General features: G+C 44.1%; 53 protein-coding genes, 3 tRNA genes and 1 pseudogene (2 of these 57 running past the window's edge). 14 read left to right on the plus strand and 43 right to left on the minus strand.

What is annotated here, in order from left to right:
* The 4 genes in view from fepB to E0D71_RS14275 are tightly spaced (each overlapping or abutting the next) and all read left to right on the plus strand, a layout consistent with a single transcriptional unit that may run on beyond the window.
* Positions 1-777, plus strand: the 3' portion of a protein-coding gene (fepB, locus tag E0D71_RS14260; RefSeq protein ID WP_133003992.1) for a Fe2+-enterobactin ABC transporter substrate-binding protein. It extends 261 nt beyond the left edge of the window; only the last 777 of its 1,038 coding nucleotides appear in the window; its start codon lies beyond the left edge, outside the window; it ends in the stop codon at positions 775-777.
* Entirely contained in the window at positions 767-1,780 is a 1,014-nt protein-coding gene (gene fepD / locus E0D71_RS14265) for a Fe(3+)-siderophore ABC transporter permease (RefSeq protein WP_133003993.1), read from the plus strand. Before fepB ends, fepD begins: the two co-directional genes overlap by 11 nt.
* Positions 1,777-2,790 (plus strand): iron chelate uptake ABC transporter family permease subunit, encoded by a 1,014-nt coding sequence (locus E0D71_RS14270; protein ID WP_133003994.1) that lies wholly within the window; start codon positions 1,777-1,779, stop codon positions 2,788-2,790. Before fepD ends, E0D71_RS14270 begins: the two co-directional genes overlap by 4 nt.
* Entirely contained in the window at positions 2,787-3,623 is an 837-nt protein-coding gene (locus E0D71_RS14275; RefSeq protein WP_133003995.1) for an ABC transporter ATP-binding protein, read from the plus strand. The genes E0D71_RS14270 and E0D71_RS14275 overlap by 4 nt, the downstream gene beginning before the upstream one ends.
* Before the next feature lie 127 nt (positions 3,624-3,750).
* On the opposite strand, the gene E0D71_RS14280 is transcribed toward E0D71_RS14275, so the two are convergent.
* From E0D71_RS14280 to E0D71_RS14290, 3 genes are all read right to left on the minus strand, one after another.
* On the minus strand, positions 3,751-4,632 hold the full coding sequence (locus tag E0D71_RS14280; RefSeq protein ID WP_133003996.1) for an MBL fold metallo-hydrolase: 882 nt from the start codon (positions 4,630-4,632) through the stop codon (positions 3,751-3,753).
* An 82-nt stretch (positions 4,633-4,714) separates the two neighbouring features.
* The gene (locus tag E0D71_RS14285) at positions 4,715-5,308 is read right to left on the minus strand and encodes a malonic semialdehyde reductase (RefSeq protein ID WP_133003997.1); all 594 of its coding nucleotides are present in this window, start codon (positions 5,306-5,308) and stop codon (positions 4,715-4,717) included.
* Positions 5,309-5,371: 63 nt separating this feature from the next.
* Positions 5,372-6,019 (minus strand): DsbA family protein, encoded by a 648-nt coding sequence (locus tag E0D71_RS14290; RefSeq protein WP_133003998.1) that lies wholly within the window; start codon positions 6,017-6,019, stop codon positions 5,372-5,374.
* A gap of 115 nt (positions 6,020-6,134) precedes the next feature.
* On the opposite strand from E0D71_RS14290, the gene E0D71_RS14295 reads away from it, so the two are divergent.
* Entirely contained in the window at positions 6,135-7,037 is a 903-nt protein-coding gene (locus E0D71_RS14295; RefSeq protein ID WP_133003999.1) for a LysR family transcriptional regulator, read from the plus strand.
* Between the two features lie 19 nt (positions 7,038-7,056).
* A complete protein-coding gene (locus E0D71_RS14300; RefSeq protein WP_207923415.1) occupies positions 7,057-7,632 on the plus strand; it encodes a site-specific integrase in 576 nt (191 codons plus the stop codon).
* Positions 7,633-7,909: 277 nt separating this feature from the next.
* Here E0D71_RS14300 and E0D71_RS14305 read toward each other — a convergent pair whose 3' ends face one another.
* From E0D71_RS14305 to E0D71_RS14440, 29 genes and pseudogenes are all read right to left on the minus strand, one after another.
* A complete protein-coding gene (locus tag E0D71_RS14305) occupies positions 7,910-8,788 on the minus strand; it encodes a hypothetical protein (RefSeq protein ID WP_133004000.1) in 879 nt (292 codons plus the stop codon).
* The gene (locus E0D71_RS14310) at positions 8,789-10,384 is read right to left on the minus strand and encodes an AAA family ATPase (protein WP_133004001.1); all 1,596 of its coding nucleotides are present in this window, start codon (positions 10,382-10,384) and stop codon (positions 8,789-8,791) included.
* Positions 10,381-12,012, minus strand: a complete 1,632-nt coding sequence (locus E0D71_RS14315; RefSeq protein ID WP_133004002.1) for a restriction endonuclease subunit S — start codon at positions 12,010-12,012, stop codon at positions 10,381-10,383. Before E0D71_RS14315 ends, E0D71_RS14310 begins: the two co-directional genes overlap by 4 nt.
* Positions 12,009-13,517, minus strand: coding sequence for an N-6 DNA methylase (locus tag E0D71_RS14320; RefSeq protein WP_133004003.1), 1,509 nt, complete (start codon positions 13,515-13,517; stop codon positions 12,009-12,011). The genes E0D71_RS14315 and E0D71_RS14320 overlap by 4 nt, the downstream gene beginning before the upstream one ends.
* Before the next feature lie 24 nt (positions 13,518-13,541).
* Entirely contained in the window at positions 13,542-14,627 is a 1,086-nt protein-coding gene (locus E0D71_RS14325; RefSeq protein ID WP_133004004.1) for a Fic family protein, read from the minus strand.
* Positions 14,628-14,785: 158 nt separating this feature from the next.
* Positions 14,786-18,199 (minus strand): type I restriction-modification system endonuclease, encoded by a 3,414-nt coding sequence (hsdR, locus tag E0D71_RS14330; protein ID WP_133004005.1) that lies wholly within the window; start codon positions 18,197-18,199, stop codon positions 14,786-14,788.
* 9 nt (positions 18,200-18,208) lie between these two features.
* On the minus strand, positions 18,209-18,868 hold the full coding sequence (locus E0D71_RS14335) for a restriction endonuclease (RefSeq protein WP_207923416.1): 660 nt from the start codon (positions 18,866-18,868) through the stop codon (positions 18,209-18,211).
* An 11-nt stretch (positions 18,869-18,879) separates the two neighbouring features.
* Positions 18,880-19,119, minus strand: a complete 240-nt coding sequence (locus E0D71_RS17465; RefSeq protein WP_207923417.1) for a winged helix-turn-helix domain-containing protein — start codon at positions 19,117-19,119, stop codon at positions 18,880-18,882.
* Positions 19,116-19,293, minus strand: a pseudogene (locus E0D71_RS14340) (helix-turn-helix domain-containing protein). Before E0D71_RS14340 ends, E0D71_RS17465 begins: the two are co-directional and overlap by 4 nt.
* A gap of 196 nt (positions 19,294-19,489) precedes the next feature.
* Positions 19,490-20,029 (minus strand): HEPN domain-containing protein, encoded by a 540-nt coding sequence (locus E0D71_RS14345; protein ID WP_133004006.1) that lies wholly within the window; start codon positions 20,027-20,029, stop codon positions 19,490-19,492.
* Between the two features lie 9 nt (positions 20,030-20,038).
* On the minus strand, positions 20,039-21,613 hold the full coding sequence (locus tag E0D71_RS14350) for a VWA domain-containing protein (RefSeq protein WP_133004007.1): 1,575 nt from the start codon (positions 21,611-21,613) through the stop codon (positions 20,039-20,041).
* Positions 21,610-23,142 carry an AAA family ATPase gene (locus tag E0D71_RS14355; RefSeq protein WP_207923418.1) on the minus strand — a complete coding sequence of 511 codons (1,533 nt, stop codon included), beginning with the start codon at positions 23,140-23,142 and terminating at the stop codon, positions 21,610-21,612. The genes E0D71_RS14350 and E0D71_RS14355 overlap by 4 nt, the downstream gene beginning before the upstream one ends.
* A 72-nt stretch (positions 23,143-23,214) precedes the next feature.
* Complete coding sequence (locus tag E0D71_RS14360; protein WP_133004008.1) at positions 23,215-24,708, minus strand: sigma-54 dependent transcriptional regulator; 1,494 nt, start codon at positions 24,706-24,708, stop codon at positions 23,215-23,217.
* Between the two features lie 447 nt (positions 24,709-25,155).
* Positions 25,156-25,243: transfer RNA gene (locus E0D71_RS14365), tRNA-Ser, on the minus strand.
* A 97-nt stretch (positions 25,244-25,340) separates the two neighbouring features.
* Positions 25,341-25,910, minus strand: coding sequence for a nitroreductase (locus tag E0D71_RS14370; RefSeq protein ID WP_133004009.1), 570 nt, complete (start codon positions 25,908-25,910; stop codon positions 25,341-25,343).
* Positions 25,911-26,102: 192 nt separating this feature from the next.
* Positions 26,103-27,149 (minus strand): quinolinate synthase NadA, encoded by a 1,047-nt coding sequence (gene nadA, locus E0D71_RS14375; protein ID WP_133004010.1) that lies wholly within the window; start codon positions 27,147-27,149, stop codon positions 26,103-26,105.
* A 38-nt stretch (positions 27,150-27,187) separates the two neighbouring features.
* Positions 27,188-27,263: transfer RNA gene (locus E0D71_RS14380), tRNA-Lys, on the minus strand.
* A 34-nt stretch (positions 27,264-27,297) separates the two neighbouring features.
* Positions 27,298-27,373: transfer RNA gene (locus E0D71_RS14385), tRNA-Lys, on the minus strand.
* 41 nt (positions 27,374-27,414) lie between these two features.
* The gene (gene ybgF, locus E0D71_RS14390; protein ID WP_133004011.1) at positions 27,415-28,203 is read right to left on the minus strand and encodes a tol-pal system protein YbgF; all 789 of its coding nucleotides are present in this window, start codon (positions 28,201-28,203) and stop codon (positions 27,415-27,417) included.
* Positions 28,200-28,796, minus strand: coding sequence for a peptidoglycan-associated lipoprotein Pal (gene pal, locus E0D71_RS14395; RefSeq protein WP_133004012.1), 597 nt, complete (start codon positions 28,794-28,796; stop codon positions 28,200-28,202). Before pal ends, ybgF begins: the two co-directional genes overlap by 4 nt.
* Positions 28,797-28,815: 19 nt before the next feature.
* Positions 28,816-30,114 (minus strand): Tol-Pal system beta propeller repeat protein TolB, encoded by a 1,299-nt coding sequence (gene tolB / locus E0D71_RS14400; protein WP_133004013.1) that lies wholly within the window; start codon positions 30,112-30,114, stop codon positions 28,816-28,818.
* Positions 30,114-31,067, minus strand: a complete 954-nt coding sequence (locus tag E0D71_RS14405; protein WP_133004014.1) for a cell envelope integrity protein TolA — start codon at positions 31,065-31,067, stop codon at positions 30,114-30,116. The genes tolB and E0D71_RS14405 overlap by 1 nt, the downstream gene beginning before the upstream one ends.
* Positions 31,067-31,495, minus strand: a complete 429-nt coding sequence (gene tolR / locus E0D71_RS14410; protein ID WP_133004015.1) for a protein TolR — start codon at positions 31,493-31,495, stop codon at positions 31,067-31,069. Before tolR ends, E0D71_RS14405 begins: the two co-directional genes overlap by 1 nt.
* A complete protein-coding gene (gene tolQ / locus E0D71_RS14415; protein WP_133004016.1) occupies positions 31,495-32,175 on the minus strand; it encodes a protein TolQ in 681 nt (226 codons plus the stop codon). Before tolQ ends, tolR begins: the two co-directional genes overlap by 1 nt.
* 9 nt (positions 32,176-32,184) lie before the next feature.
* Positions 32,185-33,198, minus strand: a complete 1,014-nt coding sequence (ruvB, locus tag E0D71_RS14420; protein WP_133004017.1) for a Holliday junction branch migration DNA helicase RuvB — start codon at positions 33,196-33,198, stop codon at positions 32,185-32,187.
* Positions 33,199-33,204: 6 nt separating this feature from the next.
* The gene (ruvA, locus tag E0D71_RS14425) at positions 33,205-33,804 is read right to left on the minus strand and encodes a Holliday junction branch migration protein RuvA (protein WP_133004018.1); all 600 of its coding nucleotides are present in this window, start codon (positions 33,802-33,804) and stop codon (positions 33,205-33,207) included.
* Positions 33,801-34,358 (minus strand): crossover junction endodeoxyribonuclease RuvC, encoded by a 558-nt coding sequence (gene ruvC / locus E0D71_RS14430; RefSeq protein ID WP_133004019.1) that lies wholly within the window; start codon positions 34,356-34,358, stop codon positions 33,801-33,803. Before ruvC ends, ruvA begins: the two co-directional genes overlap by 4 nt.
* Positions 34,359-34,523: 165 nt before the next feature.
* On the minus strand, positions 34,524-36,293 hold the full coding sequence (gene aspS / locus E0D71_RS14435) for an aspartate--tRNA ligase (RefSeq protein ID WP_133004020.1): 1,770 nt from the start codon (positions 36,291-36,293) through the stop codon (positions 34,524-34,526).
* Positions 36,294-36,489: 196 nt separating this feature from the next.
* Positions 36,490-36,984: a transcription elongation factor gene (locus E0D71_RS14440; protein ID WP_133004021.1), complete on the minus strand. Its 495-nt coding sequence runs from the start codon at positions 36,982-36,984 to the stop codon at positions 36,490-36,492.
* Between the two features lie 179 nt (positions 36,985-37,163).
* On the opposite strand from E0D71_RS14440, the gene E0D71_RS14445 reads away from it, so the two are divergent.
* Both E0D71_RS14445 and E0D71_RS14450 read left to right on the plus strand, forming a co-directional pair.
* Positions 37,164-37,586: a MarR family winged helix-turn-helix transcriptional regulator gene (locus E0D71_RS14445; protein WP_133004022.1), complete on the plus strand. Its 423-nt coding sequence runs from the start codon at positions 37,164-37,166 to the stop codon at positions 37,584-37,586.
* Between the two features lie 23 nt (positions 37,587-37,609).
* Complete coding sequence (locus E0D71_RS14450) at positions 37,610-38,344, plus strand: siderophore-interacting protein (RefSeq protein ID WP_133004023.1); 735 nt, start codon at positions 37,610-37,612, stop codon at positions 38,342-38,344.
* A gap of 74 nt (positions 38,345-38,418) precedes the next feature.
* Here the strand turns inward: E0D71_RS14450 and cysN are convergent, their stop codons facing one another.
* The 4 genes from cysN to E0D71_RS14470 form a co-directional block, all read right to left on the minus strand.
* Complete coding sequence (cysN, locus tag E0D71_RS14455; RefSeq protein WP_133004024.1) at positions 38,419-40,032, minus strand: sulfate adenylyltransferase subunit CysN; 1,614 nt, start codon at positions 40,030-40,032, stop codon at positions 38,419-38,421.
* Between the two features lie 30 nt (positions 40,033-40,062).
* Positions 40,063-40,968 carry a sulfate adenylyltransferase subunit CysD gene (cysD, locus tag E0D71_RS14460; protein ID WP_133004025.1) on the minus strand — a complete coding sequence of 302 codons (906 nt, stop codon included), beginning with the start codon at positions 40,966-40,968 and terminating at the stop codon, positions 40,063-40,065.
* Between the two features lie 169 nt (positions 40,969-41,137).
* The gene (yegQ, locus tag E0D71_RS14465) at positions 41,138-42,484 is read right to left on the minus strand and encodes a tRNA 5-hydroxyuridine modification protein YegQ (protein WP_133004026.1); all 1,347 of its coding nucleotides are present in this window, start codon (positions 42,482-42,484) and stop codon (positions 41,138-41,140) included.
* Between the two features lie 116 nt (positions 42,485-42,600).
* On the minus strand, positions 42,601-43,533 hold the full coding sequence (locus E0D71_RS14470; protein ID WP_133004027.1) for a hypothetical protein: 933 nt from the start codon (positions 43,531-43,533) through the stop codon (positions 42,601-42,603).
* 156 nt (positions 43,534-43,689) lie between these two features.
* Here E0D71_RS14470 and E0D71_RS14475 point away from each other — a divergent pair, with 156 nt between their 5' ends.
* The gene (locus E0D71_RS14475) at positions 43,690-44,274 is read left to right on the plus strand and encodes a Fe-Mn family superoxide dismutase (RefSeq protein WP_115896324.1); all 585 of its coding nucleotides are present in this window, start codon (positions 43,690-43,692) and stop codon (positions 44,272-44,274) included.
* 78 nt (positions 44,275-44,352) lie between these two features.
* On the opposite strand, the gene E0D71_RS14480 is transcribed toward E0D71_RS14475, so the two are convergent.
* Together E0D71_RS14480 and E0D71_RS14485 are read right to left on the minus strand one after the other, a co-directional pair.
* Positions 44,353-44,793: a TerB family tellurite resistance protein gene (locus E0D71_RS14480; RefSeq protein WP_133004028.1), complete on the minus strand. Its 441-nt coding sequence runs from the start codon at positions 44,791-44,793 to the stop codon at positions 44,353-44,355.
* Positions 44,778-45,290: a hypothetical protein gene (locus E0D71_RS14485; RefSeq protein WP_133004029.1), complete on the minus strand. Its 513-nt coding sequence runs from the start codon at positions 45,288-45,290 to the stop codon at positions 44,778-44,780. Before E0D71_RS14485 ends, E0D71_RS14480 begins: the two co-directional genes overlap by 16 nt.
* Positions 45,291-45,498: 208 nt before the next feature.
* Between E0D71_RS14485 and E0D71_RS14490 the strand changes: the two genes are divergently transcribed.
* The 4 genes from E0D71_RS14490 (at position 45,499) to E0D71_RS14505 (ending at position 48,769) form a co-directional block, all read left to right on the plus strand.
* Positions 45,499-45,897, plus strand: a complete 399-nt coding sequence (locus E0D71_RS14490) for a YeeE/YedE thiosulfate transporter family protein (protein ID WP_133004030.1) — start codon at positions 45,499-45,501, stop codon at positions 45,895-45,897.
* Positions 45,898-45,907: 10 nt separating this feature from the next.
* Positions 45,908-46,318: a DUF6691 family protein gene (locus tag E0D71_RS14495; RefSeq protein WP_133004031.1), complete on the plus strand. Its 411-nt coding sequence runs from the start codon at positions 45,908-45,910 to the stop codon at positions 46,316-46,318.
* A 267-nt stretch (positions 46,319-46,585) separates the two neighbouring features.
* The gene (locus E0D71_RS14500; RefSeq protein WP_133004032.1) at positions 46,586-47,752 is read left to right on the plus strand and encodes a type III PLP-dependent enzyme; all 1,167 of its coding nucleotides are present in this window, start codon (positions 46,586-46,588) and stop codon (positions 47,750-47,752) included.
* A gap of 162 nt (positions 47,753-47,914) precedes the next feature.
* The gene (locus E0D71_RS14505; protein ID WP_133004033.1) at positions 47,915-48,769 is read left to right on the plus strand and encodes an MOSC domain-containing protein; all 855 of its coding nucleotides are present in this window, start codon (positions 47,915-47,917) and stop codon (positions 48,767-48,769) included.
* 74 nt (positions 48,770-48,843) lie between these two features.
* On the opposite strand, the gene E0D71_RS14510 is transcribed toward E0D71_RS14505, so the two are convergent.
* Entirely contained in the window at positions 48,844-50,430 is a 1,587-nt protein-coding gene (locus E0D71_RS14510; RefSeq protein ID WP_133004034.1) for an ABC-F family ATPase, read from the minus strand.
* Positions 50,431-50,768: 338 nt separating this feature from the next.
* Here E0D71_RS14510 and E0D71_RS14515 point away from each other — a divergent pair, with 338 nt between their 5' ends.
* Positions 50,769-51,260 carry a cyclic nucleotide-binding domain-containing protein gene (locus E0D71_RS14515; RefSeq protein ID WP_133004035.1) on the plus strand — a complete coding sequence of 164 codons (492 nt, stop codon included), beginning with the start codon at positions 50,769-50,771 and terminating at the stop codon, positions 51,258-51,260.
* Positions 51,261-51,471: 211 nt separating this feature from the next.
* Here the strand turns inward: E0D71_RS14515 and E0D71_RS14520 are convergent, their stop codons facing one another.
* From E0D71_RS14520 to E0D71_RS14535, 4 genes are all read right to left on the minus strand, one after another.
* Positions 51,472-51,822 (minus strand): RidA family protein, encoded by a 351-nt coding sequence (locus E0D71_RS14520; protein ID WP_133004036.1) that lies wholly within the window; start codon positions 51,820-51,822, stop codon positions 51,472-51,474.
* A gap of 114 nt (positions 51,823-51,936) precedes the next feature.
* Positions 51,937-52,545 (minus strand): cob(I)yrinic acid a,c-diamide adenosyltransferase, encoded by a 609-nt coding sequence (gene cobO / locus E0D71_RS14525; protein ID WP_133004037.1) that lies wholly within the window; start codon positions 52,543-52,545, stop codon positions 51,937-51,939.
* Positions 52,546-52,688: 143 nt separating this feature from the next.
* A complete protein-coding gene (gene metH, locus E0D71_RS14530) occupies positions 52,689-56,423 on the minus strand; it encodes a methionine synthase (protein ID WP_133004038.1) in 3,735 nt (1,244 codons plus the stop codon).
* A 144-nt stretch (positions 56,424-56,567) separates the two neighbouring features.
* A protein-coding gene (locus E0D71_RS14535; RefSeq protein WP_133004039.1) for a hypothetical protein crosses the window boundary here: on the minus strand, positions 56,568-57,671 show its 3' portion. 555 nt of this gene lie beyond the right edge of the window; 1,104 of the gene's 1,659 nt are visible here — the last part of the coding sequence; its start codon lies beyond the right edge, outside the window; the stop codon is at positions 56,568-56,570.

Here is a 57,671-nt window from a genome sequence, read left to right on the forward strand (position 1 = left end):
GTCGCATCGGGTGGCACCATGGCCAATACCAGTGTTGCATCCGAACAAGGCTTTATGCGCCAATGGTCAGACATCGCAGAAGAGCGCGGCGTGGTGTCTTTGTATCAAACTGAACCGAATGCCGAAGCCATTATCAAGGCCAACCCAGATCTCATCATTATCTCCGCCACTGGCGGGGATTCTGCCATGAAACTGTACGACCAATTAAAAGACATCGCCCCGACGCTTGTCATTGGTTATGACGACAAAAGCTGGATGCAATTGGCGCACATTTTTGGTGATTTACTTGGCCTAGAAACCCAAGCCAATCAGGTCATTCAAGACTTCGAAAAACAGCTAAAGCTCACAAAAGAAGCCATCACGCTCCCTCCTCAACCCACCTCCGCCATGGTCTATTACCAAGACGATACAGGGGCGAACATTTGGACAACAGAATCCGCCCAAGGCCGTCTATTACAAGAGCTTGGATTCACCATCGCTAAGGTGCCAGAATCCGTTAAAGGCAACATCAGTATGGGGCTACGTAACGACATTGTCATCGCCACAGGCGAGCGCTTCCCCGATGCCGTCACCGGCGAATCTGTGTTGTTATTTTCCGCTTCCGAAGACAGAACCGCCGCGTTTAAAAACAACCATTATTTACAAACCACTCACGCAGTGATCAACCATCAAGTGTACGCCGTTGGTGAAGATACCTTTCGCTTGGACTACTACAGCGCCAGCCATTTATTAACACGATTGCAAACCCTGTTTGGACGCAAAAACCATGTCGAATAACCCCTCCGTTTCTAGTGGAACGCGTTATAGCTGGTTACTGGGGTCAATATTACTATTGTCCATTATCATGGTGGTGAGTTTGTGTATTGGCGCCAAGCCGCTGTCTATCGACGTGCTCTGGAATGTGCTAGTTGGCAAGGAACACGGTCTTGCTGAAACCATCATTCTTGAAGGTCGGCTACCCAGAACGCTAAATGGACTCTTTGTTGGTATGGCTCTTGGCACTTCTGGCGCATTGATTCAAGCAATTACTCGAAACCCGCTGGCGGACCCTGGCATACTTGGCGTGAACCTTGGCGCAAGTTTGGCCATTGCCATCGCGATTGTTTTTTTAGGCGCAACCCAACTAACTGAGTTCTTTTTTTATTCCGCCATTGGCGCCTTGCTGGCCAGCGTTTTAGTGTATTTTGTCGGCAGTACAGGCGCTGGCAAAGTCGACCCTTTAAAGTTGACCTTGGCTGGTGTTGCCATCGGTGCGGCGTTTGCTGGGTTTAGTTCCAGCCTGACGCTTTTCAATCCGAGTGCGTTTGATCAAATTCGATTTTGGTCTGTTGGCAGCTTGGATTCACGAACACTTATGGTGCCCTTGTTTATTGCGCCTGTGGTGATTTTTGGGTGTTTTCTAGCCGTGGCTATTTCCCCTGCGCTCAATGCGTTTAGTCTGGGCGATTCTCTCGCCGCTGCACTGGGAAGCAAGCCTGCTCGTGTTCAAATCATAAGTTTGATCTCCATTACTCTACTTTGTGGCGCTGCCACCGCTGCGGCTGGCCCCATTGGTTTTGTGAGCTTAATGATGCCGCACATTGCCCGCTGGATGGTTGGGCCAGATCAGCGCTGGATCATCCCTTTTAGCTTTATTTTGACGCCAACATTGTTACTGATCGCCGACATTATTGGTCGCGTATTAATTGCGGGAGAACTTAGAGTGTCGATTGTGACCGCCTTTATTGGCGCGCCTATTTTGATTTATTTGGTGCGCAGAAAAGGAGCCAATGGACTATGAAACCGCCTCAAAGCAATCTAGCCCGCTCATTTTTTGGCATCCAGCCCTCACGAATCCTTGTTCTTTTTCTGACGATACTGCTGATCTTTGCCACGCTTTTTCTTGGTGATCACATTGCCAACAATCTGAGCGATGTCTGGCAGTTAATCGCCGGAAAAGCCAACCATTATCAATCCATTGTGGTTTGGCAATGGCGTGCCTCGCGATTGTTTTCTGCATTGCTGATTGGTGCGGCGTTGGGCGTCAGCGGCGCTGTGTTTCAATCCCTCGTTCGTAACCCGCTTGGTAGCCCAGACATAACCGGTTTTAACGTTGGTGCTTTTACTGGCGTGTTGATCTCCATCGCTTTTTTTGGAAACCTATACTGGTTAAGTGTGTTAGGCGCCATTCTAGGGGGGCTTTTTTCGGCACTACTTGTGTATTTGTTTGCTTATCGTGAGGGGCATTCTGGCTTTCGCCTAATCATCGTGGGCATTGCCATTAGCGCAACGCTGACGGCGTTTAATCAATGGTTATCACTCACCGTATCACTGGAAACCGCGATGACCGCTGCTTTATGGAGCGCGGGGTCCTTAAACGGTATGACATGGGCTCGTATCTTGCCCGCCGCGGCACTGATTTCGGCTTTTATGGTGTGCGCATTTTTACTCAATACGCGGATGAAATTACTTGAAATGGGGGACGATACTGCTGCCGCTTTGGGGGTGCCGGTCAATAAAACACGGCTGATTCTCATGTTTGTCGGGGTATCGCTAACTGCCGTTGCTACCGCAATTACTGGGCCGATCGCGTTTATTTCATTGGCCGCCCCACAAATCGCCCGTCGGTTAGAAAACAGTGCCAGCGTATCGCTGAGTTCGTCTGCGTATGTTGGTGCTTTATTGTTATTGTGTGCCGACTTTATTGCGCAACACGGCTGGGCAGGCTCCACCTTGCCAGTCGGCCTGGTCACTATCAGTTTAGGCGGTATTTACTTGGTCTATTTGATTACTCGTGAAGGAAAATTATGACAGCGCCCTCCGTAAAACCTCACGTAACGGGGTTATCTCTTACAGAACTATCACTCGCAACAGAATCGATTACCTTATGTTATGACCAGAACATCATTGCGCAGGATCTTTCTGTTCGTATTCCTGAGGGAAAATTTAGCGTGATTGTCGGCCCAAACGGCTGCGGTAAGTCTACCTTACTGCGTGCCATGAGCCGATTACTTGAGCCAAAATCAGGCCAAGTGCTGCTGAATGGCCAAGACATTCATACCCTGGCAACACGAGACGTCGCCAAAATATTAGGATTGTTACCGCAGAGCGCCATTGCGCCAGATGGCATAAAAGTCGTCGATTTGATTGCCCGTGGTCGTTTCCCTCACCAAACATGGTTTCAACCTTGGCGCGAAGAAGATCAAAACGCCGTTGACGCCGCCATGAAAGCCACCAGCATCACAGAATTTGCGCAGCACAATGTTGACCAATTGTCCGGCGGACAACGCCAGCGGGTTTGGGTTGCCATGGCATTGGCACAAGAAACCCCATTACTCTTGCTCGATGAACCGACCACGTATTTGGACATTGCTCATCAGATTGAGCTAATGGATTTGTTTCAGGATTTGAATCGACTTCAAGGCCACACTTTAGTCGCTGTGTTACACGATCTTAACCATGCTTGTCGTTATGCAGACAACCTTATTGCAATGAAAGCCGGCAAAATCATTGCCACTGGCGCGCCAAAAGACATTGTCACGGAAACCCTCATAGAAGAAGTGTTTGGCTTACCCTGTATGATCTTGGACGACCCTATCTCTGGCACGCCATTGATCATCCCAAAAGCTCGACAAACTCGCTAACAACTCAAATTCAATGAAATAAAGTTAACCAATCTGACCCAACGAAAAATGGCGATCTTACACAAGATCGCCATTTTAAACCTCGTCAATGCTGCATAGGCTCATCCCCGCGTAAGCGCGCCCCTATCTAGCCCCAAGGCATCTCACCCATGATAACTTTGGCGCTTAAACCCAATATCGCATCGCCGCCAATATTCGGATAGATGGCTTTCATTTTATCAATCAATTCATTTGAGTTAGTTGAGGATTGAGCAGAAGCTTCAAAAGCTTGAATGTATTTACGGGTAAAGTTAACCGACTGAATAGTCATTGGCTTGTCACCTAACATGTGCCCAGGGATAACAGTTGTAGGATGTAGTTGTTCAATCACATCAAGGGTTTTATACCAATTTTGACGTGATTCAGGGGTTTGCGTATCCGCTAAGAAAACGTGCATATTGCTAAACACCACTACACCACCAAGCATGGTTTTAATAGAAGGGATCCACACAAAGGTATGCTTGGGATCATGGCCGTTAAGACCCACAATATTCACTTTTTCACCATCAACCATTAAGGTATCGCCTTTCAATACGTCTGGCACAACCAGCTTTTGTGGTGCATTTTCTTTAAGGATAGGCCCCCAGTACGCTTTTTTAGGCGCCATGGATGCTTTGATATACGCTTGAGTTTTAGCGGATGCCAATACCTTGGCATGAGGATACGCCTCTGTAATCACGTCTAGCCCAAAATAATAATCGGGGTCACCGTGGCTAATGTATATAGTGGTTAGTTTTTTACCGGATTTTTTAATGAGTTCAACCAATGATTGTGCGTCATTTCGTTGAAATTGTGCGTCAACTAAGATTGCTTCTGTTGGGCCACTAATAAGTACGGAGCTGACAGGAAACACGCTTTTTTCTTGTGGATTAAACACCGTTGTTTCTAGTGTTGCGCTAACAGCATTGGCAGATACAACCACCGTTACGGCAAGCATACTTAGCTGAATGAATTTGGATAAAAGTGTCATAATAATCTCTAGTCTTTTGTGAATGCAGCGAGTAAATATGCTGTTGATAAATGTATTAAATTAAGGGATATAAAAGCACTTGCTAAAGAATATCGACAACGTCTTCGAATGCCAGACGCGGTCCTCTTGGATAATTCTTTGTTGCATCCCCGTAGCCAATGTTAATAATAAAGTTAGACTTATAACGACCATCAGGGAAGAAGGTGTCATCAACGATTTTATTGTCAAAGCCACTCATCGGGCCGCAATCTAAACCCAGACTGCGAGCGGCCATAATGAAATAAGCGCCTTGCAAACTTGAATTTCTAAATGCGGTGGCGTCTCGAAAAGCATCATTGCTAGCAAATAGGTCTTTGGCCGTTGGGTACGCAGGAAACAACTCAGGTAATTTATTATAAAACTGCGTATCCGAAGCAATAATCACCGTAGCAGGTGCCGTTAGGCTCTTTTGTTGATTGCCAGGAGCTAAGGCTTTGTTTAGTTTTTCTTTCGCATCGGCACTTTTTACCACCACATAATAAGCAGGTTGGCAGTTCATAGAGGTTGGCCCCCACTTCATTAACTCATAAAGTTCTTTAATCAACGCATCAGGAACTTCCTTATCTAAGAACGCATTAAATGTGCGTGCTTCGCTAAACAATTGTGCTTGGGCTTTTCTATCTAATTTATTATTCATGTAACGCTCCAGGTTTATTAACTAATTTTCATTCATAAATACATGCTTTATAAAAGTCATTATTCAATCGATCGAGTTCAATGTTTGTTTTACATAGGCTAACCACTTTACAGATTGGCCGTAATAATGATGGTGGTCCAATTTGATAAAGGCGCCATCTGAATGCTCAAATGCAAGTGTAGGAAATCCACCACCTCCGACTGTTTCCAACATATGTCGTGCTTTATTTATGTGTTGCAGCGTTTTTTCACCACTAAAAAGGTCAAAAGCATTTAAGAAATCCAAAGTGCTAGCACCGAGCTCATTGGCAATGTTTGCTAGGTTAGGAACATCGGACTGAGAACGCCCTTGTACAAATTGCGCGATTTGCATCTTATGCAACATCGCCAATGGATTAAGCCCTAAGGATTCGGCTGCTAACAGCGCTGTAATGGGCGTATCAGAATCTAAAATTCGCAGTTTATCTTCCAATATTGTTGTGTAATAAGTATGACTAAATACTTGGCCTGTTAAGGCTGTAATCTTTTTGTCCATAGCAACAATTTGCTGATGAGAAGCAGCGGATAATTGGCGTTTTCTTACGCCTGAAAATAAGCCGCCAGCGTATATTTTAATATCTACATTAGTTAATTGAGTGAGTGCATCAATAAGCGGTGCGACGGCGTAACACCAGCCGCACTGCGGATCCATAATGTAGTGTAGGGTCTTCATTTTGTTTTCCTGAGTAGTATTAACGGTATGAAACCAGTATAAGTTGCAAATATGTTGCAACAAACCCCATAGTAGGCAATTATTAGTTGCATAAATCGAACATATAGGTTGATAAATGGACAGGATTACTGCGGCTCAAGTCTTTGTCAGAATTGTCGAACAAGGTAGTATGGTGGGTGCTGCTCAGTCATTAGATATGTCACGCTCAATGGTGACAAGATACTTAAGCGAAATGGAGGCTTGGGCGAATGCGCAATTATTGCACCGTTCTACACGTAAACTCTCGCTTACGGCGGCCGGTGAAAAAGTTTTTGAAAACTGTTTGTCGTTATTAGATTTAGCTCAAGAAGTATCTATTCCTTCTCAACAAGATCGTGTTGCTGAACCTGAAGGGTCAATACGTATTTCGTGTTCCCAATTTGCAGCAACCGTTTTATTACCCAAGGTTATCGATGCGTTTTTAGATCAATTTCCCAAAGTACATATTGATATCCATATCAGCAACCAAGTAACCGACTTAGTTGAGGATAGAATCGATCTAGCAATACGTATTACCAACGACTTAGACCCTAATATTATTGCACGCTCCCTAGGTCGGTGCCGATCTGTTTTGTGTGCCACCGACGAATATTTAAAGCGCTTTGGATATCCAGTATATCCGGATGATTTAGCAAAACATAACTGCCTAATTTACTCCAATTTTGGTAAAAGTTTGTGGCACTTTAGCAAACAGAATCAGGAGTTTGTTACTTCCGTCTCAGGTAATTTTAGTGCGAATGAATCCATGCTATTACTACAAGCTACGCTCAAAGGTCGTGGTATTTCCTTACAACCCGAAAGTGCCGTAGAACAGTTGATCAGTAATAAGAAATTAGTTCATGTACTTCCCAACTATGAACCCGCATCTTTAGGTATTTACGCCATATACCGTTCTCGCAAACATCAATCTGTCGCGATTAGAAAGCTACTAGATAGCCTAATATCGCATTTTGATAGAATAGACCAGAGTAATAAATAAGATAGGCGTCTAGTAAAGTGTGGGAAGTCCACTACCTTATGCTGAAATTGCTGATTTTATGAAAGAGCTATCCAAGCGCCCTAGCCTCTCAGCCAGAGCGCTTGAGTTCTCAATATTAACCGTTGCTCGTTCAGGTGAAGTTCGTGGCGCTACCTGGGATGAAATAGATTTTGATAACAAGATATGGATTATTCCAGCGGAGCGGATGAAAGCACGTAAAGAGCATCGTGTTCCGCTATCATCTGGCGCAATAAAGATACTTCAAGAGCTCCCTAGGGTCGCTGGTGGCAATTTAGTCTTTCCTGGTCAACAAGGTAAGCAGATGTCAGATATGACGCTTACAGCGGTTCTTAAACGAATGGATCGTAAGGACTTAACGCAACATGGATTTCGTTCAACTTTCAGAGATTGGGCGGGTGAAACCACCAGCTTTCCGAGAGAAGTTATTGAACATGCTCTTGCTCATAAACTAAAGGATCAAGCAGAAGCAGCTTATCAGCGGGGAGATTTGCTACAGAAGCGAAGACTATTGATGGAAGAGTGGTTCAAAGAATCAATTCCGACTTGTCAGAACTCATTATCATCAAAGGGATAGTTGAAGTTACATCTGAATACAAGTTCGAAATGCGACACATTTCATTTTAAGCAACCAAGCACATTTCTTTAAACACTACTGCTGGTTGCTTGAAACCTAAACTCTTCCTTGGACGATTATTAATTTGCCTAAAAGCAAAGTTGCCATATAATTTTTCAAAACATTTTATGCTCAGAAATTCCAAAATTTCTCTGAGGGTAAAATTGAGAGGTATTATTTAATACGATTATCACACTTTAATGTCATCGCCCCCCCCCCCCTGTATTAGGAAAAGATTTTAATCACTAAGATCTAACCTACCTAGAATTTTAGCCAACCAAGGTTCTGCTTTTTTAGGCTTAACAAAAGCAACTGCGGCGGCTGAGAATGGTGATTTTCGGTTACAAGCATCAACTAGTCGATTTTCAGCATTATTTACATTTACCTGCATAGATTGTTTACTCGCCAGTGGTAATCCATGAATACTTTCTAGTAGCACTAGGTCTTGCTGAACGGAGATGATTACTTTAAGCCTGTCACCTTTCACGGTCTTGTGGTTTAGGTTGTAGCACTTAGCACTCGTCTTTACTCTTTCATATTTAGCTTTATCTGTGGCTTGGTCGTACCGAGAATGTGCCATACCAGGGGACTTTTCAAATGATAACAATTGAACATCGGCAAGTACGCACGGGTCGATCAAAACAGGTGCTTCAACGTTATGGTTTGTTAGCGAACATCGACCCCAGACTCTAGCGGTTTCATTTTGAAGAGGAAAGTAGTCATGTTTTCCACCATTATCTCTCGGTTGGTTCGCATACTGGCATGAATACCGATAATTTTTTGCTTCAAACGCTAACCACCAATAACCAGAGTGTTTTTTTGATTGTCCACTCACGACTCTAGTGACATAAGCCCCTTTAGTTCTCTTAACTGCCCCTTTCGGGCGAAAGTGATCAACATTGAAATCCGTACCAATTCTCGGTACTTCTGAATACCAACATTTATCGCCAAATTGGTTGATAAAGTTATCCTTGAATGGTGACCATTTACTACCAAGTCGCTTAAATTCTGCTGATTTATCCTGGGCATTCTGAATATCAGTTAACCACTGTGTGGCATTAACATCCCAGCCGTCAGGTTTACATGCATCAATTAAGTTAATATCTATATATCGCAACTAGACCAACCCTTTTGTCTTCAAAATATTTTCAATTATCTTCAACCGATACTGAGTGTCATCTATACCTTTAGAATCCATAGCGTCCATTGCTCTTTTTCGAGCAATTAAGAACTGTCGATAGTCTTCATCTGGGTGGGTATAACCATAGCCAAGTCGTTCTAAAGAGCCGTTTAACTTCCTTAATTCCTTGGTTTCATTCTCACTTAAAGATTCTTTTTCAAGTAACGTTCTACGTTTCTCTATTACACCGCTTGTATGCCTGTCTAGTGTTGTCGCCATGCCAAACATATCACTGGTCAATATTCCATTAACTCCCATACCTATTGGGCTTTCAGCGGGTACTTCAGCAATCGACTGGCCTTCATGATTATTGCGTATAACTTGTATTTGCTGTTTATCCAATTCAGCTATAGCTAGTGGATGGTGAGTAACCATTAAGATATGGCAGAATTTTTGATTAGGTATGAACCGTTTAAGAAAGGTATGGTATTTAGCTGCCCATGCAGGATTTAAATGAGTATCGGGCTCATCCAATAGGAATAGTGAATCATCTTCTACTGTAAACTCTAAAAGGCCCAAAACAGTTAGTAACTGTTGCTCTCCTTCGCTTAGCTCACTAAAACTAACAATCTCATCGTTGTGCAATTTAACTTTAATATTTACGCTATCAATAAGCTCAGACAACAATGTACTTTCTAGCATTTTAAATAAGTCTTTAGGTTTTAACTCCTTGGCCACTTTTTTTAATCCGTGTATGTCTGGTAAAAACAAGTGTACGAACTCATTATCAACGCCTTTGCCCGTTAACGAGGTCGCTTCTTCTCTTGTTGATTTTACAGGCCCATAGCTATAGGGAAGCAACCTATCTAAAAACTCGCGAACTACACCTCGTGCGCCCCAGAACGTGTCACTCTTATTGTTTTTACCCCAGTCAGGCCGACGAAATACAAAATGCACGGAATGAAAGCCTTTTATACCCAGCTGCTCAGCCAGAAACTCACGGCCTACACCATGTTGCTGGTTTAAAAAGAAAGCGAGAAGTACAAATTGGCTATGGAATGGTTTTGCGTAAAATAAAGGGCGAACCTCATCTTCAATTTTGACTTTATTTTTCAACAGTTGATTATAAAACTTGGTTCTATGCGGCTTAAACAAGTCTTCTAGTCGATCACTTGGACCTGAGTAATAGGCGAATAGATGTTGAGGTAAATATTCTGAAACCCCTTTGGTATCACGCCTAACCTTTGATAAGGCTGCTGGTTCAAACTTCGAATAGGTATTATCTTCCTGTTTAATCGCAACCTTAATTTTATGCTGCTGATGAGGCGTGCTGCCATAGTCAGGTGACGCATCAACTTCAATCATCTTTTCATTATCTGCACCCAATAAATATATCAATTTATAGCTGAAGGGGGCTTGCTCATCACCAAGGTCTAAGGCTCTGAAAATACGCACTAATGCTTCAATAACATTCGATTTCCCAGAGCCATTTCTACCAATAAGAACTGTTAATAATTCTTTATCATCAAAATCGATTTCTAAATTGTGGATATTTTTAAAGCCGTCCCTGATTTTTAAAAAATCCACCTTCATTTTTTAGTCACCTTGAAAGTACTGTTTTCACCTTCACCAGATTGAATAACAACTTTGTGTTCAATAAGGCTTTTTAATTCACTGAAAAGATCATCGATAGCACTGAAGGTGTTGCCAGTTAAAGCATCAAATAATGCCTGAGCAGACATTCCCTTATTTTTACTCTTTAACAGCTTAAAAACTTCTCCAGTTTGTTCAAATTGATTTTCAACCACTGGTGAATACACTTCTTTTGACTCTGGTACAGAACCGCTCTTCTCAGAAACTTCCTTTTCTCCTACCAGCGTTACTTTTACATCATCTGGCTTTGGCTGTGAACTCTTCATTTTTACAGCAACCACTTCTCTTTCATCTTCAGATATAGGAGAGAATAGTTTTCCGCTAAATGCTCTTGCTAGTATTGATTGAGTCAGTTTATCAACACGAAGTTTTGCCGCTTTGTATTGCATTTCTATGACTTCAGCTTTAGCCAAAAACTCAGAAACAAGTCTAGCTATTTCTACTTGCTCTGCTTCTGGTGGAACAGGAACGGGAATTTTTTTTAACGCTTTTTGATTAATTTTTGGAAGAACAACTCGTCCTTGCTGTTGTGATGTAAAATGAACGAATTGATCAGATAACATTACATAAAGTAAATATTCTCTATTTAATTTTGATTCAATTGGATACATATCAGCGCTACATAAACCTTCAAAATCTACCGCACAAACTTTATTTAAATATGGTCGTATTTTTGAATACACAATTTGACCAGAGAAAAATCGGTGTTTATTGCTTTTAACACCGTCTTTTTCAACGGTCACCAACTCAAGTATTCTGCCTGAATTTGCTTCAATATGATTAGGGGCCAAGTGAATTGCATCTGGAGTTTCTTTAGGATCTACTAGATTCGATTTTATTTCTGCTGCATCTTTGAAACTGACATAACCCCATTCAATAGGTAACTCGCCGAGTTTATTTCCATCATAGTCGGTGATGAATACGCCCGCCATTTTATTTGTGAGTTCACAATGATTCTCTCGCCAGTCTTTGGTGAGTTCGCCGGAAGTGGCGGCGGCGAGTACGGATTGGCGAAAGCGTTTTAGGAGGGTTGGGATTTTATCGAGGCGTGCTTGTGCCGCTTCAACTTTGGCTAATACTGAATCCAGCTTATCGGCAATAAGTTTTTGCTCTTCTTTTGAGGGCGGCAGTCGAATAGGAGCCGCTGAGAACTTTGTCTTATTAATTATTGCAACTGTAGTGGCTGAGGCTTCATTTTCCATCCACTCTCTAATAGTTCGTAGATAGTGGAATAAATATTTTGATTCAACTGTTTCATTAGGAATAGCTGTATTGATTTGCTGGTTAGTCGCTGACTTTTCTTTTGCGATAGCAACTCTTCCAAGATTGCCAATACAAGTCACAGTAATAGAGCCCTTCGGAATGCTAGGAACTAACTCTGCGCCTTTTTCAGTTATGGTCTCAACAGTAGAATTTATATACCCTTGGTTATGAATATCCCCAGGTTTAATAAAAGGAATTTTGCCGCCAAAATTATCCTCTTCTTTTTTACTAGGAGTTTTACCTGTTACGATCTCTGATATTGAATCTAGTCTAACTTCACTCCAACCTTGAGGCAATTGGCTCATGCAATAACCTCGTCAATTTCTTCCGCTACATTTAGCTCAACTAAAATTGATTGTAGATCAGTAATCGCACCCGCCAGTTCTTCAATGGCTTCGTTAATGAGGATATCTGGTTCTGGGAGGTTGGCAGCATCTTCAATACTGTCATCACGTATCCATGCTAAGTCGAGAGAATCTTCTTTACTTGTAATCTCTCCACGAGTGAATGATCTTAATCGACAGGTATCAATGTTGCCGATTTCACTGCCATTTTTATGATTATCAATAAAGGCTTGTCGTTTGGCTTCGTCTACTTGAGTTAAGTCACTGCCAACTGCTTTATAAAATTCGTCAAAATGGGCCTTGGTTAACACGTTACGTTTACCAAATTGCGGCATGTTGGCGCGAAGATCGTATACCCAGACTTTTTGGGTGTTTCCCTTGTCCTTATTGACGTCTGTTGGTTTTTCAAAAAACAGCACGTTGGTTTTAACGCCTGCCGCATAAAAGATACCTGTCGGTAAACGTAAAATGGTATGCAGGTTACACTTTTCCATTAAGTCATTACGGATTTTACGACCTGTTGAACCTTCAAATAATACGTTGTCTGGCAAGACGACTGCGGCACGACCACCAGGCTTTAACATGCTTTGATACATGGCATGCAAAAAGGCTAACTGCTTATTAGAGGTGTAATGCACCAAGTCATCACGGCTTGGAATGCCGCCACCTTGTTTGGTGCCAAAGGGTGGATTCGCGAGTATCAAACTTGCTTTCGGTAAGGCTTTACCTTCATTTGAAAGCGTATCACCATAAAGTACACCTGCGTTGGCATCATCTACCGCTAAGTCGTGTAACATGAGATTCATCATGGCTAAGCGGCGCGTATCTGGCACTAACTCCATACCAAAGAAGGTACCATGCTGATATTTTTTGTAAGCCGCTTCGTCAAGGGTTTTTATATCATGGTGTTTTTCAAGCTCATGATGTGCTGCAATTAAGAAACCACCAGTACCGGCTGTTGGGTCAACAATCACGTCATCCAAGTTTGGCTGCATAAGTTCAACCATCACTTCAATTAAGACGCGCGGTGTAAAGTATTGCCCTGCACCTGATTTTTTCTCGCTTGCGTTGACTTCAAGCAAGCCTTCGTACATGTCACCTAACCCTTCATTTTTAGCGGAATACCAATCTAGGTTATCAATTTCAGACACTAGCTTGTTTAACGTGGCAGGTTTACGAATACAGGTTGAAGCATCAGCAAAAATGGCTTTCGTGATTAATGAGCCATTTGAGCCTAAGTGAATAAGCAGTTTTTTATATTCTTCTAACCGGGTGACAGCGTTAAATTTTTCGATATCTGACCAGCGATACCCTTCAGGGATCAGCTCTTCTTGCCCTGTTTCCTCTACCATTTTTAAAAACACTAGGTAGGTTAATTCGTTTAAATACTCGTGGTAGGTAACACCATCGTCACGCAACAGGTTACATAGATTCCAGAGTTTATTAATTAGGTCTTGTGTGCTCATGTTTTTCCTTGAATTGTTTACGCGTTAATGAGTAAACAAATTAAATAATTCGGTGTTTAGGTAGTAGTTGTCTTTACCCAGTTTGTGTTTCGTTAAGACGCCAATATCCACAAGCTGGTTCAAGTATTTACTGGCCGTATTACGGTGTATATTTAGCTCGTTCACTAAAAATTCCACTTTTGTATAAGGGTGTATAAACAGGTTGTTAATCAACTCGTGGCTATAGAGTTTTGGCAGCTGCGTCTTAATTAGGTGCTTATGTTTTTGCATTAATACCATCATGGCTTTAATGGTCGCTAAGGTATCTTGACTGGTTATTTGTAATGCTTTTAGCATATACAGCAACCAAGGTTCCCAGTGATTGGTTTCCCGTACCTGTTGTAACAACTCATAGTATTCTGCTTTGTTTCTGTTCAGGTAACGTGAAAGATACAGAATAGGTGCACCTAACAGGTTTTGTTTACTTAAAAACAGTATGTTTACGATGCGGCCAGTTCTGCCGTTACCGTCGTAAAATGGGTGAATGCTTTCAAATCGATGATGAATCAAGGCCATTTTAACTAAGTCATCATAGTCACTGAGTTCATCATTATTGATAAAAGCCTCTAACTCACTCATTAACTTAATAATGTCATCGCCCGTTTGTGGCGGTGTATAAACAATTTGCTGAGTTTGTTGATTAACTAGCTTTGTTCCACCCTGCTTTCTAAACCCTGCGTCGTTATTTTCTATAATACGCTGGATATCGATAATGGTATTGTTGGTCAATATTCCTGTTTTTATAACGGTTTCGTAGCCAACCTCTAGTGCCTTGGCGTAACAATGGACTTCTTTTGCATTGTGAGAGGTAAATTGTTGGGATGGATAGTGGCTACGGTATAAATCATCTTGTGTTGTAATGATGTTTTCGATTTCTGAACTTTCTTTCGCTTCTTGTAAGGATAAGGTTGCTAACAAGATGTATTGGTTTGGCAAGGTGACAGCCAATCCTTTTAACTCACCCAGCGCCTGATGCGCTTTCGCTGTCGCCTTTAAAACGGCTTTGGTCTCTATATCGCCAAGTTGCGCTAACGGCGTAAACACAGGGTTATTTCCATTGCTATTTGTCATGGGGGTTTGCCACCGCTTCTTTGATTCTCTGGGCACGTTCAAAACATATGCATTAAAAACACATTAATTTGTGCGCATGCTAGCACAAATGCACACAAAACCTAATTTTTATATGCGTGTTTTTTAGTCGTGCACATGGTTTCATGTATTAATGTGCATTAACTTGCCCAGAGCGCTTTATTAAAGTCATTCAAAATATCTGCAATGGGTTGTTCAAACAATTTATTTGCGCGTTTGGTGCCACCAATTTGTTTAAAGATACCTTCGTTAAGGTTGCTCTCATCAACAATCACATTCGCTTTTATTTGCCCTGCGATGGTTTCGAGCCATTCCCTTTGCGGTGTTTTCCATGGTTGGCGACTTAGAATACTCGCTAAGGCGTTATCAACCCGTTGCTCATAGGGAACCAATGCACCACCTAATGCGGCTTGACGAATAAAACCGATAATACGCGCAGCGATCTCTTCGTTTTTCACCTCTTTCCAAGCGACTTTTAGGTCTTGCTCACGAAATTCATTTTTCTCTAGCTCTAACGCCAATTGTTTTAGTCCATCTCGGGTTAAATCCCAAGGACGTTGTATGACAGTTTGAATCGCCACCATACGGTTACTGTTAGCATTAACAAATTGATTAAAGGCGGAAAGGTAATCTTCTGGTTTTTGTCCACTGCCATATCCAGTTGACGTTCCAGTCACTTCATCTTCATGCGCTGAGATAACAATGTGATTGTTGCCACCAGCTCCTGACACTCTTAAATCAAGTAGCTCGCCTAACCCTGGGTTATTCACAAACCAATCCGCAACTTGTTGTAGTCCCATGCTTTTGATTTCTTGCGCAAACTCTTTCGGTGGTTTACCGACTATGCTTTCAAACTCAGCATGTTGCTCAGGAGAAAGATAGTTCTTTTTACTTTGTAACTTGGCAAGAAATTGATCTTTTGCTAATTGCTGCAGCTTAGGGTCAGGGCCTTGTTTTATTTCATTTTCGAGTTCAGTAAAAGTGATATCAACTTTGGTCACAACAGGTTTTATGGTGTTTACTTTTTCAAGCTGTTTATAGATATCTACCCCATCAAAAATACGAAACCTCTCTTTGGAGATTTCGTCACAACGACGTGTCGCACGGCCCAACATTTGTTCAAATAAAATTCGGCTGTTTACACGTCTTAAGAAGACCAAGCTGCAAATTTTTGGCACATCCACACCTGTGGTGAGTAAATCTACCGTAACTGCTATATTAGGTAGCCTGTCATTTTTATATCGACGTATTTTTTCCAGCGGTTTATCTGATGCCCCCGTTATCTTTTGAATGGCATCATCATCCACTTCACCATGGTAACTTTCACAGGCTTCTTTTAATGCCTCAACCACATCATCTGCGTGTTTGTCGGTAACACAGAATATTAAAGTTTTTTCTTGAGAATAAGGATTTAAGGAGTCGCTTTCTATTAACCAACGGCATATCTGTTTAGTAAACTCAGGCACAATAACTTTGCGGTTGAACTGAGCCACCTCAAAGTTAAGCTCATCGGGTGTATTGATAAGGCCAAATTGCTGAGTGTTCGTATCGTAAACTTGCACTTCTTCGTTTACTTTGTAATTAATACCATCCGTATTGAGTTTGGTATGAACACGAATTGGCGGTAAATGATCGACTAAGTGACCATCGATTACGGCTTCTGTATATGTATAAGTAAATACAGGAGCGCCAAAAATGTCTTTGGTATGTGGCGCAGGTGTTGCGGTTAACCCCACTTTAAACGCATCAAAATACTCAATAACGGTTCTGTACTTTGACATATAGTCTTTTTGATCTCGAAAGGTTACTTCCGTGTCACTTAGTTCACGGTCTAGTAGATAACCTCGGTGACACTCATCTACAACGATACAATCATATTGACCAACACCGGGTTTAGTCGCGTTATCTGAAGGGTACATAATACGTTTGACTAACCCTTGAACCGTTGCAATATGAACTTTTGTACCTTCTTCTGGAAATGGTTTAGCTGATTTGTCTGGCTCAATCCCCAAGACTTCAAATGTGTCCGCAAATGAATTGGTGATGCTTTCCATTTTTACTTCACCAAAATCCACTGTGGCTTGCTCTCCCAGCGCACTTCGATCTACTAAGAAGAGAATACGGCGAAATCGTTCTGCCTTAAGAAGCCGATAAACAAGCGCAATACAGGTTTTGGTTTTACCCGTCCCTGTCGCCATAGCAACCATCGCCCTTTCTTTACCGTCTTTAATGGCTTGCTCAACACTTAAAATGGCCGTTTTTTGATAGTCACGAAGCTTTAGTTCATAGTCAAATCCCATATCATCCAATTCAGCATTGGCTTGTTGCGGAGTTTGACGTAAATACGTTTTAATTTCTTGCGGCGAATACCAACCTTTCAATGCTTTACGACGATTCGTATTATCGCGAACATCTAAAAACCAGATGCCGCTTTCTTGCTCTAATTGTTTTAAATAGGCACGACCATTGGTAGCAAAAGTCAGCGGAGCATTAAATTCACCATATTGAGTTACTTCTACATCTTTAGGGAGGTTTTCAACCCCTTTGGCATATCGTTTAGCCTGATCTATTGCGCTATAGACATTTTTTGCATTCTTTTTCGCTTCGATCACACCAACAAGTGTCATTCCGATAAATAGAGCATAGTCAGCAGGTCCAGATTGAGTCGGCCACTCTGCAATGGCCTTATTTTTACTTGGTTCAGGACGAGCATCTTTGGAATAACGTAGATTTTCAGTATCTGCTTCCCAGCCTGCATCATTTAATTGTTGATCAATCACAACACGAGTTTCAGCTTCATCCATTTCAAACATTGATTTTTCAATACGTTTGAGCTCTGCCGCTTGCTCTTGTTTGGGTTTTGCTTGGAATGATTTAGCGTGTTCTTGGTTAGCAGCTTCCGCTACAGCTTTATATCTTTCGGTTTCCTTTTCACTGTCTAAGGCAAGTTGTTCCCAAACGGCTTTATCTTCAGCCATTTTTTCAGCACGTTCACGTTCTGCTAACGCTTTCTCTGATTCAATTTTGTTTAATGTTTCAGCAGTTTTGATCCGTTCGGAGCTTCGCTGTGATTCACTTTTTAATTGCTCAACTTGCTCTTCAAGTTGACGAACATATTCAGACGGGTCTTGTGGCTTAATAAATTTTGTAATTTTGAAGCCTTTGGCAGCGTCTCCACCAAAGGTAGTATGAAACCACATCGCTAATGCATGACCGACCATGATTGCTTTTAACGCATCTCTATGGCTCGTACTGTCAAATTGATGGGTTGCGGTGTTGCCTAGCTTACGGATAGTGTGAAATGCATCTCGAACGTTATCGTCTAAGCGTAAGTTATAATCGAGATCTCGTAGAAGGTCGACTTGTTTTACATTACTACCAGACTCTATACCTATGCGGGCAGCAATCGATTGCGCTATAGCCTCACCTAGTTGCCGCACCTTTATAAGCGAAGTGTTAGGGTCAGAAGAAAAGTTTAGTTCAGCGCTTTCAGCTAATTTAAATAACCAATCTTGGTGTTTTTTTAAAAAATCGAAATTACTTACCTGCCTCATAACCTTTCCTTAGAATCCTTCAAAAAACTCTTCATCAATTTTCTTGAGTTTTAATACCTGTTCATCTCGGCTACCAATGTTGTAGTGCAACATAAGCTTGGCTAAGTCATTTCCGCTCACTAGTACGATTCTGGTGCTGAGTTTTTGAGCGGTGTCTATCGCGGAGTTCGTAAAGTCTGACGTGGTGATAAACAAGCCCTTTTGAGCGTTGTGTAGGTTTAGTGCACCAAAGAAGTCACGAATGTCACCAGAGCTAATATTGTTACCTTGCTTGTAGCGTTTCGCTTGGATGTAGATTTGATCTACACCTAAAGGGTCTTGATTGATGACGCCATCGACACCGTTGTCACCAGACTTTCCTAAAGCATGAGCTGTGCCCTCTTCCGTGCCGCCGTAACCCATAGCGATGAGTAAGTCTATTAATAGCTGTTCAAAAAAAGCTGGAGAAACACCACGAGTTCGTTCCAGGATGTCTTGAGCAAGTGCGTCGTTAATGGTCTTATACGCATTACGAAGCGCCTCATCAGGCGTGATGCCACTGCTGTCTTCTTGTTGATCTAGTTTGATTGACACTTGTTGCGTGTTTTCTACTGTTGCTTTTGTATTGCTTAAATTCGTAAAGGCAACAAATTCATCAAACTGTTTAAGATATTGATTATTAATATCCAAATTCGGTGTTTTTAAAGCAGTAATGCCACGATGAGTAATAACAAAGTGCGCACGGCGTGGGCTATCGATAAGGCCCGCTTTAGCAAGATAGGCTGTTTACCACTGGGAAGTGGTTCAATACGCTCTGCGTCTGTGAGGTCGAAATGTTCCGCTATATTGTTGATGACGTCACGGAGCTTCACTTCGTTTGTAGTTGACTGTTGAAGCGCCAGAAGAAAAGGCCTCATGCAGTCTTGGTAATTGGGAATCATCCGTTTTCCTTTTGTTTCTCTATCCATTCGTCTAGGTCTTCACGTTTAAAACGCCATGAACCACCAACTTTAAAGCCGGGCAACTTACCTCCACTTGCTAGTCGATATGCTGTTTTTTTCAGCTAACTTTAAGTAAGCAGCAACTTCTCTCAAGGTTAAGATTTGATCTTCCATTAAGAGCACCATCTTGCTTGGATTGAATTATCTATAATTGATACTGAGAGAATACGAGAAAATTGGGGAAGGAACAATAATTCATATATGTCACTTCAAATAAATAGACTCAATCTGCGCCATCTAAAATCGGCAGCCACCAAAACCTTCACGCATGAGGGTGCTGGAGGGCTTGATTTAATTCTTCTATACAGTATTACTCAGCTGATTCGCTTAACGCTTTGTCCGTCGCCTCCACCAGCAACTTAAAAAAAGATAAGCATTTTCGCATATCATCACGACTGACTAGATGAGAGTCTTGTTTATTTGTTACTGAGCGATGAACCGCTTCCCCACGTTTTTTTATCCAATTATCTAAACGGGCGCATGTGTCTTGTTTTTCTTGGCCTGCAATGGCCCAATTTTGGGTAACATCAATATTTAGAAAACGCTCAAAGAAATCTTTAGTTTTACGGGTGTTCGGTGTATGAAAGTATCGTAGGTCACGATCTAGCGAACTAATAACAAAACGCTCGACCTGCGAACCTTTAAGAGGACGCATTTGTAAATGCAACTCTTCAGATATACGGTCTTCTACGTAGGTCTCCCAAGCCGTTAGTGTCATTATCAACGCGGCTCGTTTTAACTCTTCGGGGTCACGATTATCAACCCTGTCTCTATTTAGCTTGTCATAGGCTTCAAGCAGGCGTTCAGAATCTTGAATAGCGATATCAAAGTTTTCTTTAGACTTAGACACAATAGCTTCCTAAATTGATGTGGCTGACGAATGAAGTTGTAGATCAATCCATTTTGAAAAGTGATGCAATGGATCACAAACTTTTGCCATAGCACTACTATGATGGCCAATAAGAACACCTTGGACAGATAGCCCTCGTTGCTCCTTGCGATTGTTTATCTTGCGACTCAGTCCAGCGGATAAAGAAAACTCTCCATCACTAACTAACAAAATGTCAGCTTTCTCCCAATCTTCCTTATCGCTTTGTTTTAAAGCAAGGTTGAGTGGTCCTTCAGCATCGGTGCCACCACCAAATGACATGGAAAGAAAAGTAACCATCCTTTCTAAGCCCTCAGGAGTAAGATTTAACTCAATCTCCTGGACTTCATTCTGACTGCCAAACAGATAAATGTAACAGGCTCTTTTTTCTTTGGTAGCAACAGTCAAACACTCTAAAACCAATGCTTTTGCAATATTTTCTGGTGTCCCAGCCATAGAGCCGGATGTATCTAAGCAAATAATCATTGGTCCACGATTGCGTGCTTGTCGAAGTCCAGCTTGATCTTCTGGCTTTTCGACCTGTTGCTCACGATCTTCTGAAATTATGTCGGTTCCCTCAAAGGCATAACTTACCAATGCACTTTCAGCCCGACGCGCATGCCAAAGTTTTTTTAAAATAGGATGAACTAACATAACCGCTTCCTGAGGAAGCATTCTGCTAACAGAGTCTGATCGAGTAATGCCTTTGGCTTCTTCAGGTACCCAAGGTGTTTTTACTTCGTATTGATACTTAAATGAAATGCTCATTTGTTTAGCAATTTGCTCGACAATAGGCGTACCGTCACAATCCTTCATCCGCCCCATAGTGCGAATAACGTCTTGTAAACTGGGTAGTTTTTTAATGACTTTATGTAGCTCGACTAAATTCATCCATCCATGACTTTGAAAGAAGCCCTTAGACAAACCATAACCTAATCCACTTAGAACCCCGAGGTCATCAAAGACAGACTTGAGCTCTTGCCACACCTCTACACGTTCTTTCCAGATAGAAGGAAGAAGATCAATTCCAGAATCTAATTGAGGGATAGCTTGAAGCCAAGCTAAAGATTCACACTTAGTATGAATCTTTAGCTTCTGATCTTCGGATAATTCCAGTTGCTTCATATTTCTAGGCTGTATTTTTTTGTCTTCCAACGCTAATTTTATCTGTCTCAGCTCTTGTTCTTCGCTATTTTTAATCAAAGGTAAAAGCAGTGTGTTTACTTCAGAATGCTTATTTTCTAGAGCATGAAATAAATCGACTATCAGAGCATCTGTTACTTCTTCATTTTCATAACAATAAGAAGGTAGCCCTGTCTGTACAATTGCCCCAAGCACTCTGCTTTGTACTTCGTCAGGCAGCCATGGAACGGGTGACATCAGAGTCGTACCTTCTAATAAACTCTGTCTAAAACTTGCTACTGATTCACAGCGAGCCGTTAAATCTCCACCCGAAGTATGGGCGAATATGGTTGGCAGCAATGCTTCTGGAACCAATTCAACCGCTATAAATTGGTTATTAAGCTGGTTAAATACTCCTGAAGGCGCTATTTTTTGCTTAATCACACCAACTCGCCTTCTAATGTGTCCTCTGTATCGTTATCTGAATCTGAGGAATCATTGATTATTGCTATAGGTTCTTCAACCGGCAAAGACTTAAAGCCTTCAACAAGCTTTTCCGCACGTTTTAAAAGCTTTTCTGTATGCTCTTTTGCTGTTTGATAGCTTCTTACAACTTCTAATTTTAAATCTTGATCAACCCAAATGTGATTATCAAAAATGACATCAACAGCGGAAATATTATCTTCAAGAGTGACTAAATGTTTTTTGATTTTTTCTTTAATTGATACCGTCTCACTAACTCTGCCCTCAATGTGAAAATTCGAAAATGGTATAGAAATCAAAAGTGGTTCATTATCGATGTCGATCATACAAGGCTCATTTTCATCATAACTACTACCTTTGGATGTTGTCTCCTCTTGATACCTGTCTATGTATAGTAATTTACCATTCGAATGTTTCTTTTGGATTTGTTCTTTAGCTTTGGTCGTCTCTTTACCATCTGAGGTAACAAATAAAAGCTTTCCTTTAGCATTAGTTTTTTGCTTTTTCTGCTTCTGATCATTACTAAGGACGCTTTCTAATCCTGAGATAGTTTTTGTGACTGACGAATTGGTAAAGTCACCATCAATAACCATTGAACGTAAATATAATTCTTGAAGCCCTAATAACTGATCAGGTTGTTCCCATAAACAGTGTGGCATGATCCAAGCGTCATAGTTTGTTACTTCCATTTGACCTGATGTGAAGGCTGACACTTTTAGCAATTTGATGATTTTTCGCCAACGGCGATCAGACACATAAATATCTTCCACTTTAAGGTAGTCACGAAATTCCTTACACAGACTGATAACGGATGAACTTAGCTCTACCTTTTCAGATATTCTTTGTACTTCGTGCAACTCATCAACTTTTAAGCGACTACTTAAATCGGGGTCACAGCTCCTTCCAGCCATACGAAGCAAGGGTTCAAAGGAATCATCAGATACTGGCTTCACAAAACTACGTATCATGAATCTATCGTATAGGGCGCTTAACTCTTCGCCTTCTGGTAACTCATTGCTCGCTGCAACAACAGAAATTAAAGGTACTGATTTACGAGTGTTTCCATTATCGAATTTACGTTCGTTAAGTAGTGTAAGAAGACTATTCAAAATAGCGCTATTAGCTTTGAAAATTTCATCTATGAAAGCAACGGAGGCCTCAGGCAAATAGCCGCTGGTCAAACGATTGTATCTATCTTCCTCTAATGCTTTGATTGATAAAGGACCAAACAACTCTTCTGGTACAGAAAAACGTGTTAACAAGCGTTCAAAATAATCCGCTTCAACAAATACACTTCTTAGACGTTTTGCTAATTCACTTTTTGCCGTTCCAGGAGGCCCAAGTAATAAAATATGCTCTCCTGATAAAGCAGCTAGCAAAAGCAATTTAACTTGTTCGTGACGCTCAAATAGTCCCGTATTCATATCTTTCATCAATTGTTTTAAGCGCGTTTGTCTGTTCGTAGCAGGCGTTAATTCTTGAGTATTCAAAATGAAGATTCCTTTTTCGTTTTAATGACAATAGTTGTATTTTTTAGAGTTATAGCTATTGGTGTGCCAACTTTAATTAATTTTGAATTTTTCCAGTCGATTGCTGTAATTCTGATAGCTTTTGATACCCAGTAATTCGGATGCTTTTGTCTTTTTACCTAAGGTTTTTTGCCAAGCTAGCCTTAAATAGTATTCTTCCACTTCGTCTAAAATCTCTTGCAAATCAATAGGGTTAGATAAATCATGTGAAAAAATATCGTTGTTATTCGATTGTTTAGGAAACATAGCCGCTTTTAAGTCTTGCTCATCAATACTTCCGCCTTGTGACCACAAGTAAGCACGTAATAATGTACTGTGTAGTTCACGAACGTTGCCAGGCCAAGAATGTTTAAGGATAAGATTTATTGCATTAGGAGAAAGTTTTTTATCTTCATCGTTTTTAGCAAGGGGATTAAGCTGCTTAGCGATTTGAGTGAGTAAAGCATTTGCTAACAAGGTAATGTCGCCACTTCGGTTTTTAATAGGTGGTAAATTTAGTACTCCTACTGCTACACGGTAAAACAAGTCTTCACGAAACTCTCCATTTGCTACAGCTTGCAAAAGATCTTTATTGGTTGCGCAGATCAAACGAACATCGACACTTTCTTCTTTGGTCGCACCGACAGGCGTAACAACACCCTCTTGCAATACTCTTAATAACCTAACCTGAACACTGGCTTCCAACTCACCGAACTCATCCAAAAAAAGCGTGCCCTTGTTGGCTTGCTGAAAAACGCCAAGACGATCGGAGGATGCTCCAGTAAACGCGCCTTTTTTATGGCCAAATAAAATAGAGTCAATCAAGTCGAGGGGGAAAGCACCGCAGTTTACAGCGACAAAGGGCTGATCCGCTCGGTTACTGGCATTGTGTATCGCCCTCGCAAATAATTCTTTACCGGTTCCTGTTTCACCTTGAATAAGCACTGGCACATCGTGTTTTGCAAGGATTTGAGCCTGCTGCTTAAGTCGCTCCATTAATGGGTTTTGTGTGACTATTTCGCTAAAAGCAGGGCTTTGATTTGGAAAGGACTCAGATAACTGCGTCAGTTTAGTAGACGATAATACATTGGCCAATGGCGTGTATTCAGCCGCAATATCAAAAGGAATTTGTACTAGCTCAGCCCCCTTTTCTCTACTGGACTGAATAAATTGCGCTGGATATTTTGTCTTGCCAAGTAAAACCCACACGGCCTGCATCGCTGGAGTGCCCGGACTCAGTAAAATAGAAAGTTCACACTTTGATTGAGCGAGCTCAGAAAGGCATTCATTCGCTGCTACATAAATAGAGGAAAAATCCACGGGAGACACTAAGGTGACTTGCGTCAGCCTCAAAGAAGTCTGATCGCTTAATTTGCTTTCAAGCCACTTTACGTAGTTTTTTCCTTGCTGACTTGAGTAGTTACACAGAAGAACGACCTCATCAAAATCAAACGCACTCAAGGCGGAATAGATAGGGCCATGGTGCTCAAGCTTTAAAGCACCATCTAAGTCATGCTGACCAATCCAAGTTACCAGCGTCTTTCTCAAAGGAAATCCTTGTCCATTTGTATCTAAATTAATGAGTTAAATACCACCTATGGCATTACAGTCCGTAACATAGCACTTTTTTTATGAGCGAATAAAGGATAAATCCTGACAATATCCAGACAAATAGACCAAACGAGCCACTTGCAACATATGAGAGTATTTTTAAAACCTTCTGCATCTTACTGACCACCACCTATGACACTAACACTCTAATTCTCAGCGGTTTCTCTAGGAGATTAAGCTCATTAGCGAGCAAGGAGAAATGTAAAAGATTGGAGTAAAGTGATCGACTTAGTACAGTGCGGAAAAATATTTATTTTGATTTTGATGCTTTAAGCACTGCGTTTGGCGCGCACACACACTTAAGCCAAACGCAAAAAAGCCCTTAGTAAATGAATACTAAGGGCTTTTTATTTGATCCTGAATAGATCCAGAACCAAGAAATAATGGCGGTGAGCAAGAGATTCGAACTCTTGATGCCTTTCGACATACACGCTTTCCAGGCGTGCTCCTTCGGCCACTCGGACAGCTCACCATATACCGGCCAATCACGCTCTGCGTAATTTGTGCGCGTATATTAATTATGAAGTCATTGTATTGCAAGCCTTTTTTTATAAAAAAGAATGCCTTTTCTAACAATCTATCCATTCAATACGATCTTCAATGCCGGTGTCCGCTGGCGCGTTCGCTTTTTTACCTGTTGGTGTGCCCACATAGATTAAGCCGACAATTTGATCGTTCATTTCAAGATTCAATAAATCTTTGGTTTTCTGCGTGAAACATGCAGGCCCACTGCGCCACATGGTGCCATAGCCCAGTGAATTGAGCCCTAACATAGCCTGTTGCGCAGCGGCTGAGGCCGCCATAATTTGCTCTACAGCAGGCACTTTTGGGTGCGCTTGAGTGCTGGCATAAACCAATAGAATGGCTGGCGCTCTGAAAGCCTTTTTCACAAACGATGCTTCTTTAGCGGCTTCTAAGTTTGGCAGCTCGCTCAGAGCCTGCTGCCAGTAGATTTGCCCAATTGCGTTGCGCCCTTCCCCTTCATAGACTCGAAAACGCCAAGGCTTCAGGTTGCCGTGATCTGCCGCTCGACTTGCGGCATCAAGCACTTCAAGCCATTCATTTTTCGTCGGGGCTGGCAGCTCAAGAGCAGGCTGAGACACTCGATTTCGCATAAACTTGATAATATCGTTACTCATAAAGAAGAAGTTTCCTGTCGATCTATATCGGGGTGCTTATTAAAAGATGATTTAATGATAATGAATATCATATAACGCTTTTTAAGGTCTACTCTTTTAAAGAAATAAAGAGGATTCAAAAACAAAATGATGGGGAAACAACGGGAGGGAGTGAAGATTTGAGGCGGTTATCGCACCGCCTCAAATTAGGAATCAGCTAACTTGAAAGTCCAGCATGCGCTGCAATGGAATCAAGGCTTTTGCTCGAGTTTCTTCTGCAACGAAGATCTCGTCAGTGCCATCTCTCAAAGCATTGCGAAGCAGTTCCAACGAGTTTAACGCCATCCAAGGGCAATGCGCACAACTGCGGCAATTTGCACCAGAACCAGCCGTAGGCGCTTCTACAAAACGCTTACCTGGAGACGCTTGCTTCATCTTGTAAAAAATACCTCTATCTGTTGCCACAATAAAGGTTTCATTACTCATTTCTTTTGATGCTTTAAGCAGCTGTGAAGTAGAACCAACAACGTCCGCCACTTCAACAACCGGCTCAGGTGATTCAGGGTGAACCAACACAGCCGCATCAGGATAAATGCTCTTTAGATCAAGAATGCCTTTTGCTTTGAACTCTTCATGGACAATACAAGCACCGTCCCAAAGGATCATATCCGCGCCTGTTTCACGCTGAATATAACCACCAAGATGTTGATCTGGCGCCCAAATAATCTTTTCGCCCATGTCATTCAGATGGTTCACAACATCCAGGGCAATGCTGGACGTAACAACCCAGTCAGCACGCGCTTTTACGGCGGCAGAAGTGTTTGCGTAAACCACAACCTTGCGATCAGGATATTGATCACAGAAAGCGGAAAAATCATCGATAGGACAACCAATATCTAGGGAGCAAGTGGCTTCCAAGGTTGGCATTAAAATGGTTTTTTCAGGACTGAGGATTTTAGCTGTCTCACCCATGAACTTAACGCCTGCAACCACTAAGGTCTCGGCCTCATGATTGGCACCAAAGCGCGCCATTTCTAGGGAGTCAGCAATCACACCGCCTGTCTCTTCTGCAAGCTCTTGAATCGCATCATCAGTATAGTAATGAGCAACCAGCACGGCGTTTTTTTGCTTCAATAGCGTTTTGATTTCTTCGCGAAGAGCGTCGTTGTCCAAGGCAGGGCTTTCAAGGGATTTTTCAGCGGCAGACAGGTGTTGTTGAACAGTAGCTCGTAATGCAACTTTATCAAAAAGTTCGGACATACAATTACCCCTTCAGGCACTTGGAGCGAGGTGATATTTGGTGGGTCGTACTGGATTCGAACCAGTGACCAATTGATTAAAAGTCAACTGCTCTACCAACTGAGCTAACGACCCAAAAATCACAGAAAGATAGTAAATAGGAAAAAGTTGGTGGGTCGTACTGGATTCGAACCAGTGACCAATTGATTAAAAGTCAACTGCTCTACCAACTGAGCTAACGACCCAACGGGTTGCGTATATTACAGAGCCCGTTGAGAATTGCAAGCTATTTCATGCTACTTAAATAACTTGTTGCTAGCTTAGCGGTTTTGCTTTCAGGAAAACGACTAATTACATCCTGAAGATAAGACTTAGATGCACTCGCATTGCCCAACTGATCATTGACAATTCCAAGTTTATATAGCGCATCAGGCTCTTTGCTATGACCTGGAAACTTTTTAATGACGGTAGTAAAGGCTTGAGCGGCTTCTTTAGGCTTGCCAAGAACAAGTTTTAATTCCCCAAGCCAATAGTAGCCATTACCAGTAAGCGTGTTATCTGGGTAATCTTTTACGAATTCTGTAAAAGCCACTTCGGCCGTCTCAAATTGCTTACTGCGAATCAAACTATAAGCATCATCATAAGCCGAGCGGGCTTGTGGTGACACAGGAGTGAGTGCAATCGGCGCTAATTGAACCGAAGAAATACTATCTAATGACTCTTTTTTCGCATCAAGTGTCGCTGGAATAGCGGCAGGAGCCACACTTGTATTTGCCTGGGAAACTTGACTATTTTGCCTAGCGGCAGAAGCTGACATTAGCAGAGAAATACGCTTATCAAGATCAATATAACGATCTCGCTGTTGCGCTTTCATTTGAGACAATTCATGTCCCTGCTGTTCTAGTTGCCCTCTAAGATCTCGCACTTCCGATTGAAGCGAATCCAATTGTGAAAGCAGTTCGGCTGCAGCATGGGCGGGCAAGGTTCCTGCCTGCTGATTAGCAGCCATTGCTAGTGGGGCTGTTAAAAACAGCCCCACTGCAAAGGAGCGAGAAATAAGCTTATTTACGATCATTTTTCGTAACGTACTTCTACTCGACGATTTAGCTGCCAAGAAGAGGCATCATGACCAAAGGCAACAGGCACTTCTTCACCGAAACTAACGGTTTCGATTTGAGATGCTGCAACGCCTTGAATAGTCAAGTAACGGCTAACCGCTTTAGCACGACGCTCACCCAATGCCATGTTGTACTCACGAGTACCACGCTCATCCGCATGACCTTCTAGAACAACGCGAGCTTCTGGATGCGAAATAAGGTATTGAGCGTGTTTAGCAAGCGCTTCACGAGCCGCTGGGCGAACAACAGATTTGTCAAAATCGAAGTAGAATACAGTTTGAACACCATCAAGCATGCTCATGCTGTTTGCTTCGTCTGCTTTAGCTTGACCATCATCAACAATCACACTGCTTACTGCGCCATCTTGGTTTGCACCATAAGATTGATCCGCTGCATCCGTTGCTGCGTCCGCTGCTTGTTCAGTCGTTGCTGCTGCTTCGTCTGTCGCTGTTGTCGCAGAATCCGTGTCAGTTGAGGTTGTGCTACAACCCGCAATCCAAGCCGCAGATAAACCGATTACAGCAAACTTACCTAGTTTATTTACACTCATTATTCACTCCTTAATGTCTTTATTTGAAGTACGGAGACCATGCTGGTTCACGTACATCTCCATCTGCTGACGGCAGCTTGTATTTCACAAGCCCATCAACGGATACAACTGCCAATATGCCTTTTCCGTTTTCACTGGTGGCATACATAACCATGCTACCATTCGGCGCAATAGTTGGCGATTCGTCTAAATAGGTGCGAGTTAATATTTTTACTCGACCTGTTTTCATGTCTTGTAGCGCGATATGGTAATTACCATCGTCTTTTTGAACCGTAACAAGGTAGCGCCCATCAGGCGTAAGCTCACCCTTACTGTTTGAGTCACCTTCAAACGTAACACGCTCTACACGCTTTGTCTTAACATCAAGACGATATATTTGCGGGTTGCCACCACGGTCAGAGGTAAAAATAATACCTTTGCCATCTGGCTCCCAGCTTGGTTCTGTATCAATAGCATAATGATTGGTCATACGCTCTAGTTTTTGTGTAGCAATATTTAACGTATAGATTTCAGGGTTACCATCTTTCGACAACACCAAGGCCAATTTCTTACCATCTGGAGACCAAGCAGGTGCACCATTTAGGCCTCTAAAGCGAGCCACTTGCTGTCTTTTCCCCGTCGCCAATTCTTGAATAAAGATATTAGGACGACGGTTTCTGAACATCACATAAGCAATGTACTTACCATTCCCACTCCAAGATGGCGACAAGATAGGCTCTTTTGACTCTACGATAACTTGAGGTCTATGGCCGTCTGCGTCTGCCACCTGCAATTTAAAAGTAGGCGCAAGGCGATTGCCTTCTGTTGTTACATAAAGAATACGCGTACTGAAAGCGCCAGGAAGCCCAGTCAATAGCTGATACACCTTATCACTGATGTAATGAGCCGCATCGCGAAGGTTTGAAGCGTTCACATCGATGGAGGCATGCTTCTCAACCGGCTTCTGGCTCAATACATTGAGTAACTCAAAACCAACACGATAGCGATTGGCAGCGATTTTTTTCACCGAGCCAATCACCACATAATCACTTTTTAATAAGCGCCAATCACGATAAAACACATCCGCTTCTTTTGAAGGTTGGCTTAGCATACTAGAGCGCGGAATAGCCTGAAATAAACCACTGCGCGTCAAATCGTCTTGAACAATTTGAGCAATATCTTCAGGTAGCGCATCCGTACCGTTGTAACCAAATGGAACAACAGCGATAGGCAACAATTGATCTGCCCCGCTGGTGACTTCAATAACAAGCTGCGCCCTTGCGGTACTAACAAAGACAAAGCAGGTGAAAAATACTAAGAACCATTTACGTAATATCATTAGTTTCTTAAGTCCTGTGGATTAAAAATAATTACAACTCTTCGAAAGTTTCTGTCAAACACATAAGGGTCCACTTCCGATAACTCCTTAACAACAATGCTCCTTGCGGCGTCTTCTGCACGCTGATCAAACAAGGCGTCGCCACTTCCCTTAATAATGTTCACGGCCAACACTTCACCCGACGGCAAGAAAGAAATGGCCAACTCTGTTTTCATGCCATTTCGAGCGCTCGGTGGGCGATTCCACGCAGCGGTGATTCGATCATTGATTAAACCACTGATCGATTGCACCATTTGCGCCTCTTCTGCGGCTTTCTTCTCTTCTTCCGCTTTTTTCGCTGCGGCCGCTTCAGCGGCTTCTTTCGCTAAGCGCTCTTTTTCCGCTTCTCGAGCGGCAGCCTGCTTACGCTGTCTCTCTTTTTCCGCTAATTGTTTTGCTTCTTCCGCCTGACGCTTTTTCTCTTGCGCGGCCTTTTCTTGCTCAATGCGTTTTTTCTTTTCCGCCTCTTGTTTCGCGATTAAGGCTTCTTGCTGTTTTTTCTTAGCCGCGTCAGCGGCCTTCTCTTTCTCAGCAGCGGCTTTTTTCTTTGCAGCAGCCTGTTCAACGGCTTTTTTCTTCGCTTCTTTAGCTTGAGCTAGGCGTTTCTTTTGGGCCTCTAGCGCTTTTCTCTGCTCTAGCTTTTTGGCTTTTTGCTGAGCTTCTTTCTCTTTCTCTTTTTCTTTTTTCGCTATGGCCTGCTGCTGAATAATTTTTTTCTTTTCTTCCTCACGCTTGCCAATAATGGTCTGTGAAATATCCACCACAGTCGCATTCACAATAGGAGGTCGCTTAGGCAGAGGCTTTTCATTATCGCTAAAGTCCACCGCCACAAAACACGCTGCAACAATAACTAGATGAAGGCCAACCGCCAATAAGGCGGGAACGCCGTAACTGTCTTTACTCAGCAAATTCATTAATTATTGTCCGGCTCCGTTACCAATCCCACATTGGGCACGCCAGCTCCTTGCAAAGCCACCATTAGACCAACAACCGCACCATAAGAGACATTTTTATCGCCTCTGACCAGTACGGGGATTCTAGGGTTTTGGTTTAATACCTTTTTTACCCTCGCCTGCAAAGCATCCAACTCGATCGGCTCTTGCTTGCCGCCAAAGTCCAAATAAAACTGCCCATTACTGTCGACAGAAGCTATCATCACATCGGTTTCTGTTTGCTGAATAGGCGATGCATTGGCGTTAGGTAACTTAACATCCACCCCTTGGGTAAGCATCGGCGCAGTGATCATAAAGATCACCAACAACACCAGCATAACATCAATGTAAGGAACCACATTGATCTCAGCCATAGGGCGACGTTTTTGTCTTCTTCTAGAGCGAGGCACTATGCTACGCCTCCCTCTCTCACGTGTACCTTACGATGAAGAATACTGGTGAATTCATCGGAGAAATTTTCATAACCTGACGCCAGTGATTCTGCCACCGTTGAGAAACGGTTGTACGCAATAACCGCTGGAATCGCAGCCACCAAACCAATGGCCGTCGCAATAAGCGCTTCCGCGATACCCGGTGCGACCGTCGCCAGCGTGGCTTGCTGCACGTCTGCCAATCCAATAAAGGAATGCATGATGCCCCAAACCGTACCAAACAAGCCGATATAAGGGCTTGTTGAACCCACTGTTGCCAAAAAGGAAAGGTGTTTTTCTAGCTTCTCTTCTTCTCGATACAAGGCCACGCGCATAGTACGCTGAACCCCTTCCATAACCGCATCAGGCTCGACATTATGACTTTGACGTAAGCGCGTAAACTCTTTAATACCCGCTGTAAAAATACCTTCAATCCCTTCTACTTTTCGACCTTCTTGTGTGAGCTTTTTATAAAGCTTGCTCAAATCGATGCCGGACCAAAACTCATCTTCAAATTCTGTTCTTACTTTCTTAGCTTGCTTTAGCACACGCATTCTTTGAAAGATAATTACCCAAGAAAAGATGGATGCTGCCAACAGTATCAACATAACCATTTGCACAACAAAACTAGCGCTGGCAATTAAACCCAAAATTGACATTTTTAACCTCTATTTAAAATCTGAAGGTAACTGGTAATTAAAATGCTCGTAGGCGCGTTTCGTAACTTGGCGACCTCGAGGCGTTCGTATAACAAAGCCTTGTTGTATTAAAAAAGGCTCAATAACATCTTCGATGGTGTCTTTGTCTTCGCCCACCGCCGCGGCAACACTGTCTAACCCAACCGGTCTGCCGTCAAACTTCTCTATCATAGTCAATAACATACGACGATCTAAATGATCAAAGCCTTGACTGTCTACACTTAACATATCCAGTGCACGCTGAGCAACTTTTTGCCCCACTAACACATCGCCATTAACCTGCGCCACGTCTCTAACACGACGCAACAGTCGGTTGGCAATTCGCGGCGTACCACGGGAGCGACGCGCCACTTCAAAGCTTCCGGATTGGTCAAGCTCCATGCCCATTTTGCTGGCTGAGCGCGCCACTATCGTGGTCAGCGACTCAACATCATAAAACTCTAAACGCTGTACGATACCAAAGCGGTCTCGCAACGGCGATGTCAGCAAACCCGCTCGTGTGGTTGCTCCGACCAGCGTAAAGGGTGGGAGTTCAATTTTAATCGAACGCGCCGCAGGCCCTTCCCCGATCATGATATCCAACTGATAATCTTCCATCGCAGGATACAAGACCTCTTCAATAGCAGGACTCAAGCGATGTATTTCATCAATAAAGAGCACATCACCTTCATTAAGATTGGTTAATAATGCCGCCAAATCTCCCGCCCTTTCGAGCACAGGTCCTGAAGTGGTTTTGATTTCTGCGCCCATTTCATTGGCAATGATATTCGCCAATGTGGTTTTACCCAGCCCTGGTGGCCCAAAGATCAATGAATGATCCAGTGGTTCTCCACGCTGGCGAGCGGCTTGAATAAAAATATCCATTTGCTCTTTGACCACTGGCTGGCCGATGTACTCAGCAAGGGACTGCGGTCGAATGGCACGATCGACTTGTCGATCTGTGCCTTTTAATTCTGCCGAGATAATACGATCACTTTCTATCATCTTCTATTACCTTAGCATGGCTTTTAATGCCGCTTTAATAACCTCTTCACTGCTCGCTGCATCTACAGGCACAGTGGCGATCGCTTTGGCCGCTTCTTGAGGTTTGTAACCCAATGAAATAAGAGCCGCTTCGGCTTCTTGTCTTGGGTCGGCTTGGACTTGTTTCAATACCGCAGGGGTGGAAAAAAGATCCGTTTTCGCGGCTTGCCCCAATTTGTCTCTTAATTCAATGATCAAGCGTTCCGCGGTTTTCTTACCTACCCCCGGAATCCTGGTTAATGCAGTGACGTCAGACTCCTGCACATTGGCAATCAACTCTTCCGACGACATGCTAGACAAGACTGCTAAGGCCATTTTAGGGCCTATGCCATTTACCTTGATCAGTACTTTAAACAGCGCGCGCTCACTTTTATCAATGAAGCCGTAAAGCGTATGCGAGTCTTCTTTTACTTGAAAATGCGTATACAGAACCACGCTACCACCAATCGGCGGCAACTCATAAATCGTTGTCATCGAGGCGCTAAGTTCATAGCCGATGCCATTTACATCCACCAACAATTCCGGCGGCGATTTCTCGATCAATGTTCCAGCAATCCTACCTATCACACACTTTTCCTTATATCCATTTCAGACCAACGCTTTGACGTTCGCCCTGCTCTTTTCCCGACGCCATATTCCAGGCCGCCTGATGTTCTTGTATTAGCATGACACAATGCAATCGCGAGCGCATCGGCTGCGTCGGCTTGCGGAGGAGAAGACAAGCCTAATAACAACTGAACCATGGCTTGCACTTGGGTTTTGTCTGCGTTGCCATTGCCAACCACAGATTGCTTGACGCGTCGCGCAGCGTACTCGTTAACAAACAGCTCTTTGAGCGCTGCCGCCACAATGGCCGCGCCCCTTGCTTGCCCCAGTTTTAAGGCTGAGTTGGCATTTTTCGCAAGAAACACTTCTTCAATGGCAAATTCGTCTGGCGCGTATTCATCCAACAAGGTGGTGACAGAATTAAAAATCACCTTAAGGCGAACAGATAAGGCCTCATCGGGTAAGCGAACACAGCCGCTATTCACATAGACAGACTTACCATTAGTCACATCAATAATGCCAAAGCCCGTTATTCTTGAGCCTGGGTCTATTGCTAAAATTCTGGTCGTCGCCATCATTAACCTATTAAAGAGTCAATATTACTGTATATTTCAACAGCCTTTAACTTACAGAGTATACAATCCTGACATAAAAAAAGGCCGTTTAATAACGGCCTTTTACATTTTTTTTTCGCTCTCTTAACAAACATCACCGTCAGTAGAGCGAAGGTGGCGCTAAGCTTACTCTGTCACTGGCTTTCTAACGCGAATATTCAGCTCTTTCAACTGTTTATCGCTTACTTCACCTGGTGCTTGAGTTAACAAACAAGTCGCACTTTGTGTTTTCGGGAAGGCAATGACGTCACGAATAGAAGCCGAACCTGTCATCAACATAACGAGGCGGTCTAGACCGAATGCCAAACCACCATGCGGTGGCGCACCAAATTTCAATGCGTCTAGTAAGAAGCCAAATTTCTCTTCTTGCTCTTCTTCACTGATATTAAGCAACTCAAACACAGTTTCTTGCATAGAAGACTGGTGAATACGGATCGAACCACCGCCCAACTCAGTACCATTCAAGACCATGTCGTACGCTTGAGACAAGGCATTAAGCGGATCTGCTTTTAGCGCTTCTGGAGAGCAAGAAGGCGCAGTGAAAGGATGGTGAATAGCCGTGATGCCACCATCGGATGTTTCTTCAAACATTGGGAAGTCAACTACCCATAAAGGCGCCCACTCACAAGTGTACAAGTTAAGATCTTCACCCAACTTGCAACGTAATGCACCCAAAGCTTCGTTGACGACTTTTGCAGAATCCGAGCCGAAGAAGATCAAGTCGCCATCTTGTGCATCAAGACGAGTCATCAATTCTTGGCGTACTTCCATCGGTAAGAACTTAACGATTGGAGACTGTAGGCCTTCTTCAAGATTAGACTTGTCGTTTACCTTGATGTAAGCCAACCCTTTGGCGCCGTAAATACCAACAAATTTAGTGTACTCATCAATTTGCTTACGAGTCAGCGAGTTACCGCCAGGCACTTTCAATGCGGCAACACGACCTTTAGGGTCTTTTGCTGGACCAGAGAAGACTTTAAAGTCCACGTCTGCCATCAGGTCAGACACGGTCACAATCGTCAATGGAATACGTAGATCAGGCTTGTCGCTGCCGTAGGTTTCCATTGCTTCAGAGTAAGGCATGCGTGGGAAGGTGCCCAAATCAATGTTCATTAGCTCTTTAAACAAGCTCGTGATCATTTCTTCTGTCATGCCCATGATCTGCTCTTCGCTCATGAAAGACGTTTCGATGTCTACTTGAGTGAATTCAGGTTGGCGATCGGCACGCAAATCTTCATCACGGAAACATTTAGCAATTTGGTAGTAACGATCAAAACCAGACACCATCAACAGCTGCTTGAACAACTGAGGAGACTGAGGAAGCGCAAAGAAGCTACCTTGTTGTGTACGGCTTGGTACCAAATAATCGCGCGCACCTTCTGGTGTTGCGCGCGTTAGAATCGGCGTTTCGATGTCTAAGAAGCCATTGTCATCCAAGTAGCGACGCAATACAGATGTTACTTTTGAGCGAAAACGCATTTTTTGCTGAATTTCTGGACGACGTAAATCGATAAAACGGTTTTTCAAACGAACGTCTTCACCAACAGATTGATGCTCATCAAGCTGGAATGGCGGTGTTTTTGCGGCGTTTAGAATCTCAAGCTCTAAGCCCAAGACTTCGATCTCACCTGTGTTCATGTTTGGGTTAACTGTCCCTTCTGGACGAGCACGAACCAAGCCTTTTAGCTTAACAACAAATTCGTTACGAACACTGTCCGCAATGGCAAAACTGTCTGCACGATCTGGGTCAAATACCACCTGAGTGATGCCTTCGCGATCACGCACGTCTAAGAAAATAACCCCGCCGTGGTCACGGCGACGATGAACCCAACCACATAAAGTGATTTCTTGTGAAATGTTAGAAGCATTTAATTCGCCGCAATAATGGCTGCGCATAATTTCTATCCTATTACTGTCTCAGTAAGAGAGTGAAGTGTTCTTTGTTCGCTTTTTGTTAGACCAGAAAACAAAATGTGTTTCCCATATAAGGAGGAAAACAAAAAGCCAAAATATTTTAAGGCAAAGCATTATATGCGAACCAAGTCATACTCTCTAGAGCAAGAGAGAAATTTGTCTACAACTGCCCCTTTCTTCATAAGACACTGGCTATTTCATAAACAATTTCGATTCCAGATTGCTTTAAAAGCACTTCATCGCCTTCCATTTTACCAACCAGTGTCAGCCCAACTGGGCTAGATGGGGTAACCAAAAAGACACTTTCACCATCGCCTAGCTCAACACTTAAGCCTCCCGCACAAGCAGAAAGATAAAACCATTTGCTATTTTTCTGTGGCGCATTGACCTCGAGCAGGCCCACTAGCGCCCCTGTTTTTATCTCATCGTCTTCACCGAAGAACACCGCCTTGTGATTCGAAAAGCTTAAAAAATCCTTTTCACACTCCAACACTCTTTGTGACTGCCCATGGGCAAGATAGGACGCCTCCAATCCGAAGGTATCGTATTTATTTTCCGCCACACTCTCTTCGCTGGTCGCCGCGTCGTAAGCTTGGTTCGCGGCCCATTTCGCGGTCTCAAAGCGTTTTTCAAGAGCGCTTATTATGGCTTCATACACGGTTACTTTGTTCATTTCGTCTCACAACAACTAGGGGTACGACACATTATTACTCACGCTCTTTTATCAAGAAATTGGTGCAATGAATAAGCAAGATACAAGGAAGCCTCACGGCAAGGCATTTTCTCAATTGACAAAGTCAACCAATAAAACTATAGTGATAATCGTTCTCATATAAGAAGCGAGTCACTTTTATGTCAAGCAACCTTGATGAATCACTGCACAGACTTATCCATTGCTATAAGTCCCAGGTCAAACGCACCATCAGTGACTCTCATTTGGATCTTCATATTGGTCACATAAGAGCATTGAAATGCATACGCAACATTCCCAAATGCAGTGCTCAGGTGATCTCACAAAGAATGAATTTAGATAAATCGCAAGTGGCGCGAATTATAAAAGAACTGCTTAGCAAAGGTCACATAGAAAAACACCCTAACCCCGATAACCATAGAAGCCAATTATTGCTTCTCACACAGTCAGGGCAAAGCGTCATAGACACCATGATCACGCTCGATAGCACCACATCGGCAAAAATGACCCATGGGTTGAGCGAACAAGAGATCAAAGACTTCAAACACTACGCAGAAATCATGATTAGAAATTTATGCGAATAATACATTATATTCAGGAGAAACTTATGAGCAGACCACAACCAAGAGAGCTCGTTGTTATCAACACCACTCTAGTAACACCGCACATGTTAAGAGTTACCTTAGGTGGCGAAAACATGAATACCATGCCGGAAAATCAAGAAAGCGGATACGTAAAACTTATTTTCCCTAGCGAAAGCGGCCGCCTAATGCGCACTTACACCATACGCAAACAACGCGCGGACGAGATCGACATCGACTTCATGCTTCATGACGATTCAGGTCCAGCGTCTTCATGGGCAAAAAACGCCAAAGCGGGTGACCGCATTCTTATTGGCGGACCTGGCCCTAAAAAAATGATCGAAGAATCAGCTCAATGGCAGCTTTTGATCGGCGATATGACCGCCCTACCGGCCATCAGCGTCAATCTTGAAACGCTACCGGCCAACGCAAAAGGCTATGCGGTAATCGAAGTGGTGTCTGAAGCCGACATTCAAACGCTTAAACACCCAGTAGGCATTGAGATTAAATGGGTTATCAATGCTCAGCCAGGCAGTAACGAACAAGCCTTGCTAGAAGAAGTGAAAGCATTGGAATGGCTATCCGACGACGTGTCCATATGGGCCGCGTGCGAATTTGGCAGCATTAAAGCACTGCGTCGCTTCTTTAAAGAAGAGAAAAAGGTCGAAAAGAGCAACCTTTATATCTCAAGCTACTGGAAACAAGGCAGCAACGAAGATCAGCACAAAGCCGTTAAACGCGCTGAGGCCGAAGTGGCATAAGCTCTAAAAAAAAACAAAATAAAAAGCCAGCGATGAAGCTGGCTTTTTTTTGACTCTGCAACAATGATAAGAAATTACAAGCGCACTTGCTCAATAATCAAATCAATTACATTGTCTACTTTTGTTTCAACGATTTCTGTATCGGCAATGCTGGTATCAGCAACCAATAAAGTCACACCCGTTTCGCGAATCAAGGCCGCTTCAGCAGCCGTGGCATTGGCTTTTGCTAATGCTACAACACCTTGACGCAACAATAATCGCTCTACGGATTCAGCTTGCGCCAATACTTCAGCAGACAAGGCGATAACCGCAGGCTTTTGACCAAGACGAGCGGCGCGGTCTTCTGCACTAACAATCGTGTCTTCATCTAAATCGGCAACCGCTTGCTCAACCATACCAGCACCAACGGTCACGTTGGTTAGACGGTCAATCACAATGAGAGCACCAGTAAAACGGCTGTTTGTGTATTCATCAAACGCGACTGGCGCATCAAATTGAATCACACAATCACCAATGCCATTGAGCTCAAGCGCTGAAATGTCACTGGTTTCCAAAGTATTCACATCAACACGGTGATTAAAGTGATGCACTTTACCCGGTACTGTTTGCGTACCCAGTTTAAAATCATACAACTTACCAGGCACCAATGGCTGATCGGCCATCCACACAACAGATGCGCGTAGCGCCGAAGCGATTAACGGCTCTTGGTCTAGGTGAGACAGCATGTCGCCACGACTGATATCAATTTCGTCTTCTAGGGTAATGGTCACCGCCTGCCCGGCTTTCGCAGACTCAAGGTTGCCATCGTAAGTCACAATCTCGGCGACTTTCGATTTTTTACCAGAAGGCAAAGCAACGACTTCATCACCTGGCTTAACCACACCAGCCGCTATGGTTCCAGAGAAACCACGAAAATCTAGGTTTGGACGGTTCACATACTGCACTGGCAAACGGAAAGAATCACGCTTCACGTCACGGTTAATTTGCACGGTTTCCAAAATCGCCATCAATGGCTTACCTTGGTACCAAGGCGTGCTTTCAGAGGCGTTAACCACGTTATCGCCTTGCAATGCAGACATTGGGACGAAATGAATGTCCGCAGGCTTACGATCGCCTAGTTGCTCAACAAACGCTAAGTAGTCAGCTTGGATTTCTTTGTATTTCTCTTCCGAGAAATCCACCAAATCCATTTTGTTTATTGCCACAACAACGTGCTTAATACCCAATAACGCAGCAATATAAGAATGACGGCGAGTTTGTGTTTGCACACCGTAACGGGCATCGATCAAAATAATGGCTAAGTCACAAGTGGACGCGCCGGTTGCCATATTACGTGTGTATTGCTCGTGTCCTGGTGTGTCCGCAATGATGAACTTACGTTTTTCAGTAGAGAAATAACGGTACGCCACATCAATGGTAATACCCTGCTCGCGCTCCGCTTGCAGACCATCCACCAAAAGCGCCAAATCTACGCCTTCGCCTTGGGTACCCGATTTTTTACTGTCACGTTTTACCGCCTCTAAATGATCTTCATAAATTAATTTAGAATCATGCAGCAAACGGCCGATAAGTGTACTTTTACCATCGTCTACGTTGCCACAAGTAAGCAAACGCAGTAGGTCTTTTTCTTCATGTTGTTTCAAATAGCCAAGTATGTCTTGGCTGATCAATTCTGACTGGTGAGACATTCGTTACTCCAAACTTTCTTTACTTCAAACTTAGAAGTAGCCCTGTTTCTTTTTCTCTTCCATAGACCCAGCGGAGTCATGGTCGATCATTCTGCCTTGGCGCTCTGAACTCGTGGTGAGCAACATTTCCTGGATGATTTCAGGCAATGTGTCGGCTTCAGACTCCACCGCACCGGTAAGCGGGTAACAGCCAAGCGTACGGAAACGAACAGACTTCATTTCAGGCGTTTCGCCATTTAACGGCATACGATCATCATCAACCATGATCAAGGTGCCATCACGCTCAACAACAGGACGTTTAGCAGAGAAGTAAAGAGGAACAATAGGAATACTTTCTAAATAGATGTATTGCCAGATGTCCAGTTCCGTCCAGTTAGACAATGGGAAAACACGGATGCTTTCGCCTTTATTGACTTTGCCGTTATAGATATTCCATAACTCTGGACGTTGGTTTTTAGGGTCCCAACGGTGTTGCTTGTCACGGAAAGAGTACACGCGCTCTTTGGCACGAGACTTCTCTTCGTCACGACGTGCACCACCGAAGGCCGCATCGAAACCGTATTTGTCTAACGCTTGTTTTAGACCTTGGGTTTTCATCACATCGGTGTGCGTCGCACTACCATGGGTGAATGGCCCAATGCCTTGATCAATCCCTTCTTGATTTTGATGAACAATCAGTTCCAAACCTAGCTTGGCAACCAATTCATCACGGAAGGTGATCATTTCTTTGAATTTCCAACCTGTGTCAACATGCATCAGTGGAAACGGTGGTTTACCAGGATAGAATGCTTTCATGGCAAGGTGCAGCATCACGGCTGAGTCTTTACCAATGGAATAAAGCATTACTGGATTGTCAAATTCAGCAGCGACTTCACGAATAATGTGAATGCTTTCAGCTTCTAGCTGTTTTAGGTGAGTCAGTCTTGCCTCTGTCATAATTTCCCATCTCTGTTATAAGGCTTGAGCATTTTTTTCACTATAACATGCCTTTCTGTTATAAAAACCCTCATAACTAGACCATGTTGATATATATATATTAAAAAAGGCTCATAAGCTGAGCCTTTATAGAAATCCAACACGACCTCTTTAACAACAGAGCTTGAGGCTATGCGTTTGGTAGGTTTCTCATTATCAAACCATATTCAAGACCTTCAGGTCTGACAGAGAGCGGGATACGGACCACATGCCCCGAACCTGGCGCCACCTCTGTCCGCTCCCCTTGCTTATTTTCCATTGCCTGAAGCACGATCAGCTGACTGCCCGACGGCGTCATCAACTCTAAGGTGTCACCACTTTTAAAACGATTTTTTACATCGACTGTTAACCAGCCGTCATGCCAATCCAGCATTTCTCCAACAAACTGCTGCTGCGTTGAGATCGATTTTCCATGCTGATAATTCTGATATTGGTCGTGTACATGACGACGGTAAAATCCTTCCGTATAACCTCGATGCGCCAGACCTTCCAGCTTGTCCATTAAGCCCATGTCGAAGGCTTTGCCGTAGTGTGCGTCGTCAATTGCTTGGCGGTATAACTGAGCCGTACGAGCGGCGTAGAAATGCGATTTAGTCCGACCTTCAATCTTTAGGGAATGTACCCCCATCTCGATCAATTTCTCAACGTGCTGGATCGCCCGCAGATCTCGACTGTTCATAATGTAAGTGCCATGCTCGTCTTCAAAGGCTGGCATAAACTCCCCTTCTCGACCTTGTTCGCGCAATAACACCACGTCATCAAACGGCTTACCAACCCCCAATGTGGTTTGCTCTTTAGGGTCAAAAACGTGCGCCCCTAAATGACTGCCATCGGCCGGTACTATGTCGCCGCTTACGTCTTCTTTGGCGGCTTTAACATCGTACTGCCAGCGACAAGAGTTGGTGCAGGAGCCTTGGTTCGGGTCCCGTCGATTAAAATACCCTGACAACAAACAACGCCCAGAATAAGCAATGCATAAGGAGCCATGCACAAAGGTTTCTATCTCCATGTCTGGCACCATGGTGCGGATGTCGCCGATTTCCTCTAGTGACAATTCTCGAGAAAGAATCACGCGACTCAAGCCATAGTTGTGCCAGAATTTGACCGTCGCCCAATTCACTGCGTTAGCTTGCACCGACAAATGTATCGGCATGTCAGGAAACTTTTCTTTAACCAGCATCATCATGCCAGGGTCCGACATGATCAGCGCATCTGGCCCCATCTCAATCACGGGCTCAATGTCTTTAAGGTAGGTTTTTATTTTGGCGTTATGCGGCGCGATATTACTCGCCACATAGAGTTTTTTGCCCTGCTGATGCGCTTCTTCGATACCGATGGCCAAGTTCGCCATATCAAAATCGTTATTGCGCACACGCAAGCTATAGCGTGGCTGGCCGGCGTAAACCGCATCGGAACCATAGGCAAAGGCGTAGCGCATATTTTTAAGTGTGCCCGCAGGGGAAAGTAATTCGGTCATAAGGTCATTAGTCTTGATTGGAATGAATGCGCGCATTCTACCCAAACTCTTCTATGACGCTATTTGGAGACACAAAAAAGGCCGAACGAGTCGGCCTTTCCATGATTTACATCAAATTAATTCGCTTCTGAACTCAACTGCTGCTGCAGTAAAAGCTGATTGATTTGTTTATTCAAGCGCAACACCTGAGTGTTCATCTGAGAGCGGAAAGCATCAATGGCGTTAATCGCATCTTGCTGATTGCTTAACGTGCGTTTCATGTCAGCCAGCTCTTCATTGCTCGCGCCATTAGGCTTGTTGGCCAATGCCGTCAGTTTCTTCTCTAGGGAATCTATGTCTTGTGACGCTTGATCAAGGCTCAACGCTTGCGCTTCATCCTTGCCTTTTTGCGACGCCACTTCTTTCTCTAAGCCAGTCAACTTAGTCGACACAGACGGCCAGTCTTTGGTGATCGGTTTTACGGCCTTATCAAGGTCTGCAACCGAGCGAATGAGCTTATTGTAATTTGCTTCTAGTTCATTAAACGCATCGCTTTGGATTGCCACTCTTTGGGTTTGAGTCGACACCGCGTCATTCATGATAGACAGCTTTTTCTGCATTGCTTCAATGGCATCCGTATGAGCAGACAAGGTTTTACGATTGGTATCGTAAGCCACTGCCCACAACTTGCGGATCTCACTGTCATGATTTTTTAAGGTTTGCTCAACCGTCTCACCTTGCTTATTCGCAGACACATCGGCCGCTAAAAACTGATGATCCAGGTTTTCAATTTGACCTTTCGCATTCGACAGTTCATTGCGCAGCTGCATGTTTTGCTGCCACAACCAATAACCGGCACCCGCCGCGGCGGCGAGGATCAAAATAAGCAGAATATACACACCCACTAAACTCGGTTTTTTATAGCTCGTTGCCCCAGCCGATGCGCTAACGGCTCTGGCTGGCGGTGGGTTCAAGCGACGCTTAGGTGTGCTGGATGTTGCCCTTCTATCGCTGACCTCATCTTGGTCTAGCTTCAGGCTTGGGATGTCAACGTTCTCGTCTCTAGGCATGGAAATCTTATTTCTTCGCTATCAATAAAAATTATGGAATTAATAACCATACAAACTTAATGAATATTATATTCGAAAGTTCAATGATACTATATAAGCACCATTAACTGCTTGATAACAAGCATTTTTCGTTAATATAAAGCAAGGAGAATTGAAATGGCTTTTGAATTACCCGCTCTTCCTTATGCTAAAGATGCACTAGAGCCGCACATGTCTGTAGAGACACTTGAGTATCACTACGGCAAGCACCACAACACGTACGTAGTTAAGCTTAATGGCTTGGTTCCTGGTACTGAATACGAAAACAAATCTCTAGAAGAGATCATCACTTCCGCGCCAGCGGGCGGTGTTTTCAATAACGCAGCGCAAATCTGGAACCACACTTTCTTCTGGAACAGCCTTAGCCCAAATGGTGGCGGTGAGCCAACTGGCGCACTTGCTGATGCCATCAACGCAAAATGGGGCTCTTTCGCTCAGTTCCAAGAAGCGTTCAATGACAAAGCAGTCAACAACTTCGGCTCTAGCTGGACTTGGTTAGTAAAAACAGCTGACGGTTCTCTAGACATAGTTAACACTAGCAACGCAGGCACTCCAATGACTGACGGCCTAACCGCTATCATCACTGTAGACTTGTGGGAACACGCTTACTACATCGACTACCGCAACGTTCGTCCTGATTACCTTAAAGGATTCTGGGCATTGGCTAACTGGGAATTTGCAGCAGCAAACTTCGCAGCCTAAGCCACACTAAGCAATGCAGTCAAAAAACGCGGCCTTGGCCGCGTTTTTATTGTCTACAGGAAATCGATTCGCAGCCTCTTAAGAGCCGAGCTCGGCTTTTACCGCCAATTTGGCCTGAATAAACTCGGAATGCGGCATAAAAAGCAGCTCACTGATTCGACGGATACGATGATCTTCATAGGCATCCACAACACCATCGGCAAACGCCACTCGCCATAAACCTTTTACCAGTTCGATTTTCTGCTCAACGCTCGCCGTCTCATTAATGACCTTAGTGAATTGGTAAAAATCATTCGCCTCGGCAATGCCCGCTTTCGCCTCTTCATAGACCTCTTCAACGCTGTCGCCGAGATCGGTCGCCTCACGTAAAAATCGCTTTACCTGCTGCACTTCATTTTCATCAATCGTGTCATCTGCCATCACAACTTCCATCATCAAAGCCGCTACGGCTCTTTGATAACTGATTTGCTCTTCAGGCTCTGCCGATACTTGAAAAAGACTTTTTAACACGTGAAACATGCACTCTCCAAACGATGGTTTTGTATAGACTGACGGAGCTCATCGACTAATACATTGGGAAATTGACGGTAATCCAAATAGGGACACCAAATACGATTATTGGTTACAAAGGCAATACGACGTTCTCCACAAACGAGCGCCTCATCAGGCACAGGCACTTGCCCACGAACCTCATTACCGACAAAAAACACCTTGCCGGTTAGCTTATCGGTATGCCCTGTCGAAAACACGATGGCGACATTGTTCGTCAGCATCTCGTCTCGCCATTGGCGCCACAGATCAAGCTCAGGGGCAGTTAATTTGGCGATAATAGTAACAATTTTTCGCCAGTGATTGCCATTTAGCGCAATCAGTGCAGGCACATAGCCAAGCTGTTGCTCATCCTTTGATGTCGGCATGATAGGCGGATTTGGCAAAACAAAGACGTACTCTGCTTGCCGAGGGCATACCCCCATCATCGGCTGTGACGACACATTTTTTTCCATTAAGGTAGACACTCTCTCAAACCTTTTGTGCTTATTAGTGTATATAGATGCATTCTAGCAAACTTAGGATATCCAAGTAATTTTGGTCAAGAGTGTGCAGCAACAAGGCATTCTCATGCCCACGAGCCATTGATTAACGCCAAATAAAACACAAACATTAGAAAATGCTAATGTTTGTGTTACTCTATATTAGACAATACTGATGTTACTGGAGCCAGTTATGACCTCTTTCTATAATCCCTTATTCGGCGGCCTTCTCATTGGCCTTGCTGCGGCGATTTACCTAATCACAACAGGTAAGGTGCTGGGCATTAGCGGCATGCTTGCGCAATCCTTATTTAAGGCCAACAAAACGCTGCCTTTGATTTTTTTGCTGGGTTTAATCATCGGCGGCAGCGCCTATGGTGTATTCACCCAGCAAACTGTCCCATTCCCAGACATACGAAGCCCATGGCTGATGATTGTTTCTGGATTGCTTGTGGGTTATGGCACCCGCCTAGGAAATGGCTGCACCAGTGGTCATGGTGTATGTGGCCTCGCCAGACTCTCGCCGCGCTCTATGGTGGCGACCGCCATTTTCATTTCCACTGCCATCATAACCGTGGCGCTTACTCACTAAGGAGATCATCATGATATTTTTCATCACACTGCTTTGCGGTTTACTTTTTGGTTTTGGTCTCGCACTGTCGGAAATGACCAACCCTGCCGTGGTGATTGGCTTCTTGGATATTTTTGGCAACTGGAACCCTTCTTTGATCATTGTAATGGCCGCTGCGGTCGCCGTGAGCATGATTGGCTATCTGATCAGCAAAAAACAAATCAAACCCCTGCTCACCGATCTCTGGTCGCTTCCCACAGCCAAAATAATTGACAGCAAATTGATCCTCGGTAGCGCCCTTTTTGGTATCGGTTGGGGACTCAGCGGCTATTGCCCAGGGCCTGGCTTAACCGCACTCATCAACAACCCAGCAGAAGGTCTGTATTTTGTTATCGCATTGATTGCAGGCAGCGCCTTGTATCAATTTCAACCAACCAAATAAAGCCCTATCAGGACAAGACGATTCGCTTCTTTTTAAAAGGGAATTTTTCATTGTAAAAAACATAAAAAATACTTGACGCTAACCCTTTAGGGTTTTAAATTGCGCCCGCGTCATTTGCTGAACATAATCCGCACCGCTTCAACTGCTGCGCTAGTCGCTTAAGGCCCTCGAGCCGGATAAGTAACAGCCATAAGTAGGATGGGGGGAGGTAAAGACGTTTCATCACTTTAATCCGGTTTATGTTTAGCCAAAAAGGAACCTAATTCCATGACGATCGACGTCCATTCTTTCTACTCTCCAGAACGTTTCGCCCGCTTCAAAGCTTTTACTGAAACAAAAGAAACCCCTTTTGTTGTGATCGACACAGCCATGATTGATGAAGCCTACACTGAAATTACAACAGGCTTCCCTGTGGCCGATATTTTTTACGCTATTAAAGCCAACCCAGCGCCAGAAATTCTGACTTTATTGCGTGACCGCGGCTCAAATTTCGACGTAGCATCGCGCTATGAGCTCGATAAGCTATTTTCTATTGGTGGCGTGTCGCCTGAGCGTGTTAGCTATGGCAACACCATTAAAAAAGCACAGGACGTTCGCTACTTTTACGAAAAAGGCGTACGTATGTTTGCTACAGATTCAGAAGCTGACCTACGTAATATTGCTAAAGCCGCACCTGGCTCTCGGGTCTATGTGCGCATTTTAACAGAAGGCACTGTTACTGCTGACTGGCCACTATCGCGTAAATTCGGCTGTCGACCAGATATGGCAATGGACTTGTTGGTATTGGCGAAAGAACTTGGCCTGATTCCATACGGCATATCTTTCCATGTAGGCTCTCAGCAGCGTGACATTGGTGCTTGGGATGCTGCGATTGCCAGTGTGAAGGTGATTTTTGAACGCCTAAAAGAAGAAGATGGTATTGAACTTGAAATGATTAATATGGGCGGCGGTTTTCCGGCCAACTACATTACTCGAACCAATGAGCTATCTACCTATGCTGAGGAAATTTCGCGCTTTTTAGAAGAAGACTTTGGCGACGATTTGCCACGCATCATTCTTGAACCAGGCCGTTCTTTGATTTCGAACGCGGGTATTTTGGTCAGCGAAGTTGTGTTGATTGCACGCAAGTCCAACACAGCACTAAACCGCTGGGTATACACGGATGTGGGTAAATTCTCAGGCCTTATTGAAACACTGGATGAGTCCATTAAATACCCTATCCATGTTGATAAGAAAGGCGAGTTGGAAGAAGTGATCATTGCCGGTCCTACGTGCGACAGTGCCGACATCATGTATGAGAACTACAAATACGGCTTGCCATTGAATCTGGCCATTGGCGACCGCATGTACTGGCTATCAACAGGCGCCTACACCACCACTTACAGTGCTGTGGAATTCAACGGCTTTCCGCCGCTGGCGTCTTACTACTTATAATCTTCGTTCGCTTACTGTCCAGTAAGCCATCGTTAAAACACAGCGCCTCGCTGGGACCATCCAGCGAGGCTTTTTATTGCGCCTCACCATTAAATAACCATAAGCCGGTTGCAGCCATCGAGAAGTTAAGGATAATTGCCTTATCTATATAAGGAGAACACCTTGTCTTATTTTGTTAGCGACCTCTGCATTTACCCAATAAAGTCCATTAAAGGCATCTCCCTAACCACCAGCCAAGTAAATCTAGATGGCTTATTAGGCGATCGACGCTACATGATCACCAAGCCAAACGGTGATTTTTTGACGGGCAGAGAGCACCCTACGCTCACGTTATTAACGGCATTGCCATTGGGCGAAGATCGCTGGCAGCTAACCCACCCTAATGCAGAATCCCCTTTAGATCTTGATCCCAGCACCTTTAAAAAAGATTACCAAGAGGTGATCATTTGGGAGAACCCAGTAGCCGGACAATCTTGCTCCGAACAAGCAAACCAGTGGTTCAGCAAAATCCTCAACGACGAGGTAGCCCTGGTGTACTTTGGTGACCAATCCTCCCGCGTCACCAGTCGTCGACCTGACAAACCGGTTGCTTTTGCCGATGGCTACCCATTTTTGCTGACCACCAAGGCCTCACTCGACGAACTCAATAAAAGCTGTCCAGAAGACATCCAAATGGCGCAATTTCGCCCTAACATTGTGGTCGATGGCGACCTTCCTTTTGCCGAAGACAGCTGGAAACGCATTAAGATTGGCGACGTCATATTTGAGAACGTCAAACCTTGTGAGCGCTGCATTTTCACCACCATCAACCCAGATACGGGCGAACGCAGCAGAAAAGGCGAACCGATGAAAACCCTTGGGAAATTCCGTCTTGTGAAAAAAGAAGGCGTGCTGTTTGGGATCAACCTGATTGCTGAAAATAGCGGCACTATTCAGCAAGGAGACCGCGTAGAAATTTTAGAATATCAAGACGCGCCAGTGCTGGATGACAGGCGCATCAAGTCCTCTAAGCAGTAAGTCTCGATTAATAGACATAAAAAAAGGGAAGCCAACACTGGCTTCCCTTTTTATTTGCAATCAAAAAGCGATGATTAAGCTTCTTGTTTTGCCAAGTATTCGTCGTAAGTACCGTGGAAGTCAACGATGCCTTCACTGGTTACTTCCATAATACGGGTTGCCAAAGAAGAGACAAACTCGCGGTCATGACTGACAAAAATCAAGGTGCCTGGGTAGTTTTCAAGCGCCAAGTTCAAAGACTCGATGGATTCCATGTCCATGTGGTTAGTCGGCTCATCCATTACCAATACGTTGGGCTTCTGCAGCATCAACTTACCGAATAACATACGACCTTGCTCACCACCAGATAAGACCTTAACAGACTTTTTGATGTCATTTTGCGAGAACAACAAACGCCCTAAAGTGCCACGAATAACTTGCTCATCGTCGCCTTCTTGACCCCATTGCCCCATCCACTCGATCAAATCAACGTCTTTCTCAAATTCATGAGCGTGATCTTGAGCGTAGTAACCAATATTGGCATTTTCAGACCATTTCACAGTACCGCTCGTTAGCTCTGTATCGCCAACCAAACATTTCAACAAGGTGGTTTTACCGATACCGTTTGGCCCGATCACCGCAATGCGCTCGCCCACTTCCACCATCATGTTCAAGCCGCTGAACAATTGCTCATCGTAAGACTTGGACAATTTTTCCACTTGAACCGCCATACGGTGCAATTTCTTTTCTTGCTCAAAGCGAATAAATGGGTTTTGTCGGCTAGATGGCTTAACGTCTTCCAGCTGGATTTTATCAATTTGCTTCGCACGAGAGGTTGCTTGTTTGGATTTTGACGCGTTCGCAGAAAAGCGACTTACAAACGATTTCAGCTCGTTAATTTGTGCTTTTTTCTTCGCATTGTCAGACAACAGACGCTCGCGAGCTTGTGTCGCCGCCGTCATGTACTCATCGTAGTTACCAGAGAAAAGGCGCAACTCACCGTAGTCCAAGTCAGCCATGTTAGTACACACGGAGTTCAAGAAGTGACGGTCATGGGAAATAATGATCATGGTGCAATTACGCTCAACCAAAACCCCTTCCAACCAACGAATGGTGTTGATGTCCAAGTTGTTGGTAGGCTCGTCCAATAACAATATTTCAGGATCAGAGAACAAGGCTTGCGCCAACAATACACGCAGTTTTAAACCTGGAGCCACTTCACTCATTAGGCCGTAATGCTGTTCCGTTGGGATACCAACGCCTAACAACAATTCTCCGGCACGAGCGTCAGCCGTGTAACCGTCCATTTCTGCAAATTCTGCTTCAAGGTCGCCAGCACGAAGGCCGTCTTCCTCAGTCATCTCAGGGTTCGCGTAGATCGCGTCTTTTTCTGCCTTAACAGCCCACAATTCAGTGTGCCCCATGATCACAGTATCGATCACAGAATATTCTTCGTAAGCAAATTGGTCCTGTTTCAACTTACCAAGACGCTCATTTGGATCTTTGGATACGTTGCCGGAACTTGGCTCTAGATCACCGCCAAGGATTTTCATGAAAGTGGATTTACCACATCCATTTGCACCGATTAAACCGTAGCGTTTGCCTTCTGCAAATTTTACGGAGACATTTTCAAACAAAGGTTTGGCACCAAATTGCATGGTGATATTGGCCGTTATTAACAAGGTAATCTTCCACTTTTCATGACGTAAATTTAGGCGCTTATTATCAGCTGCCCTTGATGGCGCGTATTATCGCACAAATACCTCTCACTCTTTAAGCCACAAAATCATTATTGCGCGTAATAAAGCAAAGTAAAGTGACAGCGCCTCTGTTTGGCACAGAGAATAGATTGTATTTTTGAACGCTTGGTTACATATTCGCTCTAATGGTTACCAGAGAAAACAAAACACCCCTTTTCTTGAAAGAGGCGTCTACTTCACACTGTACCGTAAGCAAAACAGCTTAAGAATATCGCACAACAACCGATAATAAAGATAACCAACATCGGCGGGAGAACATAATGCGTACCGTCCAAGCATATGAAACAGAATTTGACATTTCACCCAAACGGCTTAAAGAAGGCTCTATTTTCGGCGCACTGTCAGAAGACGCCATACAATACCTTCTAGATAACGGCCTTATTCACGCCGCCCAAAAAGGCGATGAAATTTTCCACTACAACGACAAAGGAGAGAGTTTTTACGCTGTCCTTCACGGCAGCCTAGACTTCTTCAAACAACACCAACACAAAGTATTACACACGCGTGACGTGGAATTTGGCGAAGCGATTGGTTTCGTCTCTATGGTGGCTCTTCATGGACGAGTGGGCACCGCCTACGCCAAAGAAGACAGCTTATTACTGGAAGTAACCAGCACCCTCTTCAGTGACTTCCATGACACTTACCCTTTCGATTTTGGAATACTACTGATGAATTTGGCCAGAGACATGGCGCGAAATATTAGAGAGCTCAGTAACGCACTGGTAGAGCATGAAGTTGGCGCGCACCTATGACATCTGCATCATTAAGACAGCCACTAGGGCGGATCATAAGGCAATGAAAGAAGCGTGATTTAAGCTTGCATTGAAAGGGAATGGCATTAAAAAAGAATGGCACTGAAAGAAGTTCATCAGCCTCCAGCAACGGCTGAAGCAAAAAGGTAAAAAACTGAATCTACATTAAGCGAGCCACAGATTGATCTTTTCAACCTGTGGCCAAACAACACTATTTCTCAGCGGCAACCACGGAAATCTCCACTAACAACTCCGCTCTGGCCATACGCGCTTCAACACAGGCGCGTGCTGGAGCATGACCTTCTGGCACCCAAGCATCCCAAACAGCGTTCATGGCAGCAAAGTCTTTCATATCACGAATGTAGATAGTCGCAGACAAGATATGCTCTTTATCAGACCCTGCTTGCGCCAACAGATTTTCCACTTTATCAAGCATGGTCGCCGTTTGCTCAGTAATATCAGTATTGGCATCCGCCCCTACTTGACCACAAAGGTAAATGGTTCCTTGATGCTTAACAATGCGACTCATGCGCTGGGCAGTTTCCATACGTGTAATAGACATAAACAAATTCCTCTAATGATTGCTTAACGGGTGAATGGGGACAATCTTAACAAATAAAAAATAGAGAATCCCACTTAAAAACAACCAAGATACAAAATATGATATGGCTATTTTTTAGAATTCCAGTCCTTTCTGTGCTTTTATGCCACGTTTAAAAGCATGTTTCACTTCTTTAATCTCGCTCACCGTGTCGGCTAACTCAACCAGTGATTCCGACGCCCCTCTGCCAGTTACCACAAGATGCTGAGTGTCTGGTCGATTCATCAATGCCTCCAACACCACACCCTCTTCAAGGTATTCGTAGTGCAACAAATAGGTCAATTCATCCAACACAACCAAATCAAAAGCAGGGTCTGCCAACATGGCTGCCGCTTGCTGCCAAGCTTCATTAGACGATGCGATATCCGCCTCACGGTTTTGCGTCTCCCAAGTAAAACCCGACGGCATAATCTCCCACTGAACGTTCGGCTGCGCTTTAAAAAAGTCTATTTCGCCCGTGTTCCATTCGCCTTTTAAAAACTGCACCACCCCCACTTTCATACCGTGACCCAAGGCGCGCGCCACCATACCAAGCGCCGAGCTGGATTTGCCCTTACCATTGCCGGTCAGCAACACAAAAGTTCCCTTGTCTTCTTGCGCTTTAGCAATGCGTTTATCAACGTGCTTTTTGATTGCTTGCATGCGCAATTGATGCTGTTCTGGATCTTTAATGGTTTTTGCCATCGTGTTCTCCATTCACTGTTAGAAAGTCATTATTAACACGGTTTTTCTAGACACTGGCTGCTAAAAAACACCTTCTAGAAAGTAAAAAAACCTTACCTACGACCAAGCATAGATAAGGTTTAACCGATTCACTCGATGTTTTTTTAGATACGATCGTCTTCTGGATCGTAACCAAGGTTTGGTGATAACCAGCGCTCGGCATCGTCTTTTGACATGCCTTTACGAGCCGCGTAATCATCCACCTGATCTGGACCTATTTTGCCCACACCAAAATAGGTGCTGTCTGGATGCGCAAAATACCAGCCACTTACCGCAGCGGTCGGTAACATAGCGAAGCTTTCTGTAATTTCCATATCAATTTTATCTTTGACATCCAACAACGACCAAAGCTTAGCTTTCTCAGTATGATCCGGGCACGCAGGATACCCTGGCGCAGGACGCATCCCTTGATATTTCTCTTTGATCAACTCTTGATTGGTTAACGTCTCTTCTGCGGCATACCCCCAGAACTCTTTACGTACTCTTTCATGGAGGTATTCGGCCGTCGCTTCTGCAAGACGATCCGCCACCGCTTTAATCATAATAGAGTTGTAATCGTCATGGTCTGCCTCGTAGGCTGCAACCAAAGGATCAATACCAAAGCCTGCGGCACAAGCAAATGCGCCCATATAATCCGCGACACCACTGTCTTTAGGCGCCACAAAATCCGCCAAGCTGTGATTGTATTTACCCGGCGCAGTCAGCTCATTTTGAATGCGTAAGAAAGACAGGCGTTCAATGACTTCGGTGCGAGTTTCATCCGCGTAAATTTCAATGTCATCATGATTCACTTGGTTTGCCGGGAACAAGCCCACCACAGCTCGCGCTTTTAAGCTCTTTGTGGCGATCACTTCTTCGAGCATTTCCAGCGCATCGTGATAGACACGAGTCGCTTCTACACCAACCACCTCATCCGTTAGGATGCGCGGATAAGCGCCCGCCAATTCCCATGTTTGAAAAAATGGCGTCCAATCGATGTAATCCTTAACCACATTCAAATCAATGTCATTTTCCGTTAACACAGTAATGCCAAGCTTGCTTGGTTTAACGATATTGTCTTCAAACACCAGCGGCGCTTTATTAAGACGCGCCTTGTCCAAGGACACACGACGACCCGCTTTAGCGCGATCTTTATAGCGGATACGTGTTTTCTCATAATCCAGCTTGATCTCATCAACAAACTTCTGACGACGCTCCGTATCTTTACTCAGTAAAGTACTGGCCACACCGACACTACGAGACGCATTGGTTACGTGTACAACTTGGTTGTTCTTGTAGTTTTGCTCAATTTTTACCGCGGTATGGGCTTTAGAAGTGGTCGCCCCACCAATCATCACAGGCAAAGTAAAACCTTGGCGCTGCATTTCTTTTGCCACGTGCACCATTTCATCCAAAGATGGGGTAATCAAACCGGACAGACCGATCATGTCAGCCCCTTCTTCTTTGGCGGTACGCAGGATTTTCTCAGCCGGCACCATAACGCCCAAATCGATCACTTCAAAGTTATTACATTGCAACACCACACCCACGATGTTTTTACCGATATCGTGCACATCGCCTTTCACTGTGGCCATCACAATTTTGCCATTACTAGAAGACGCCGTGTCCATGTTGCGGGCTTTTTCTTCTTCGATATAAGGCATCAAATACGCCACCGCTTTTTTCATTACGCGAGCGGATTTCACCACTTGCGGCAAGAACATTTTGCCGGAGCCAAACAAGTCACCAACAATGCCCATACCGTCCATTAATGGGCCTTCAATCACCTCTAATGGTCGATCAAACGCCAAGCGAGCTTCTTCTGTGTCTTCGTCTATAAACTCTGTGATGCCTTTTACCAAAGCATGACTTAAGCGCGCAGAAACGGGCAAACCGCGCCATTCTTGGGTTTCTTTTTCAGCCACTTCACCGGTGCCGGCAAACTCTCCCGCCATCGCCAACAAATTGTCGGTCGCGTCCGGTGTTCTGTTTAGTACCGCATCTTCAACCGCATCGCGCAGTTTTAGAGGAATGTCTTCATACAAGGCCAACTGACCGGCATTGACAATCCCCATGGTCATGCCTTGCTTAATCGCATGGTACAAAAAGACCGCGTGAATCGCTTCACGAACAGGGTTATTACCACGAAACGAAAAAGACACATTCGACACACCGCCAGAGACTTTCGCATAAGGCAATTCACGAGTAATGTCGCCAGTCGCTTCAATAAAGTCCAACGCATAACGGTTGTGTTCTTCTATCCCGGTTGCAATGGCAAAGATATTAGGGTCAAAAATAATGTCTTCTGGTGGGAAGCCAACTTCGTCCACCAAAATCTTGTAAGAACGACGACAAATATCAATCTTCCGCTGGCGAGTGTCCGCTTGACCGGTCTCATCGAACGCCATCACAATCACAGCCGCGCCGTATTTCATTAGCTTGCGCGCCTGCTCTCTAAAGTTGTCTTCCCCTTCTTTCATGCTGATGGAGTTAACCACCCCTTTGCCTTGAACCCACTTAAGGCCGGCTTCAAGAATCTCCCATTTAGAAGAGTCCAGCATGATTGGCACACGAGAGATATCCGGCTCTGAGGCGATGAGCTTCAAGAAACGCTCCATCGCTGCCTGAGAATCCAACATGCCTTCATCCATGTTGATGTCGATGATCTGCGCACCGTTTTCCACTTGCTGACGCGCCACATCTAGGGCGGTGTCGAAATCCCCTTCTTTGATCAAGCGCTTAAACATTGCCGAACCTGTGACATTGGTTCGCTCGCCCACGTTCACAAACAAGCTGTCGCCATCAATATTAAATGGCTCCAAGCCAGATAAGCGACACGCTTTTTCAATCGTCGGAATCACCCGTGGTGTAGACTGCTCGAACGCCTTCGCAAACGCTTCAATATGGCTCGGTCCGGTGCCACAGCAACCACCAATAATGTTAATAAAACCGGAGTCGACCCAACTTTTGATCTCATCAAGCATTTCTTCTGGTGTTTCATCGTACTCACCAAAGGCATTAGGCAAGCCCGCGTTTGGATGCGCAGAAACATGGGTGTCAGCAATTCTAGACAGTTCGTCTATGTATTGGCGTAAATCTTTTGGCCCCAACGCACAGTTCAACCCCACAGAAATCGGCTTGGCGTGAGAAATAGAGTTCCAGAAAGCCTCTGTTGTTTGACCTGACAAGGTACGACCCGATGCATCGGTAATGGTGCCCGAGATCATAATCGGGTAGCGCACTCCGGTTTTTTCGAAATAATCCAACACCGCGTAAATGGCGGCCTTGGCGTTCAAAGTATCGAAAATGGTTTCGATCAGAATGATGTCCACGCCACCCTTGATCAGACCATCTACCGCCACCGTGTAAGCATCGACAAGTTCATCAAAATGGATATTACGAAAGCCTGGATCATTCACATCTGGCGAAATTGTACAGGTACGACTGGTTGGTCCAACCGCCCCCGCCACAAAACGGGGCTTATCAGGGTTTTGCTGAGTGAATTCATCCGCGGCTTCGCGTGCTAGGCGTGCGGATTCAAAATTAAGCTCATAACTCAGCGCCTCCATGTGGTAATCCAGCATGGAGATATAATTGGCATTGAAGGTATTGGTTTCTATGATGTCCGCGCCCGCAGCAAGATAGGCACAGTAGATGTCTTTAATGATCTTTGGTTGCGTTAATGACAGTAAATCATTATTCCCTTTGACATCGCTTTCCCAATCCTCAAAGCGCGCACCACGATAATCTTTTTCTTCCAATTGATACGATTGGATCATGGTTCCCATGGCACCATCGAGAATAAGCACATTTTCTGCTAAACGCTTCTCTATAATGGAATACGATTTGGACTTTACCACTGTCATTACCTCAATAAAAATATGCACAGTCACTATACTCAAATACCAGCACACTGGTGTTGAAAAATAGTAATGAGAAGTTGAATGATCTAAGGATGAAGCAAGCCGCCAGATTTGGCGGCCACTTGCTAAAAAGAAAGGGGGTTAGCTGTTTTTGTCTTTGCGGTTAACACGACCGACTAAAAAGCCCCCCAACAAGCCAACTAAAATAGCCATTCCCCAATAACCGTATTTATCCAACAAGTTGTTATTGGTTAACGCCAAGGTGTCACTGTCTCGATAGATTTGTCTCATAATTCGCTGACCTTGATAATTCATCTGCTGAGAAATAAACAGATTCAAGGTGGCTTTTGGTCGTTCATTTAAGCCATTTACCCGCCAGCGCCATTGCAGCTGGCCATTTTGTATCACGGCTTCGGCTTCGCTCGCACTCACCATTTGTATTGCACTGTCCGTCACCAATTCGGCCACATAGGTCTGCCCTGCTACAGGCTTGTCTACCGTGGCCGTCACCAAAATCTCAAACGTATTATGCAATGACATCTCGTTAGGGATTTGCCATCTTACATTGCTTAAACCGGAATCAATCTGTGCTTGTAAGGCGTTCACTTCTGCTTGAAAAGGAATCAAACCATTCACTTGAGATTCCAGCGCTACCCGTTGGCTTTCACTGTTCTTGGCTCGTAGTTCAATCGCATCCAAGCGTTGTTGCAGTGTCGCTTGCTGCGCTTTTGACTGAGCCAAAGAGTCCGCCAGCCTAGCCTGTTCTTGCTGCTGATTGACCAGCATTGATCGGCTTTTTGCCAGTTGCCTGTCGGCGGCCAAATTTAATTTACTCAGTGTCGATAAACGCGCTTCTAACGCCTTTAGTTTGGCTTTATCAGCAGCGCCCTTCTGCAATGAAGCTTCAAGTCCCGCCATCTCGTCTTGATAATCGGCAATCAAGGTTTTCTGAGCCTCGATAACACCGCTTAACTTAATAATATCACTGTGCAACTGCCCCGTATCTCGGCTATCCAGGGACGCTTGATCAACGGACGATGTGGTGCCTTTTTGCAAGCCGTCTATCGTCTCTCTTTGTGAATGCACTTTCGTCCATAAGATTTGGTTTTGCGATCTTGCCGCAGCGATCTGCTCCGCCAGACGACGATTTTCTTGTTGCAAAAACGCCAATGATTGCTGATTGGTTTGATTTTCGTTGCTCAGCGCGGCGTATTTTTCTTGCAAGCCAGCTTGTTTTTTAATCAA

This window comes from Marinomonas sp. KMM3893 (assembly GCF_004352855.1).
GTDB classification, from domain to species: domain Bacteria; phylum Pseudomonadota; class Gammaproteobacteria; order Pseudomonadales; family Marinomonadaceae; genus Marinomonas; species Marinomonas arenicola.

Coding starts and splice junctions, on each gene's coding strand:
- cobO (WP_133004037.1), bottom strand. CDS start 52,545: ATGGCAAAAACCATTAAAGATCCAGAACAGCATCAATTGCGCATGCAA.
- E0D71_RS14480 (WP_133004028.1), bottom strand. CDS start 44,793: ATGTTTCACGTGTTAAAAAGTCTTTTTCAAGTATCGGCAGAGCCTGAA.
- pal (WP_133004012.1), bottom strand. CDS start 28,796: ATGAGTGTAAATAAACTAGGTAAGTTTGCTGTAATCGGTTTATCTGCG.
- E0D71_RS14295 (WP_133003999.1), top strand. CDS start 6,135: ATGGACAGGATTACTGCGGCTCAAGTCTTTGTCAGAATTGTCGAACAA.
- E0D71_RS14495 (WP_133004031.1), top strand. CDS start 45,908: ATGATATTTTTCATCACACTGCTTTGCGGTTTACTTTTTGGTTTTGGT.
- tolB (WP_133004013.1), bottom strand. CDS start 30,114: ATGATATTACGTAAATGGTTCTTAGTATTTTTCACCTGCTTTGTCTTT.
- E0D71_RS14520 (WP_133004036.1), bottom strand. CDS start 51,822: ATGTCTATTACACGTATGGAAACTGCCCAGCGCATGAGTCGCATTGTT.
- E0D71_RS14490 (WP_133004030.1), top strand. CDS start 45,499: ATGACCTCTTTCTATAATCCCTTATTCGGCGGCCTTCTCATTGGCCTT.
- E0D71_RS14325 (WP_133004004.1), bottom strand. CDS start 14,627: ATGACAAATAGCAATGGAAATAACCCTGTGTTTACGCCGTTAGCGCAA.
- E0D71_RS14450 (WP_133004023.1), top strand. CDS start 37,610: ATGAGCAGACCACAACCAAGAGAGCTCGTTGTTATCAACACCACTCTA.
- ruvB (WP_133004017.1), bottom strand. CDS start 33,198: ATGATAGAAAGTGATCGTATTATCTCGGCAGAATTAAAAGGCACAGAT.
- E0D71_RS14405 (WP_133004014.1), bottom strand. CDS start 31,067: ATGAATTTGCTGAGTAAAGACAGTTACGGCGTTCCCGCCTTATTGGCG.
- ybgF (WP_133004011.1), bottom strand. CDS start 28,203: ATGATCGTAAATAAGCTTATTTCTCGCTCCTTTGCAGTGGGGCTGTTT.
- E0D71_RS14310 (WP_133004001.1), bottom strand. CDS start 10,384: ATGAAGGTGGATTTTTTAAAAATCAGGGACGGCTTTAAAAATATCCAC.
- E0D71_RS14270 (WP_133003994.1), top strand. CDS start 1,777: ATGAAACCGCCTCAAAGCAATCTAGCCCGCTCATTTTTTGGCATCCAG.
- E0D71_RS14475 (WP_115896324.1), top strand. CDS start 43,690: ATGGCTTTTGAATTACCCGCTCTTCCTTATGCTAAAGATGCACTAGAG.
- E0D71_RS14285 (WP_133003997.1), bottom strand. CDS start 5,308: ATGAATAATAAATTAGATAGAAAAGCCCAAGCACAATTGTTTAGCGAA.
- E0D71_RS14440 (WP_133004021.1), bottom strand. CDS start 36,984: ATGAACAAAGTAACCGTGTATGAAGCCATAATAAGCGCTCTTGAAAAA.
- E0D71_RS14315 (WP_133004002.1), bottom strand. CDS start 12,012: ATGAGCCAATTGCCTCAAGGTTGGAGTGAAGTTAGACTAGATTCAATA.
- E0D71_RS17465 (WP_207923417.1), bottom strand. CDS start 19,119: ATGATTCCCAATTACCAAGACTGCATGAGGCCTTTTCTTCTGGCGCTT.
- E0D71_RS14275 (WP_133003995.1), top strand. CDS start 2,787: ATGACAGCGCCCTCCGTAAAACCTCACGTAACGGGGTTATCTCTTACA.
- fepD (WP_133003993.1), top strand. CDS start 767: ATGTCGAATAACCCCTCCGTTTCTAGTGGAACGCGTTATAGCTGGTTA.
- E0D71_RS14515 (WP_133004035.1), top strand. CDS start 50,769: ATGCGTACCGTCCAAGCATATGAAACAGAATTTGACATTTCACCCAAA.
- aspS (WP_133004020.1), bottom strand. CDS start 36,293: ATGCGCAGCCATTATTGCGGCGAATTAAATGCTTCTAACATTTCACAA.
- hsdR (WP_133004005.1), bottom strand. CDS start 18,199: ATGAGGCAGGTAAGTAATTTCGATTTTTTAAAAAAACACCAAGATTGG.
- cysD (WP_133004025.1), bottom strand. CDS start 40,968: ATGACAGAGGCAAGACTGACTCACCTAAAACAGCTAGAAGCTGAAAGC.
- E0D71_RS14280 (WP_133003996.1), bottom strand. CDS start 4,632: ATGACACTTTTATCCAAATTCATTCAGCTAAGTATGCTTGCCGTAACG.
- E0D71_RS14370 (WP_133004009.1), bottom strand. CDS start 25,910: ATGAGTAACGATATTATCAAGTTTATGCGAAATCGAGTGTCTCAGCCT.
- E0D71_RS14500 (WP_133004032.1), top strand. CDS start 46,586: ATGACGATCGACGTCCATTCTTTCTACTCTCCAGAACGTTTCGCCCGC.
- E0D71_RS14445 (WP_133004022.1), top strand. CDS start 37,164: ATGTCAAGCAACCTTGATGAATCACTGCACAGACTTATCCATTGCTAT.
- nadA (WP_133004010.1), bottom strand. CDS start 27,149: ATGTCCGAACTTTTTGATAAAGTTGCATTACGAGCTACTGTTCAACAA.
- E0D71_RS14320 (WP_133004003.1), bottom strand. CDS start 13,517: ATGAGCACACAAGACCTAATTAATAAACTCTGGAATCTATGTAACCTG.
- tolQ (WP_133004016.1), bottom strand. CDS start 32,175: ATGTCAATTTTGGGTTTAATTGCCAGCGCTAGTTTTGTTGTGCAAATG.
- E0D71_RS14470 (WP_133004027.1), bottom strand. CDS start 43,533: ATGCCTAGAGACGAGAACGTTGACATCCCAAGCCTGAAGCTAGACCAA.
- cysN (WP_133004024.1), bottom strand. CDS start 40,032: ATGTCTCACCAGTCAGAATTGATCAGCCAAGACATACTTGGCTATTTG.
- E0D71_RS14290 (WP_133003998.1), bottom strand. CDS start 6,019: ATGAAGACCCTACACTACATTATGGATCCGCAGTGCGGCTGGTGTTAC.
- yegQ (WP_133004026.1), bottom strand. CDS start 42,484: ATGACCGAATTACTTTCCCCTGCGGGCACACTTAAAAATATGCGCTAC.
- ruvC (WP_133004019.1), bottom strand. CDS start 34,358: ATGGCGACGACCAGAATTTTAGCAATAGACCCAGGCTCAAGAATAACG.